Genomic DNA, 57671 nt, shown 5'->3' with positions numbered 1-57671 from the left:
AGGCGGAGACGGTGCGGGAGCGCTGCGAGGCGCTGTTCGACCTGCTCGACCGCTCCGGGACGGCCGACCGGCTGGAGCGGCGCGCGGAGCAGGAGCTGGCCGCCGGCCGGCCCGGCGCCGCCCGCGTTCACCGCCAAGTATGGGACGGCGTGCTCGGCCTGCTCGACCAGCTGGTGGAGCTGGCGGGCGAGGAGCCGATCCCGGCCGACCTGTTCGCCGGCATGGTGGAGACCGGCCTGGAGTCGATGAAGCTGTCGGCCGTGCCGCCGTCGCTCGATCAGGTCGTCGTCGGCGCGATGGACCGCGTCCGCAATGGGCGCGTGCGCGCCGCCTATATTCTGGGCGCGTCCGACGGCGTGCTGCCGATGCGCATCCAGGAGGACGGCCTGCTCACCGAGCGGGAGCGCGAGCAGCTCGCGGACGCGGGGCTGGAGATGGCCCCGGGCGTGCGCCGCCGCCTGCTTGACGAGCGCTTCCACATCTATCGCGCCTTCCTTGCGCCGTCCGAGCGGCTATGGGTGAGCTGGCCGCTTGCCGACGAAGAGGGCAAGGGACTGCATCCGTCCGAATACATCCGCCACCTGCAGACGCTGTTCCCCGGCCTGCCGGCGAATGCCGCGGCCGGAGCGCCGGACGCCTCCGCGGCGTCCGAGCGGCAGCTCGACTATCTCGAGCTGCCGCAGCGCGCCTTGTCCTATCTCGTGCCGAGGCTGCGCGAGTGGCTGGACGGAGGCGAGCTCGCTCCGCTTTGGCAGGACGTGTACAACTGGTTCGCGGCGCGGCCGGACTGGCAGGGCCGGCTGACGGCGATGACAGGCGCGCTCGGCTACGACAACCAGGTCGTCCGGCTTGGCCGCGGCTTGGCCGACCGGCTCTACGGCGGGCAGCTGACGACGAGCGTGTCGCGGATGGAGCGCTTCGTCTCGTGCCCGTTCCAGCATTTCGCCGCGCACGGCTTGAAGCTCAAGGAGCGCCGTCTCTACCGGCTGGGCGCGCCGGACATGGGCCAGCTGTTCCATGCGGCGCTCACCAAGGTCGCGACGGAGCTCGGCGAGGGCTGGGGCCGCGCCGGCGAGGCGCGCATCCGCGAGACCGCCTCCCAGGCGGTCGACGAGCTCGTGCCGCGCCTGCAGTCGGAGATTCTGCTGAGCAGCAGCCGCTACCGCTACATCGCCGGCAAGCTCAAGGCGGTCGTCTCGCGCGCGGCGGTCGTGCTCGGCGAGCATGCCCGCCGCGCGGACTTCCAGCCCGTCGGGCTGGAGGTCCAGTTCGGGCCGGGCGGCGAGCTGCCGCCGCTCGACATCGAGCTCCCCGACGGCAGCGGCTCGATCACGCTGGTCGGGCGCATCGACCGCGTCGATGCCGCCCGTTCGGACAAAGGGCTGCTGCTGCGCGTGCTGGACTACAAGTCGAGCGCGACGCAGCTGCGGCTCGAGGAGGTGGCGAGCGGCCTATCGCTGCAGATGCTCGCCTATCTGGACGTGCTGCTGACCCATGCCGAGAGCTGGCTCGGAGAGCCGGCGCATCCGGCCGGCGTGCTCTATTTCCACGTGCAGAACCCGGTGCTCAGCGTGCCGGCGGGCCTAGGGGCGGAGGAGGCGGCCGCGATGCTGCTCAAGCGCTTCAAGATGCGCGGCCTGCTGCTCGACGACGCCGATACGGTCCGCATGATGGACGCCGGGCTGGAAGGGCGCTCGGACCTGCTGCCGGCCGGCTTCCGCAAGGACGGCGGCTTTCTGTCCGACTCCTCGGTCGCGAGCGGACGCCAGTGGGAGCTGCTCCGGCGCTCGGTCCGCCGCACGATCGGCGGCATCGGCCAGTCGGTCAAGGACGGCGAGATCGCGATCCGGCCGTACCGGCTCGGCGCCAAGACGCCATGCCAGTTTTGCGCGTACAAGCCGGTCTGCCAGTTCGATCCGCTCAACGAAGGCAACGAGTATTTGAAGCTGCCCGCGCCGGGCAAGGAGGAGTTCTGGACGTCGCTGGAGGAGCTCGCCGAGGCGCAGGCGGAGCCTGCAGCCGGGGCCGAGAACCCGCCGCGGCTTCTGCCTGCGGGCGAGGACGGAACGCAGGACAAGCACAGGAAGGATGGAGCCGGAGACGGGACCTTCCATTGGGAGAGGAGAGAGGACGATGAGCGCAGCCGATGACCGGGCGGCCGAAAGAGCCGGGGACGACACGATCGTCGGATCGACAGGCGATCCGACAGGCGAAACGGTAGTCGGACGGAAAGTCGGACCGGAAGTCGGACCGAAGGTCGGACCGAAAGTCGGTCCGGCTGGCGAACCGATGGACGAAACGATCGTCGGTCCGGCAGGCCGAGCATCGGACGAAGCGCGTCCCGAGGCGCTGGACGCGCCGCCGCCCAAGCCCGCCGGCTCGCGCTGGACGGACGACCAGTGGGCGGCGGTGACGGCGCGCGGCGGGGACGTGCTCGTTGCCGCCGCGGCCGGGTCCGGCAAGACGGCCGTGCTCGTGGAGCGGATCATTACCATGATCTCCGAGGATACGGATGTCGACCAGCTGCTCGTGGCGACGTTCACCAAGGCCGCGGCCGCCGAGATGAAGGAGCGGATCCGCGCCGCGCTGGAGGCGGCGCTCGAGCTCGAGCCGGAGTCGGAGCATCTGCGGCGGCAGCTCGCGCTGCTCGGGCGGGCGTCGATCACGACGCTGCACTCGTTCTGCCTCGACGTCATCCGCCGCTACTACCCGATGATCGGGCTCGATCCCGGCTTCCGCGTCGCCAACGAGACCGAGGGCGAACTGCTGCGGCTGGAGGTGCTGGACGAGCTGTTCGAGGAGCGCTATGCCGCTTCGGACAACGACGGCGGCCTCTTTCTCGAGCTGGCCGACCGCTACGGCGGCGAAAAGAGCGACGAGCCGCTGTATCGGCTCGTCCAGCAGCTGTATGAGTTTTCGCGCTCGCAGCCGTGGCCGGACGACTGGCTGCGCGGCATGGCGGCCGCGTTCCGCGTGGAGGAGCCGTCCGATCTGGAGGCTACGCCTTGGCTGGCGGCGCTCTCCGCGGATTTGCGGCTCAGCCTCGAGGGGGCGGAGGCCGCCCTGTCGGAGGCGCTCGAGCTGGCCGGGGCGCCGGGAGGGCCGATGGCTTACGCCGACACGCTGCGGGAGGATCTGAGCCTCGTCTCGTCCATCCGGGAGTCCGTGCTGACCCGTCCTTGGGACGAATGGCGGGACGCCTGGCAGCTGGCCGGATCGTTCGGCCGGCTGAAGGCCGCGCGCGCGTCCCAGGATGCCGATCCGCTCCTGCAGGAGCGGGCCAAGGAGCTGCGCGCGGAGGCCAAGGGCATCGTGGAGGAGCTCGGCAAGGAGCTGTTCAGCCGGCCGGCCGCCGACTACGTCCGCGAGCTGCGGGAGCTCGCGCCGCTGCTCGAGACGCTGGCGGAGCTCGTCATCGAGTTCGACCGGCGCTACCGGGACGCCAAGCGCCGCAAGGGACTGCTCGACTTCGGCGACCTCGAGCACTACTGCCTGGCGATTTTGCGCGGGGAAGGCTCCTCGCCGGAGCGGGCCGTCCCATCGGCGGCCGCCCTGGACTACCGCAGGCAGTTTCGCGAGGTGCTGCTGGACGAATACCAGGATACGAACCGCGTGCAGGAATCGATCGTCGAGCTGCTGACCGGCTCCCCCGCGGATCCGCCGGAGGAGAGAGGCGGGCGGCGCTTCATGGTCGGCGACGTCAAGCAGAGCATCTACCGCTTCCGCCTGGCGGAGCCGGATCTGTTCCTGGCCAAATACCGCCGCTTCGGGCACGGGGACGCGGAGGCCGGCCGGCGCATCGACCTGGCCCGCAACTTCCGCAGCCGCTCCGAGGTGGTGGACGGCGTGAACGCCGTCTTTCGCGCGCTCATGCGGGAGTCGGTCGCCGAGATGGACTACGACCGCTCCGCCGAGCTCGTGCTCGGCGCCTCCTATCCCGAGCCGGAGCCGCGGGACGCGTTCGCAGTCGAGCTGGCGCTGATCGACCGCGAGCGCGGCGCGGCCGCCGCCGAAGCTCCCGCCGCGGCGGAAGGCTCGGACGGCGCCGAGGCCGGCCAGCGGGAAGAAGCGGCCGACCTGCAGACGGCCCAGCTCGAGGCGCGCTACATCGCCCGCCGCCTGCTGGACCTGCATGCCCGCAGCTATGCGGTGCATGACGGACGCGGCGGCAGCCGGCCGATGGCGTGGCGGGATGTCGTCATCCTGCTGCGCGCGACCAAGTCGTGGGCGCCCGTGCTCATGGAGGAGCTGCAGGCGGCGGGCATCCCGGCGTACGCCGAGCTCGGCAGCGGCTATTTCGACGCCGTCGAGGTCGACGTCATGCTGTCGGCGCTGCGCGTGACGGACAATCCGTTCCAGGACATTCCGCTCGCCGGCATCCTCCGCTCGCCGATGTTCGGGCTGACGGCCGAGGAGCTGGCGCTGATCCGCATCGTCGGCGGCTCAGGGCCGTATTATGAAGCGGCCGTCCGAACGGCCGACCATCTGCTCGCGCCGCAGGAGCTGCGCGCCAAGCTGTCGGCTTTCCTCGGGAAGCTCGACGAATGGCGCGACGCGGCGCGCCAGGGCAGCCTGGCCGACCTGATCTGGCGGATCTACAGCGAGACGGGGTATTATGACTGGGCAGGCGGATTGCCGGCCGGAGCGCAGCGGCAGGCCAACCTGCGCGCCCTGCACGAGCGGGCCCGCCAGTTCGAGGCCGGCACCGCGCGCGGCCTGTTCCGCTTCCTCCGCTTCATGGACCGGATGCGGGAGAACGGCGGCGACCTCGGCACGGCAGGCGCGCTCGGAGAGGGCGAGGACGTCGTGCGCATCATGAGCATCCACAAGAGCAAGGGACTGGAGTTCCCGATCGTATTCGTGGCGGGCCTCGGCAAGAAGTTCAACCAGCAGGATGTGAGCTCTCCGTTCCTGCTGCACAAGGAGCTCGGCTTCGGACCGAAGTTCGTCGATCCCGAGCTGCGGCTCAGCTACCCGACGCTGCCTTGCCTGGCGATCCGCCGCCGGATGCGGATGGAGATGCAGGCGGAGGAGCTGAGGGTGCTCTATGTCGCGCTGACGCGGCCCAAAGAAAAGCTCGTTCTCGTCGGCACGGTCGACGACGCCGTCCGGCAGACGGAGCGCTGGAACGCTTCTCTCGGCGAGAGCGGCGTCTTGTCGGACTACCGGATCGCCGCCGCCCGCCGCTTCCTCGACTGGCTCGGACCGCTTGCCGGCTTCGCCTCTAGCGAGCATTCGGACGAGCGGTCCGACGGTCAGGCGCCGCCGGCTCCGGCCGCGCCGGTCGAGCTGACGGGAGCGCGCGCGGAGCCGATTCCCGCCTCCGGCGCCGTTCCTTCTCCGGCCTCGCGTCCCGAAGCGTCTTTCGCCAGCTGGAAAAAGGGCATCCTGCCCTACTACGTCCTCGGGGGCCAGGCTGCCGCCGGCGCGGAGCCGGCCGCGGCGCCCGATCGGACGAAGGAACGGCAGGCGGCGCTGCATGCGGTGCCGCTCGCGCCGGGAGGCTGGGAGCGCGAGGTGGAGAGGCGCCTGTCCTGGAGCTATCCTCATGCCGAGGCGTCTCGGGTCGCGGCCAAAACCTCCGTCACCGAGCTCAAGCGCCTTCGCGGCGATGCCGCAAGAGGCGAGGACGCGGTTCCGATGGACAGCGGTCCGTTCGTCGAGCCTGTCGGCCGCATGGCGGCAGGCCGCGCTCCAGCTGGGGCCGCATCCGCCGCAGGCGCAGGCGCTGCGCCGCTGCGCTCCGCCCCGACGGGCGAAGAGGCCGCGCTGCGCCTGCGGCGGCCGAAGTTCATGGAGCAGCGCGGGATGACCGCCGCCGACAAAGGCACCGCCGTGCATACGCTGCTGCAGCATGTGCCGCTGGACGGACCGCTGCCGGACGGGGCGGTCGAGGCTGCGCTGGCGCGGCTCGTGCGGAAGCGCATCCTGACGGAGGAGCAGGCCGGGGCGGCCGACGTCGAGGCGGCCAAGGCCTTTTTCGCCGGGCCGCTCGGGCAGCGGCTGCTCGCCGCGGAGCGCGTCTGGCGGGAGCTGCCGTTCAGCTGCCTGCTGCCGGCGCGGGAGGCGTTCCCGGACGCCGGCCTGGAAGCCGCCGGCGAGCCGGTGCTCCTCCAGGGCGTCATCGACTGCCTGTTCGAGGAGGCCGGCCGGCTCGTGCTGTGCGACTTCAAGAGCGACCGCGTGCCCTCCGGCGATTACGAGCGGGCGGCGGACAAGCATCGCTTCCAGCTGGAGCTGTACCGCAAGGCCGTCGAGCAGGCGCTCGGCCGGCCCGTCGCCGAAGTCCACGTCTATTTTCTTCGGGGCCGTCAGGCGGTCCGCATGGAACTCGACTAAGAAAGGAACGATCCTGTGAAGCAAGAGCCTCAACCGAAACGCAGCATGACGACAGCCGTGCTTTTCATCCTGCTGACGATGAGCCTGGTCGGCAACGTCTTCCTATTCGCGCATTATCTGCAAGAGCAGCAGCAGGAGCGGGCAGAGCAAGGTGAGCAGGCCTTCCTCCTCTGGAAGGAGACGAAGGAAGAGCTGGACAAGGCGATCCAGGCATTCGGCAAGCTTAAGGAAGGCGCGGCTCCGGAAAAGGAGCGAGTCTCCCTGTTGCTTGGACTCGGACCGGACGGCGCCGGGCAAGGCCTGGGCGACATCCCGCTCGACAAGCTGTTCGAGACCGCGCGCAGCCGTTCGGCGGATTGGCCGGACAGCGCAGGCAAGGACGCCGCGGAATTTGTCCAGCTCATGAAAAAGACGGCTCTCGAAGGGTCGGCGGACGAGCTGCAGAAAATGGCCGGCGCTCTCGCCGAGTTGAAGCAGCTCGCGGATTCGGTCGACACCTCGATCGGCTCGCGCGAGCGCTACCTGACGCTGCTTGCCGACAAGAGCTGGCCGGATGCCGCCCGCCGGATGGCGGACGCCGTGGACGGGTACAAGTAGGAGACGGCCGAAGGAATCAGGCCGACGGGGGCGGGGCGGCAGGCGCCGGCCGGATGCGTGTTTTGGAGGCGGGACCTCCGCCTTCCTTTTTTTTGCGGCGCGCGATAGCGGGCGATTAACCAATCGCCCATAGGCGGCATAGGATAGGGCAGAACGAATGTTGAGGAGATGGTAACCGACAATGGAACCGACGAATCCGACAGCTGTTGCCCCTGCGCCTGTGCCGGCAAAGACGCCTACGGCCGTGAAGCCTACGGCCCCGATGCCGATCAAGGCTCCGACCGCCGCCATGCCGGTCGCGCCGCCCGAGCCGGTCATGCCGGTCGCGCCGGTCGCGCCGAGCCAGACGACGATCAAGAATACGGTCGTCGTGGTCATGGAAAAGCCGGAGATGAAGCATTTCTGCGACAACCACAAGCATCGCTACGTGCTCGCCCATACGAAAGACGGCTGGTGCGTCGACGGCTTCATCGAGCACTATGACGACGAGTACGTCTGTATCGCCGTTCCTTGCGGCATGAACGAGATCGACCCTCGCGCCTTTGTCGGCGGTCCCGGCTTCGGTCCTGGCTTCGGTCCCGGCTTCGGCCCCTATCCGCCGCTTTATCCGTACCCTTATTATCCGCGCCGCCGCTTCGCCCGCGCCGTGTTCCCGCTTGCTGCGCTGGCCGGCCTGACGCTGCTGCCGTTCCTGTAAGCCGCCCTTGCCGCCATGCGGCCCCGGACGGCCCGGATGCCGCTCCCCGGCACGCATCCGCGGCATCGTCCGCCGCCGGCCGCCATGAGCCGCGAGCCGCGGCCGAAGCCCGCCTCATCCATGCCCTTTGCGGCCGGATGGGGCTTTTTCGTTCGCGTTAGACGAACCGTGCGGAATCGGCTACAATAAGGAAAGCAAGGACAGGAGAAAAGGAGCTGGCGGGAGCTGTGAGCGATTGTGTTTTCTGCAAGATCGTCGAAGGATCCATTCCCTCGGCCAAAGTGTTCGAGAACGAGAGCGTGCTGGCGTTCCGGGATATCGCGCCTGCGGCGCCCGTACATATCCTCGTCATTCCGAAGCGCCATCTTTCCACGATGAACGATGCGGCTCCCGAGGACGCCGCCCTGCTGGGAGAGCTGCTGCTCGTCGCCCAGAAGCTGGCCGCGCAGGAGGGCATCGCCGAGTCCGGATACCGTCTCATCAACAACTGCAATTCCGACGGAGGGCAGACCGCCTACCACCTGCATGTGCATCTACTGGGAGGACGTCCTCTCGGCGCGCTTGTCGAAGGCCATACGAGTTGACACTGGCTCTTTCATTGAACTATAATTAAATTTGATTAGCCGTGTTCATCTTCTGGACCGTCTGTTTCGGAGGGAGGGATAACAAGTGTCTGAAACGAAAGTTCGCAAAAATGAGACCATCGATGCTGCACTCCGCCGCTTCAAGCGCACCATTGCTAAGGACGGCGTCCTGGCTGAGGTGAAGAAACGCAAGCATTACGAGAAGCCGAGCGTTAAGCGCAAGAAGAAATCCGAGGCTGCGCGCAAGAGAAAGTTTTAGGAGGATCCTTCCGAAATGAACCTTAGCCAAAGATTGGACGACGACATGAAGCAAGCCATGAGGGACAAGGACAAGTTCCGCTTGACCACGATCCGCATGGTGCGCGCAGCTGTGAAGAACCAAGAGATCGACCTGAAGCGTCCGCTTGAGGACGGCGAGGTTCTTGACATCGTCAGTCGCGAGATCAAACAGCGCAAAGATTCCCTCCAAGAATTTCAAAAAGCCGGCCGCGACGATCTTGTAAAAGATGTCGCAGCAGAAATTGATATTATTAGTGTCTACCTTCCCTCACAGCTGACCGAAGAAGAGATCAAAGCAATTGTAGAGCAGACGATCCAGGAAACCGGTGCTTCTTCCAAGGCCGACATGGGCAAAGTGATGAGCGCTCTCATGCCGAAAGTGAAGGGACGCGCCGACGGTAAGCTAGTAAACCAAACGGTACAGCAATTTCTGCCATAATCTCGGACCACAACAACACTCCCCTAGGGGAGTGTTTTTTGGCTTTTCGGCTGAATGGCGCCGCATAGGGCAAAATAGTCGAAACGAATCGGCTCCTCGCCCGTATCTAAGAAGGAGTTATTGCTTCACCACTGAATTAGTTAGGGACGAGAATGCATCAAGGGGGTGTGCCATCTGAGAAGCAAAATAAGGATCGCGGCTGCAGGAGCCGCGCTGTTCGGCCTGTCGGCAGCGGCTTCCGCCTCGGCCGCAGGCGCGGGGGGAGCCGGGGACGGAACCGTCTGGCTCGCCGACCCGTACGTCGCGACGCTGCTGCTGTTCGCCGGCTTCGCCGGCACGATGCTCGCGCTGCTGCTGTCGGGCTTCGCGGCCCCGGGACTGATCGGCATCGTCGGCTTCGGCCTGTTTTTCCTCGGCGGACATCAGGCCGGCTACAGCGACGGCATGGACGTCTTCTTCTTCGTCCTCGGCATCGTGCTGCTCGTGCTGGAGCTGCTCGTGCCGAGCTTCGGCATCCTCGGCATCTTGGGAGCGGCCGCGCTCGTCCGGGCGATCCTGTTCAGCTTCGAGGACACGGCGACGGCGACGATCGCCATGCTGTCGGCGTTCGCCGCGGCCGTCATTGTCGTCGTCCTGATCGCCCGCCGCTTCAAGGAACGGGGCATCTGGAACCGCTTCGTCTTGAGAGAACGACTGACGAGCGAAGAAGGCTTCGTCCCGTCGTCGTCCAAGTCGAGCCTGCTCGGCCAGGCGGGCACGACGGTGACGCCGCTGCGTCCGGCCGGCATCGTCGATATCGGCGGAGAGCGCATCGATGTCGTCACGGCGGGAGAGTTCATCGCCCAGCACGCCCGGGTCGTCGTCTCGCGGGTCGAGGGCACGCGCGTCATCGTCAAGGAAATCCACTAACAGAGGAGTCGATTCAATGGGTATGGAATTTGCAGGTGTCGGATACGTCGTCGCCGCGATCGTCGCGGTCATCCTGATCGCGGTCTTTCTGAGCTTCTTCCCGATCATGCTCTGGATCTCGGCTCTCGCCTCGGGCGTGCGCATCGGCATCATCACGCTCGTCGCTATGCGGCTGCGGCGCGTAACGCCGAGCCGCATCGTCAATCCGATGATCAAGGCGACCAAGGCCGGCCTCGGCCTGTCGATCAACCAGCTGGAAAGCCACTATCTCGCGGGCGGCAACGTCGACCGCGTCGTCAATGCCCTGATCGCCGCCCAGCGCGCGAACATCGAGCTGGAATTCGCCCGCGCCGCGGCGATCGACCTCGCCGGCCGCGACGTGCTCCTGGCCGTGCAGATGAGCGTCAATCCGAAAGTGATCGAGACGCCGACCGTCGCCGCCGTCGCCAAAGACGGCATCGAAGTGAAGGTCAAGGCTCGCGTCACGGTCCGCGCCAACATCGAGCGGCTCGTCGGCGGCGCCGGCGAGGAGACGATCATCGCCCGTGTCGGCGAGGGCATCGTCACGACGGTCGGCTCGTCGAACTCGCATAAGGACGTCCTGGAAAACCCGGACCTGATCTCCCGCACGGTGCTCGGCAAAGGTCTGGATGCCGGCACGGCGTTCGAAATTCTGTCGATCGATATCGCGGACGTGGACGTAGGCAAGAACATCGGCGCCAATCTGCAGACCGAGCAAGCCGAGGCCGACAAGCGCATCGCCCAAGCAAAAGCCGAGGAGCGCCGCGCGATGGCCGTCGCCCAGGAGCAGGAGATGAGGGCGCGCGTCGTCGAGATGAGAGCCCGCGTCGTCGAATCGGAATCCCAGGTTCCGCTTGCGATGGCCGACGCGCTCAAATCCGGCAAGCTCGGCGTGATGGATTACATGAACCTCAAAAACGTCGAGGCGGACACCCAGATGCGGAGCAGCATCGCCAAGCCGGAAGGCCAGGCGAACGACAATAAGAACGGGGGCTGAACCGGCGCTCCCGAGCCGCATCGCAGGAGGTGAGCCGCGGCCATGCCCAACCCGATTCAACTGCTGATCAACTTTCTGCTCGACCATATCTTTTTTGTCTTCATCATTGCCGGCGCGATCTGGTCGGTCCTCGGCAAGCTGTTCAAGTCGGCGTCGCAGCAGCAGCCGGGCCGTCCTGCAAGCCGTCCGCCGGGGCGCATGCCGGATTTCGGCGGCGGCGGCCTCGACCCACGTCCGCAGCGTCCTGTCCCGGCTCCGCCGTCAAGGTCCGAGCGCGAGCCGGCCCCGCGAAGGGCGGAGACGGTTCGTCCTCCGGCCGTCCGTCAAGACCAGGCGGGGCCGATGGGCCGCACGGCAGAGCATGGACGCTCTCCCTTCGAGGCGGAGCCGGAAGGAACGAGCGGCGGCGAGGGCCGCTCGCTGGAATGGCGGGAGGAGCCGGCGCGAAGTCCGTTCCGGCCGCCTGAGAGAAGGATGGCGATGGAGCGGCCGGCCGGCGAGGACCCGGGTGAGTTCTGGGAAAAGTCGGCTTCCGATGCGATCGCCGAATCTCTGCCTTCGCATCCCGCTGCCGTCGGCAGCAAGCTGCCTCGAGCCGGCAGCGTGAGCGGAGACGATCTGCGCCAGGCTGTGCTCTGGGCAGAGATCCTCGGACCGCCCCGCTCGCGCGGCGGCGGCCGCCGCTAGGGCCCTGACCGAATGACTGTCCCGCTTTGCTAGAGCCGCTTCGACCGCCTTCCCGGCGGCGGAGCGGCTTTTTGCCATGCGCCGCCGGCGCCTCGGGGCCGCCGCAGCTCCTGGCCGTGCGCCGCTTGCCGTTCATAATCGCCCTTTTCGAGGCATAAGTATGGATAGATAAGCTCGATCAAAAGGGAGGGCGGACGCCTCGATGGGCAAGCTGAACCGCAAGCTGCGCAAATGGACCGCCGACATGCTGGACCTTCCTCAGGATGTAGCCTACGACCTGCCCCGCATGACGATGATCGGCGACCGGCAGCTTTATATCGAGAACCATCGGGGAGTGCTGCATTTCTCGTCGCATCAGCTGCGGCTCCAGCTGAGCCATGGCGTGCTCGAGGTGAGCGGCGCGGATCTGGTCATCCGCACGATCTGGACCGAGGAAGTGTTCGTCGAAGGCAAGATCGAATCGATACACCTGATGGACAGGGAGGGGCAGCGATGAAGGAAGGCTGGCTGCAGAGGATGAAAGGAATCGTCACGGTGCAGGTCCGCGGCGGAGAGCCGGAGGCGCTCGTGAACGGCGCGCTTCAGGACGGGCTCTCGCTCTGGTCCATCCGCCGGACGAGCCCGGAGCATATGGTGTTCTCTCTGACGGTGCCGGATTTCTTCCGGCTGCGCCCGTACTTGCGCCGGACAGGCTGCCGCATTCACGTGACGCGCCGGGAAGGCCTGCCGTTCTGGCTGCGCAAAGCCCGGAAGCGCAAGTTTTTCCTAGGCGGCATCGCGCTCTTTTTCGTCGCCATGTACTTGCTGTCCTCGCTGCTCTGGAACATCGAGGTCCGCGGCAACAAGGCGATCCGTACGGAAGATCTGCTCGCGGCGGCCAAGGCGGAGGGCGTGCATCCTTTCCAATGGGAATGGAAGCTGCCCGAGCCGTCGGATCTGGCCAAGCGGCTGGCGCAGCGGCTGCCGGACGCGGCCTGGATCGGCGTGGAGAAAAAAGGGACGAGGCTGATCATCCAGGTCGTCGAGACGAAAAAGCCGGCCGTGCGCGCGCCGCGGAATACGAGGCATCTGATCGCCTCCGCCGACGCCGTCGTCACCCGCATCATCGCGGACAAGGGGCGGCCGGTCGTGCATGTGAACAGCCGGGTGAAAAAGGGCCAGACGCTCATCTCCGGCACGATCGGCGAGGGGGCCAACACGGCGACGGTCGTGGCGGACGGAGAGGTGCGCGGGCTGGTGTGGTACGAGTATGACGTCGTGTCGCCGCTTGAGCGCACGGCGAACGTATATACGGGCGAGACGAAGACGAAATGGTCGCTCGTGCTGTTCGGACGGGCGCTTCAGCTGACCGGCTACGGCAAGGATCCGTTCTCGGCCTCCCAGACGAGGGAGCAGCTGCAGCAGCTCGGCTGGCGCGGCTGGGAGCTGCCGGTCGGCCGGCTCAAGGAGACGGTGATGGAGCTGCGGCAGGAGCGGAGGCAGCTCGGCCGCGAGGAAGCGGTGGAGAGCGGACTGCTTCAGGCGCGAGCCGACGTCCTGTCGAAAGCCGGCGCGGATGCCGTCGTGAAGGAGCAAAAAATTTTGCATGAGAAGACGGACAATGGTAAAGTTTATATGAAAGTTCTGTTGGAAGTGGATCAGTCTATCGTCAAGGAAATGCCACTAGTTCAGATGCAAGGAGAATGAGGAACGTTTGCCGACAGAGACGAGAACCGTAAAGATTGCACTGGACAACGCCGCGGAGGGACTGGCCCTGTTCGGCCCCCGCGACCACTACTTGAGGCTGATCGAGGAGCAGACGGAGTCGACGATCCGCTCGCGCGAGGCCGAGATCGTCATCACCGGCCCCGAGGCCGACGTCGCCTCGCTCGAGCAGCTGTACACCGTGCTGCTGCAGCTCGTGCGCGGCGGCTACACGCCGTCCGAGCGGGACATTCAGTACGCGTTCGATCTGTCCCACACGCTGGAGGCCGACCAGCTGCTCGACCTGTTCAAGATGGAGCTGACGTCGACGTTCCGCGGCAAGCCGATCCGGGTGAAGACGATCGGGCAGCGGCATTACGTCAAGACCGTCAAGGCCAAGGACATCGTGTTCGGCATCGGACCGGCGGGCACCGGCAAGACCTACCTCGCCGTCGTCATGGCCGTCGCCGCCCTCAAGGAAGGCGCAGTCAAGAAGATCCTGCTGACGCGTCCTGCCGTCGAGGCGGGAGAGAGCCTCGGCTTCCTCCCCGGAGACCTTCAGGAAAAGGTCGACCCCTATTTGCGGCCGCTCTACGACGCCCTGCATGACGTGCTTGGCCCGGAAGCGACGGCCAAGGCATTCGAACGAGGGATCATCGAGATCGCGCCGCTCGCGTATATGAGGGGGCGGACGCTGGACGATTCCTATATCATTCTCGACGAGGCTCAAAATACGACGCCGGAGCAGATGAAGATGTTCCTGACGAGGCTCGGCTTCGGCTCCAAGATGATCGTGACCGGCGACGTGACCCAGATCGACCTGCCGCGGGGCAAGAAGTCGGGCCTGCGGGAAGCGCAGCGGATTCTCGCCGGCATTCCCGAAATCGGATTCATCCTGTTCACCGAAGCCGATGTCGTCCGCCACTCGCTGGTTCAGAAAATCATTCTCGCTTATAATGAGGATGCCGAAAACCAAGCATAGAGAGGATGGTTGCCTGCATGGACCGGAAGAGCGCCGAGACTCGGAACGCGGCCGAACAGCCTTCATGGGCAGCCAGCTGGAAGCAGAGCACGGGCATCCGCCTGTCGCTCTGCGTTTTGTTCGTGCTGCTGTTCTATCTCAACCTTTCGCCGCATCTCATCCCCCAGACCTACAACATCACGCTCGGCGAGGAGAGCGACCGGGACATCATCGCATCCAAAAGCTTGGAGGACAAGATCGCTACCGCCAAAGCGCAGGAGCTGGCGGCCGAATCGGTGGAGCCGATCTCCAGCTCGCTGCCGCTCAAGCCTGAAGCGATTCTGAACCGCGTCTTCAACCGCATCGAGGTGCTCAATCAGGACGAGGGCGTCAGCACGAGCGACAAGATCGAGATCTATCGCGGCGATATCCCCGGTTATTACAATGAATACATCGACGAGTTCGTGCGGACGAACTCCGGCAAGCCGGATGTCAGCGAGGCGCTGCTGGAGGAGATGTCCCGCGTCGCCAAGAGCCAGAGTTATGCCGTGCCGGCGGAGGTGTTCTACAAGCTGCCGGCGCTGACGGCGGCCCAGGTGGCGGAGATGCGGCAGGTGGCCGTCAACGTCGCCCGCAAGCTGTCGGCGGACTCCATCCGCGAGGCGGAGACGTCCCGCGCCAAGGTGGCGGAGCTCGTCAACGCGAGCTCGCTGACGCAGCGGACGACGCGCGAGGTCGTGCAGGAGCTGGCGCGCATGTCGCTCATGCCCAACAAGTTCCTCGACACGGCCGCGACGGAAGAAGCGCGGGAGCTCGCCCGCCAGAATACGACGCCGGTCATCATCAAGGAAGGCGGCGTCATCGTCAAGAAGGGCGAGATCGTCACGCAGGAGAAGCTGGACATGCTCGCCGGTGCCGGCCTGCTCGGCGGCCAGCGCAGCTATTGGCCGCAGCTCGGCCTGCTGCTGACGAGCCTGCTGTTCCTGCTCGTGCTGATGGTCTACCTGTACCAAAGCGGCCGGATCGGCGGCGTCAAGCCGCGCTACAACAACATGCATCTGTTCATGCTGTGGCTGATCCTGTTCCTCGACCTGGCGCTCATGCAGGCGACGGCGCTGGCGCAGTCGCCGACGATGCCGTATGTCGGCTATCTCGCTCCGGCGGCAGTCGGCACGATGCTCATCACGCTGCTGCTGGACAAGCATCTGGCGATCGTCAGCTCGTTCGTGTTCGCGATCATGGGCAGCATCATCTTCAACCATGACGTGAGCCTGATCTTCGACTTCCGCTACGGCTTCGTCATCTGCGTCGTCTCGTTCAGCGCCATCTTCACCGTGCACCGGGCGAGCCAGCGCTCGACGATCCTCAAGGCGGGCATCATGGCGAGCCTGTTCGGCGCCGTCACCGTGCTGGCGCTGCTGCTGCTCGGCGACCTGCCGGAGCGCCAGGAGCTGCTCTACTCGATCGGCTTCGCCTTCGGCAGCGGACTGATCACCGCCGTGCTCGTCATCGGCCTGATGCCGTTCTTCGAGCTCAGCTTCGGCATCCTGTCGGCGCTCAAGCTCGTGGAGCTGTCCAACCCGAACCATCCGCTGCTGCGCAAGCTGCTGACGGAGACGCCGGGCACATACCATCACAGCGTGATGGTCGGCAACCTGTCGGAGGCGGCGGCCGAGGCGATCGGCGCGGACGGGCTGCTGTGCCGGGTCGGCTCCTACTACCACGACATCGGCAAGACGAAGCGGCCCGGCTATTTCATCGAGAACCAGAGCGGCGAGAATCCGCATGACAGCATCGATCCGAAGCTGAGCAAGTCGATCATCGTGGCCCATGCCCGCGACGGGGTGGAGATGCTCAAGCAGCACGGCATCCCGAAGCCGCTGCGCGACATCGCGGAGCAGCATCACGGAACGACTTCGCTCAAGTTCTTCTACTTCAAGGCGGTCAAGCAGGCGGAAGCCGAGGGAGCCGAGCCGGACTTCGTCGAGGACGACTTCCGCTATCCGGGGCCCAAGGCGCAGTCCAAGGAAGCGGCGATCGTCGGCATCGCCGATTGCGTCGAGGCGGCAGTCCGCAGCCTGCGCAGCCCGACGATGGAGAACGTCGAGTCGATGATCCAGAAGATCATCAAAAGCCGTCTGGACGACGGCCAGTTCAATGAGTGCGACCTGACGCTCAAGGAGCTGGACAAGATCGGCCAGACGCTGAAGGAAGCCGTCATCGGCATCTTCCATTCCCGGATCGAATATCCGGAAGAGGTCAAACCAAAGGAGAAGCTGGCATGAGCGTGACGATGGATTGGAGCAATGAGCAGGACGCGGTCGAAATTCCCGTGGAGTGGGGGAAGCGGCTCGAACGGCTGCTGGAGCTGGCGGCGCGAGCCGAAGGCATCGAGGACGGAGAGGTGGCGGTGACGTTTGTCGACGACGCGCGCATCCATGAGCTGAACCGCGACTATCGCGGCATCGACCGGCCGACCGACGTGCTCAGCTTCGCAATGCAGGAAGACGGCGAGGACGAGCTCGGCATCGTGTACGAGGTCGAGGACGAGGCCGACGAGCTGCCGGTCAGCGAGCCGCTCGGCGACATCATCATCTCCGTCGAGACGGCGGTCCGCCAGGCGGAAGAATACGGCCACTCGCTGGAGCGGGAGCTCGGCTTCCTGTTCGTGCACGGCTTCCTGCACCTGATCGGCTACGATCATCAGGATGCCGAGGCCGAAGCCGTCATGACGGCCAAGCAGGAGGCCGTCCTGCAGCAGGCCGGCTTGACGCGGGAATAGGGCGGCCGCCATGGCAAGGCCGTTCCGCGACAGCTTGGCGGACGCATGCGCCGGCATCGCCGCCTCGATCCGCAGCGAGCGCAACCTGCGCGTCCATCTGGCCGCCGCCACGGCCGCCATCGTCATAGCCGCCTGGCTGCGCATCGGTCCGCTGGAATGGGCGGCGATTTTGCTGGCGATCGCGCTCGTGCTGGCGGCCGAGCTGCTGAACACCGCCGTCGAACGGGCGGTGGATCTCGCAGCCGGCGGCAACATTCACCCGCTCGCCAAGGCGGCCAAGGACGCGGCTTCCGGCGCGGTGCTCGTCTGCGCCGCCGCCTCGGCCGTCATCGGGCTGCTTGTGCTGGGGCCGCCGCTATGGCGGCTTCTGGCCGTTTAGAAGTGATTGAATCCGGTCCTGAAGGACCGGCCAAGGAGAGAATACATGAGCCCGACCAACCAACCGATCGACAAGCTGCTACAGCAGCTGTCCGAACCTGCGCGCCAGGCGATGAGCCGCGCGTACGTTCCTTATTCCAAATTCCACGTAGGCGCCGCCTTGCTGGACGAGCATGGCCGCATCCACCAAGGCTGCAACGTCGAGAACGGAGCCTACAGCCCCGGCAACTGCGCGGAGCGCACGGCGCTGTTCCGGGCGATTGCCGACGGCTGCGAGCCCCGCTCGTTCCAGGCGATCCTCGTCGTCGGCGACACGCCGGGGCCGATCTCGCCCTGCGGCGTCTGCCGTCAGGTGCTGTCCGAGCTGTGCCGGCCGGACATGCCGGTCGTCATGACGAATCTCAAAGGCGACCAGGCCGTCATGACCGTCGCCGAGCTGCTTCCGGGAGCCTTTTCGCTGGAAGAGAGCCGCATGGACGACAAGGGGGACGAGCGCTGATGGCGAACGCGGCAGGCAGCAAAAAAGGCTCCGAGGCGAAGTTCCGCTCCGGGTTCGTCGGCATCGTCGGCCGGCCGAACGTCGGCAAGTCGACGCTCATGAACCGGATGATCGGCCAAAAGATCGCCATCATGTCGGACAAGCCGCAGACGACGCGCAACAAGATCCACGGCGTGCTGACGCGCGACAATTCGCAGATCGTCTTTCTCGATACGCCGGGCATCCACAAGCCGAACTCCAAGCTCGGCGACTATATGGTCAAGGCGGCGGAAGGCGCGCTGTCCGAGGTGGAGGCGATCCTGTTCCTCGTCGACGTGGCGGAGGGCTACGGCGGCGGCGACCGCTTCATCATCGAGCGGCTCAAGTCGGTCAAGACGCCGGTATTCCTCATCCTCAACAAGATCGACAAGATCGACGACGAGAAGCTGATGAAAACGATCATCGAGTACAAGGACAGGTACGACTTCGCGGAAATCATCCCGATCTCGGCGCTGCAGGGCAGCAACGTCGAGCGGCTGCTCGACCAGATCGACCGCTACCTGCCGGAGGGACCTCAGTATTATCCCGCCGACCAGGTGACAGACCATCCGGAGCAGTTCGTCTGCGCCGAGATGATCCGCGAGAAGATCCTGCAGATGACGCGCGAGGAGATTCCGCATTCCATCGCCGTGACGATCGAGAGCATGAAGGTCCAGGAGAACGGCGTCGTCCATATCGGCGCGGTCATCTTCGTCGAGCGCGATTCGCAGAAGGGCATCATCATCGGCAAGCAAGGCGCGCTGCTCAAGGAAGTCGGCAAGCAGGCGCGGCGCGACATCGAGAAGCTGCTCGGCTCCAAGACCTTCCTCGAGCTGTGGGTCAAGGTCAAGAAGGACTGGCGCAACCAGGACCGCGTCCTGCGCGATCTCGGCTTCCGCAACGAATAGCCGGACGTTTCCCGCTTTTTGACAGCATAGCCCCCTTTCCTTTTTCGCATGCTAAGAGTGCCAGACGCGGGTAGCCGCACCACTTTGGAAAGCGAAAGGAAGATGGCGGCATGCGGGATTTTTCGTGGACGTACTTTGCGATGACCGGTGATGTTGAGTCGTTTTTGCTTTACAAGGAAGTGGATCAGGTTCGCGAGGCGGGAAGCGCCGAAGCGGCGGCCGCGGCGGAAGCCGCCGCGCAGGAGGCGGCCGATGAGGCGACATGGGGGACGTTGACGGTCTGACGTCCGTTCGTCGGCCATTCTGCAGATGCGGCTTTCCGAAGCCGTTCGGGCCCGCCCGGAGCACAGCGCTCCGGGCGGTTTTGGCATGTCATGCCTGCCCGTCGTCGCCTCCATGACGTCCGCGAGCAGGAAGGGGGAAGACGATTGATCTACCGGGTGGAAGGCATCGTCATCCGCAGCACGGATTACGGCGAAGGCAACAAGATCGTCACGCTGCTGACCGATTCGGCCGGCAAGGCGGGCATCATGGCCCGCGGCGCGAAAAAGGTGCGCAGCCGGCACTCGTCGCTCGTGCAGCCGTTCACGCACGGCGAGTTCGTCTATTTTCGCAACGCCGGACTGGGACAGCTGAACGGAGGCGAGATTCTGGAGTCGAACCATCGGCTGCGCGAGGATCTCGAGCTGTCCGCCTATGCGGCCTATGCGGCCGAGCTATGTGATCGGGCGTTCCAGGACGACGAAGCGGGCGCTTATCTGTACCATCAGCTCAAGGCGTGCTATGACGCGCTGCGGGAAGGGAAGGACCCGAGCGTCGTCATCCATCTGTTCGAGATGAAGATTCTCGAAGCGGCCGGTTATGCCCCGCAGCTGGACGTCTGCGTCGGCTGCGGCTCGGACCGCGGGCCGTTCCGGCTGAGCGCGGCGGGCGGCGGACTGCTCTGTCCCCGCTGCCGCCATCGCGACCCGCAGGCGTTTCCGCTGGAAGAGGGGGCGCTGAAGCTGCTGCGGCTGTTCGGAGCGATCGACCTGCGGCGTCTCGGCTCCATCCAGGTGCGCCCGGAGACGCGGCAGCAGCTGAAGGCGGCGCTGCGCTCGCTCATGGATGCCCATCTCGATCTGCGGCTCAAGACGCGCGGCTTCCTCGACCAGCTGGAGCGGATGAACGAGCCGATGCCGGCATCGGCCGCCGAAGCGGCCGAGCGCCGGCGGCTACGGGCGCAGGAGCGGGCAGCGCAGGAGGATGCTCCGGAAGCTTGACAGCGACTGGGCGAACGGTTACAATGGGAAAATATGCTCGAACGAACGATGATGGAGAAGGTAGTCTGCTGATCTTCCGAATTCCAAAGCGGGAACAGCGAGCCGGGGGCGGTGGGAGCCCGGCCGGAAGCGCAGGCGAGGGCACTCCGGAGTGCGTGCAAGTGAGGAAAGCGGGCTTCGAAGCGCGCCGCCGAGGCGGACGGAGAAGCCAAGTAGGGTGGAACCGCGGGAGATGCAAGCTCTCGTCCCTACGTCTGTGTCGCAGACGTAGGAGGCGGGAGTTTTTTTGGCGTCTTCCGGACGGCTGCTGATTTTTCCAAGATTCCATTAAAGGAGAGTGGCCACAAGCATGAATTTCCAAGGCATGATTCTGACGCTGCAGCAGTTCTGGGCCGAGCAGAACTGCATCCTCGTGCAGCCCTACGACACGGAGAAGGGCGCGGGCACGATGAACCCGATGACGTTCCTCCGCTCCATCGGACCGGAGCCGTGGAACGTCGCCTATGTGGAGCCTTCCCGCCGCCCGGCGGACGGCCGCTACGGGGAGAACCCGAACCGTCTGTACCAGCATCATCAGTTCCAGGTCATCCTCAAGCCGTCGCCGGACAACATCCAGGAGCTCTATCTCGAGAGCCTGAAGCGCCTCGGCATCGACCCGCTGCATCATGACATCCGCTTCGTCGAGGACAACTGGGAGTCGCCGACGCTCGGCGCCTGGGGACTCGGCTGGGAAGTATGGCTGGACGGCATGGAGATCACGCAGTTCACGTATTTCCAGCAGGTGGGCGGCATCGACGCGAGTCCGGTCGCGGTCGAGATCACCTATGGCATGGAGCGGCTCGCTTCCTACATCCAGGACAAGGAGAACGTGTTCGACCTCGAGTGGGTCGAAGGGGTCACCTACGGCGACGTGTTCCTGCAGCCGGAGTACGAGCATTCCAAGTACACGTTCGAGATCAGCGATTCGGACATGCTGTTCAAGCTGTTCTCGATGTACGAGGAGGAGGCGCGCCGCGCGATGGAGCAGAACCTCGTCTTCCCGGCGTACGATTATGTGCTCAAGTGCTCCCATGCGTTCAACCTGCTGGACGCCCGCGGCTCGATCAGCGTGACGGAGCGGACCGGCTACATCCAGCGCGTGCGCAATCTCGCCCGCTCTTGCGCGGCGACGTATCTGGAGGAGAGGGAGCGGCTCGGATTCCCGCTGCTCAAGAAAGGAGTGGACGCGAATGGCTAAGGACCTGCTGTTCGAGATCGGCCTCGAGGAAGTGCCGGCCCGCTTCGTGCGCGCCGCGGTCAATCAGCTTCGCGAGCGCGTCGAGAAGTGGCTCGCCGACTCCCGCATCGGCCATGGCGGTGTGACCGCCTATGCGACTCCGCGGCGGCTGGCGGTGCTGGCGCGCGCGGTGGAGGAGAAGCAGTCGGATGTGAGCGAGGAGGTCAAGGGGCCGTCCCGCAAGATCGCCCAGGACGCCGAAGGCGGCTGGAGCAAGGCGGCGCTCGGCTTCGCCCGCAGCCAGGGCGTAGAGCCGGAGCAGCTTTTCTTCAAGGAGCTGGCCGGCGTCGAGTATGTCTATGCGGTCAAGTCGAGCCTCGGCGTGGACACGGCTTCCGTGCTGTCGGACGGGCTTGACGGAATCGTGCATGCGATGACCTTCCCGAAAAACATGCGCTGGGGCTCGTACGAGCTGAAGTTCGTCCGTCCGATCAAATGGCTGCTCGCGCTGTACGGCACGGACGTCGTGCCGCTGGAGATCGCCGGCGTGAGAAGCGGAAACGTCTCCCGCGGCCATCGCTTCCTCGGCGAGGAGACGGCCGTGGCCGAGCCGGCCGCCTACGTGGAGGCGCTGCGCAGCCAGCATGTCATCGTCGACATCGCGGAGCGAGAGCGGCTGATCGTGGAAGGTATCGAGGCGCTGGCCGCCGAAAAAGGCTGGACGATCTCGATCAAGGACGACCTGCTCGAGGAGGTGCTGTTCCTCGTCGAGACGCCGACCGTGCTGTTCGGCTCGTTCGACCCGGCCTTCCTCGACATCCCGCAGGAGGTGCTGATCACCTCGATGCGCGAGCATCAGCGCTACTTCCCGGTGCTGGACAGCGCCGGCAAGCTGCTGCCGTTCTTCGTGACGGTGCGCAACGGCGACGCCGTGTCGCTTGAGAATGTCGCCAAGGGCAACGAGAAGGTGCTGCGGGCCCGGTTGTCGGATGCGAAATTCTTCTATGCCGAGGACCAGAAGCTCCATATCGCCGACGCGCTCCGCAAGCTGGAGACGATCGTCTATCACGAGGAGCTCGGCACGGTAGCCGACAAGGTCGGCCGCATCGTCGCCTTGACGGGCCGCATCGCGGCCGCCGCAAGCGCCGAGCCGCATGCCGCCGCGGCCGCCGCGCGCGCCGCGGAGATCTGCAAGTTCGACCTCGTGACCCAGATGGTCTACGAATTCCCGGAGCTGCAAGGCATCATGGGCGAGGACTACGCCCGCAAGGCCGGCGAGGACGAGGCCGTCGCCAAGGCGATCAACGAGCACTATCAGCCGCGCTTCTCCGGAGACACGGCTCCCGCCTCGCAGCCCGGCGCGCTCGTGAGCCTCGCCGACAAGCTCGACACGATCGTCGGCTGCTTCTCGATCGGCATCGTTCCGACCGGCTCGCAGGATCCGTACGCGCTGCGCCGCCAGGCGGCGGGCATCGTGCAGACGCTGATGGCGCATGAGCTGCCGGTTCGTCTCGGAGAGCTGTTCGACCTGGCGCTGGACATCCATGAGCAGCGCGGCCTGAAACGAAGCCGCAGCGACATTCGTAAAGAGCTGTACGATTTCTTCGCGCTGCGCTTGAAAAACGTGCTGACCGAGCAAGGCAACCGCTACGACGTGATCGAAGCGGCGCTCGCCGCCGGCTTCGACGATCTGACGCTGACCGTGAAGCGGGCCGCGATCCTGCTGGCGCGGGCCGCGGGACCGGAGCAAGGCGAGTTCAAGACGGTCGTCGACGCGCTCACGCGCAGCGCCAACCTCGCGGCCAAGGCCGAATCGGATGCCGCCGTCGACGCCTCCCGGCTCGAAGCGGGAGCGGAGCGCGGCCTGCATGAAGCCTACGAGCATGTGTCCGGCCCGTACCGCAAAGCCTTGGAAGCCGGAGACGCCGCGACGGCGCTCGGCCTGCTGACGGAGCTGCGCGAGCCGATCACCGCCTTCTTCGACTCCGTCATGGTCATGGCGGAGGACGAAGCCGTCCGCCGCAACCGGCTGGCGCTGCTGTCGGCCATCTCCCGAGACGCCGCGCGGTACGCGGACTTCTCGAAGCTTGTCTGGGCTTGATCCGGGGGTCCCATCTGATCCAAAGGAGAGTGGCGACGTGAGCGCATACGAGCGGGATGTCATTGTCTATGTCGTATCCGACTCGGCGGGAGATACGGGCGATCTGGTCGTGCGCGCCGCCGCGGCGCAGTTCCACCCGATCGTGCCGCAGATCCGCCGGGCGCCCTTCATCGCCGACGAGACGGCGCTGGCCAAGGTGGTGGAGCTCGCGCGCGGCAACGGCGCGATCGTCCTCTACACGCTCGTGCTGCCGCATCTGAGAGAGGCGATGGTCCGTCTGGCGGACGGGAGCGGGGTCGAGGCGATCGATCTGCTCGGCCCGCTGATCCACAGCCTCGAACGCAAGACGGGCATGCCGTCCCGGCAGGAGCCGGGGCTGAACCATGTGCTCGACGAGGATTACTTCCGCAAGGTGGAAGCGGTCGAGTTCGCGGTCAAATACGACGATGCGAGAGATACGACCGGCATCAAAAAAGCGGACATCGTGCTTGTCGGCGTGTCGCGCACGTCGAAGACGCCGCTGTCGATGTATCTCGCCCACAAGAAGTACAAGGTGGCCAACGTTCCGCTCGTGCCGGAGCTGAAGCCTCCGGACGAGCTGTTCACGATACCGAAGGAGCGCGTCATCGGCCTGACGATCGGCGTGCATTACCTCAATGTCATCCGTAAGGAGCGGCTGAAGGCGCTCGGCCTTCCGGACAGCGCTTCTTACGCCACTTCCGAGCGGATCGAGCGCGAGCTGGCCTATGCCAAAGGAATCACCGACCGGATCGGCTGCTTCACGATGGACGTGTCGCATCGGGCGGTCGAGGAGACGGCCAGCATCATCATGGAGCGGATCCGCAGCAGCTGACGGATCGCCCGGAGCCGGCCGCGGCCGAAAGGCGGGGAAGCGCATGGAGGAAAAGGCAAGCACCCGCATCGTCGTCGATGCGGACGCCTGCCCGGTCAAGCGGGAGATCATGGACATCGCCTATCCGCTCGGCGTGCCGGTGCTGATGGTCTCGTCCTACGACCACCGGCTGGAGCCGGAGCCGGGGCTTGAGATCGCCCATGTCGACCGGAGCAGCCAGGCGGCGGATCTGTATATTTTGAACCGCGTCCGGCGCGGCGACATCGTCGTCACCGGGGACTACGGCCTGGCGGCGATCGCGCTTGCCAAAGGGGCAGAGGTGATCGGCTTCCGCGGCCATCGCTACCGGAACGAGACGATCGACTCGATGATGGCGAGGCGCCATGAGCAGAGCGTCATCCGGCGAAGCGGAGGCCGGACCAAAGGGCCGAAGGCGATGACCGCGGAGGACCGGGCGGCTTTTCAACAAAAGCTGACAAAACTTTTGCAGGGCAGGCAGGAAAAAGAATAGGACCAGCGAATAGTATTACGTGTTATTCGGACGAAGGTGATGAACGAGTGGCATACGGCAAGATACCGGAAAGCGTCATCGAAGAGGTGCGCCGGAATCATGAAATTGTGGACACCGTCGGGAAGTACGTTCATCTGACCAAAAACGGCAAATATATGAAGGGGCTTTGTCCGTTCCATTCGGAGCGGACGCCTTCCTTCACGGTCACTCCCGAGCTGCAGATCTTTCATTGCTACGGCTGCGGCAAGGGAGGCAATGTCATTCGGTTCATCGAAGAGATCGAGGGCTACTCCTTCCCGGAAGCCGTCCGCCATCTGGCGGAAGAGGCAGGGATGCCCATTACATGGGATGCGCCCGGCGAGGGCTCTTCGCCGCGTGACCCCGAGCTCGACAAGTCCTATGAGGCGCATGAGCTCGCGGCCAAGTTCTACCATTATCTGCTCAACAATTCCGCTCAGGGCCAGGAGGCGAGAGCCTATCTGCTCGGACGGGGGATGAGCGGCAAGCTGATCGACGAGTTCTCCATCGGCTTCGCGCCGGAGGGATGGGACACGCTGTCCAGATTTCTGCTATCGAGGGGCTACGAGCCCGAGCTGCTGGAAAAAGCGGGCCTCCTTTCGGCGAAAAACGATGGAAGCGGTTATGTAGACCGGTTCCGTGCGCGCATCATGTTTCCGATCCGGGCGCGGGACGGCAAAGTGTGCGGCTTCGCAGGCCGCGTCATGGACGACTCCAAGCCGAAATACCTGAATACCCCCGAAACCCGCCTGTTCGCCAAGAGCAAGCTGCTCTATCAGCTGCATGCGGCGCGGTCCGTCTTCCGCAAGAAGAGGTCCGCCGTGCTGTTCGAGGGATATATGGACGTCATCAAGGCCTGGTCCGCCGGCGTCAAAAACGGCGTGGCGGCGATGGGCACCGCGCTGACGGACGATCATGCGGCCCAGCTCGCGCGCGAGGTGGACGAGGTGATCCTCTGCTACGACGGCGACGATGCCGGCCAGGCGGCGGCGATGAAGTCGATTCCGATCCTGGAGAAGGCCGGCGTCCGGCCGCTCGTCGCCGTGCTGCCCAAAGGCATGGATCCGGACGAGCATATTACCCGGTTCGGCGCCGAGACGTTCATGAGGGAAGTCATCGAGCATCCCGTATCCGTCACCAAATTTAAGCTCTTATATTCGCGCCGGAATCATACACTCATAGGAGAAGAGGGCCGCAAGAACTATGTCATGGAAGCTGTCGGCATAGTGGCGGAGCTTGATTCCCGTACGGAGCAGGAAGTTTACCTGAAAGAGCTTTCCCGCGAGTTCGAGCTGTCTCTGGAGTCGCTCAAGCAGGACTGCCACCAGATCTGGAGCGAGCGGCAGAAAACGAGGCCGGACAGGGATAAGAACGATCAATCGTGGAATAATGGTAGGAATGAAACAAGGCGTGCGCCCTCGGCCGCGAGGACGGACACCACGCCTTTATTCAAACGAGCGGAACGACATCTGCTGGCTTGCATGATGCATGACAAGGAAGTGGCATCGACGGTCTACGAACAGCTCGGCGATTCGTTTATCCTTGAGGATCATGTCGCGTTGGCTGCTTATCTGTATGCCTATTACGCCGGAGGCAACGAGCCGGATGCGAGCCGATTTATCAGCTCGATTCAGGACCATCGTCTCGAGCAGCTCGCTTCTTCCATCCTCATTCATGAGGACAGCTCCTCCCTTCATTTCGAGCTTGTGCCTTCAAACATTCTCGACATCAAGAAAGAATCGGAAAGAATGGTCTTGAAGCAGAAGATCCAGGTTTTGAAGGAAGAGGCGACGCGGGCGGAAAAGGCGGGGGATGTATTGAAGGCGGCTCAGATCCATCTTGATATCATTCCTCTCGAGAGAGCGATCGACGTTTTGAAGAGCAAGGATCCAAAGTGAGATTATCGCCCTAGAAAGACAGCAGAAGGAATCGGCAGGATGACCTTTCTAGGGAGGAGGGAGTCGGGAATATGGCGAATGACCAACATACGGAGCTGGACAACGAGCAAAAAATGGAGCTGGTCAAGGATCAGCTCATCGAACAGGGGAAAAAGCGGTCTTCCCTTTCTTATAAAGAGATCATGGATAAGCTCGCTCCTTTCGATCAGGAGCCGGAGCAGATCGACGAGTTTTTCGAGCAGCTCGACGATCTCGGCATCGAAGTGACGAACGAGCGGGACGATCGGCCGTCTCCGCTCGGAGGCGAGGATCAGGAGCGCGAGAGCGACGAGTTCAACTTCGACGACGACCTGAGCCTGCCGCCCGGCATCAAGATCAACGACCCGGTCCGCATGTACCTCAAGGAGATCGGCCGCGTGCCGCTGCTGCTCGCCGATGACGAGATCGAGCTGGCCAAGCGCATCGAGCAAGGCGACGAGGAAGCGAAGCGCCGGCTGGCGGAAGCGAACCTCCGCCTCGTCGTCAGCATCGCCAAGCGCTATGTCGGCCGCGGCATGCTGTTCCTGGACCTGATCCAGGAGGGCAACATGGGCCTGATCAAGGCCGTCGAGAAGTTCGACCACCAAAAGGGCTTCAAGTTCAGCACCTACGCGACGTGGTGGATCCGTCAGGCGATCACGCGCGCCATCGCCGACCAGGCCCGCACGATTCGGATCCCGGTGCATATGGTCGAGACGATCAACAAGCTGATCCGCGTCTCGCGCCAGCTGCTGCAGGAGCTTGGACGCGAGCCCACGCCGGAGGAGATCGCGGCCGAGATGGATCTGAGCACCGACAAGGTGCGGGAGATCATGAAGATCGCTCAGGAGCCGGTATCGCTCGAGACGCCGATCGGCGAGGAGGACGATTCGCATCTGGGAGATTTCATCGAGGATCAGGAGGCGCTCGCTCCGGCGGATGCCGCGGCGTACGAGCTGCTCAAGGAACAGCTGGAGGACGTGCTCGATACGCTGACCGAGCGCGAGGAGAACGTGCTGCGCCTGCGCTTCGGCCTGGATGACGGCCGTACGAGGACGCTGGAGGAGGTCGGCAAGGTATTTGGCGTGACGCGCGAGCGGATCCGCCAGATCGAAGCCAAGGCGCTCCGCAAGCTCCGCCATCCGAGCCGCAGCAAGCGGCTCAAGGATTTCTTGGAATAGGTCGAAGGCCGGCCCGGCTCTCCGCATTCGCGGGGAGTCTTTTTTTGGCTTGGGGAGCGGATAGGTCCAACGTCCCGGAGACGGATGGCCCTTCAGCCGCTTGGCCGAGATGACGATGTAAGGAAGGGAGCCGACCGGCTCCGATTCCATAGGCCGCTCGTCTGCGAGCGGCTGCAAGGAGAGCCGTCATCATGGATATGGACAAGCGAAACCTTATGGTGCAGGAGATTCGCGGGTGGAAAAAAAGCAAGCTGCTGCCGGATCACTATTGCGACTTCCTGCTCAATCTGTATGCCGAGCCGGCGTCCGCCGACGAGGATCCGCTCCCAGAGGCATCCCCCAAAGAAAGGCTGCGGACGAAAAAAGCGGTAAGGGCGGCGGCGGGCGCATCCGGCTGGAAATGGCTCTTATTTCTTGCCATCTTCTCCCTTTTCTTCTTGATTGTTCTTCATTTTAGCTCTTTTCATCCGGCTTTGCAAATCGCGATCGCGCTGCTTGTCTCGGGCGGCTCCTTGACCGCGGGAGCGGTCATCCGGCCCCGCAGCGAGACGGCGGGCATGGCCTGGACCGGCGCAGGCATGCTGCTGCTTGCCGGCTTCGCGCTCTACCTGATGGGCCTGCACGGCCTGCTCGGCTGGCAGTGGAACGCCGCGATCTGGAGCGGATGCGCCGTTTTTTGGATCGGATACGGCATCTGGCAGCGCATACCGCTGCTCCATTTTTGCGGCTGGGCCTGCCTGGCGCTCGTGTATGCGATTTTGCTGCAGCAGCTTGCCGGCGGCGCCGCCCTCGGCGAGAAGCAGCTGTACTGGCTGCCGCTCGCGGTGCTGTTCGGCTGGTCCGGCTGGTTCGTGCGCCGCTGGTCCAAGCCTTCCTGCGCCGTGCTGCTGGGCGTCGCCTCGTTGATGGCGTTCATGCCGGAAGCGACGCTGCTCGTCGAGCAAGGTCGGGGCGTTTGGCTCCAGAGCGTATTTGTTGGTAAACTGGTGCTAGGCGGAGGAGCGCTGTTCCTCCTGCGAAACTATTGGATAGAGTGGGTTGCTTAATATGCTGACATCAAAGCGCTTAAGCGCGATCGCGGATTACGTCCTCGAGGGCTCGCGCCTCGCGGACATCGGCTCGGATCACGCGCTGCTGCCGGTCGAGCTCGTCGGCCGCGGCACCTGTCCGTCGGCGATCGCCGGCGAGGTGAACGACGGTCCGCTGGAGGCGGCTCGCCGCGGCATCGCCGCAGCCGGCCTCGCCTCGTCCATCGAGGCGCGCAAAGGAGACGGGCTGGAGGTGCTGCAGCCCGGAGAGGCCGACACGGTGACGATTGCCGGCATGGGCGGCGCGCTTATCGTGTCGATCCTGGAGGCGGGCCGCCTCGGCGGCAAGCTGGACGGCGTGCGCCAGCTCGTGCTGCAGCCGAACGTAGGCGAGGAGCTCGTGCGCGCCTGGCTGCTGGAGCATGGCTGGCATCTGGCCGAAGAGTCGATCCTCGAGGAGGACGGCAAGATCTATGAAGTGCTCCACGCGCTGAGCTCCGCCGAGGCGCGGGAGCGGAGCGAGGAGCTGTATGGAGGCGAGCCGCTGCTACCGGGGCTGACGTCCGAGGAGGACCGGAGGCTCAAGCTGCGGATGGGGCCTTATTTGACCCGTCGTCCGTCGGAAGCGTTCGCCCGCAAATGGAGCTCGGAGCTGCGCAAGCTGCGAGGCATCGCGCTCCAGCTGGAGCGTTCGGACACGGAGGAGGCGGCGGCCCGCAAGCGCGAGCTCGCCCAGGTGATCGATCGAATCGAGGAGGTGCTCGCATGTACGCGAACGGACATGTCGTCGCTGAGCTGATGGAGCGGCTCGCGCCGAAAAGATATGCCGTGGAGAACGATCGGATCGGCCTGCAGCTCGGCACGCTGCAGAAGCCGGTCCGCAAGGCGCTGGTCGCGCTTGACGTGACGATGGAAGTGGTGGAGGAGGCGATCGCGGAGGGAGCCGAGCTGATCGTCGCCCATCACGCCATTATTTTCCGGCCGCTCGCCAAGATCGATACCGCATCGCCCGCGGGGGCGCTGTACGAGAAGCTGATCAAGCATGACATCGCGGTCTATATCTCGCATACGAATCTCGACGTCGCCGAAGGCGGCATGAACGACTGGATGGCCGATGCGGTCGGCATCGCGGCGGAGGGCCGCGTCAGCCTGGAAAAGGTGCATGAGGACCGGCTGCTCAAGCTTGCCGTCTATGTGCCGCAGACGCATGCCGATGCCGTGCGCGAGGCGATGTGGCAAGCCGGCGGCGGCGCGCTCGGCAGCTATGACCAATGCAGCTTCAATACGAGCGGCACGGGCACGTTCCGGCCTGGAGCGGGCAGCGCTCCGTTCCTCGGCACGCAAGGGCGGCTGGAAACCGTCGACGAGGTCCGCATCGAGATCGTCGTGCCTGAGAGCCTGCTGCGCAAGACGGTGAAGGCGATGCTGGCCGCCCATCCGTACGAGGAGACGGCCTACGACGTCATCCGGCTGGAGCGGGAAGGCAAGTCGCTCGGCCTCGGCCGCAGCGGGCGGCTGGAGCGGCCGCTCACGCTCGCCGAGCTGGCGGAGCGGGTCAAGGCCGCTTTCGACGTGCCTTTTGTGCGCGTGACGGGCGACCTCGGAACGGAGGTGCGCAAGGCAGCCGTGCTCGGCGGCTCGGGAGCCCGCTACTGGCGGCAGGCCCAGTTCGCCGGCGCGCAGGCGCTCATTACCGGGGACATCGACTATCATTCCGCCCACGACGCGCTCGCCGCGGGCATGCTGCTCATCGATCCGGGGCATAACGCCGAGAAGATCATGAAGGCGAAGGTGGCGCAGTGGCTGTCCGCACGGCTCTCCGAATCGCGCTATGCGACGGAGGTCGTTCCTTCGGCGATAAATACCGAGCCGTTTCGTCTTGCATGAGGACTCCGATCCGGCTATACTAGCTTAGGTATCGGAAAGTCTGACAGACAATCGCTGGCGGCCTCGGCCGCGAGAGGAAAGTCCGGGCTCCGTAGGGCAGGATGCTGGATAACGTCCAGTCGGCGCGAGCCGAAGGATAGTGCCACAGAAATGGACCGCCGATGGCCGGCGCCTCGCGCGCCGGATCAGGCAAGGGTGGAACCGTGGTGTAAGAGACCACGAGCGGCGTTGGCGACAACGCGGCTGGTAAACCCCATCTGGAGCAAGACCTAAGAGAACGCGGGAGCTTCGGCTCCAGCCCTTGCCCGGGGTGCGTTCGGGTTGGTCGCTTGAGCCTGCCAGCAATGGCCGGCCTAGATAGATGATTGTCGCTTGACCGTGGGAGGGTCGTTCCCGTTCGGACCACGAAGAGCACAGAACCCGGCTTACGGCAGACTTTCCGCAACGACCCTGCGATCAACAGCGCCCAGCGCTTTGGAGCATGTTGCCGTCCTATCGGACGGCGCTTCAAAAAAAGCGTCCTTCTCCCGCTCGGGAGAAGGACGCTTTTTTCACTTCAGGATCCAGGCTCTGGCGGCTAACCGCGCTCCAGCCTCCGCCGCAGCTCCTCCAGCTGCTTGCGGATCCGTTCGACGAACGAATCGGGCGCGTGCGAAGCGGCCGATTCGGTGGCAGGAGCGCCGCTCTCCGCCGGAACGAGGCCGGCCGGCTGCCGCCCGTCCGAGGCGGGGACCGTCGCCGCGGAGCCGCCTTTTCCGGCGGCGCGCAGCGCCTTGTCGATGTCGATCTGCCCGTAGCCGAAGTAAGGATCTCTTCCCTTGGCGCCGAGATCGCGTGCCGTGCTGCGCATGATGTCATAGACCTCGACGTTGGTCAGCTGCGGATTGAGCGAGCGGATGAGCGCCGCCAGCGCCGCGACATGCGGGCTGGCCATCGACGTGCCCGAGAGGGCGGCGTACTGGCTGCCCGGATAGGTGCTGGCGATGCTGTCTCCCGGCGCCGCCGCGTCGATGTAGTCGCCATAGTTGGAGAAGGACGACTTCTGCCCGCGCGAGTCGGTCGAGCCGACGGCGAACACTTCCGGATATGCAGCCGGATAGCCGGGCTGCTCGGAGTTGTCGTTGCCGCTTGCCGCGACGAGCACGACATCCTTGTCGTAGGCGTACTTGATCGCGTCGTGAAGGAACTCCGCCTGCGCATAGTTGCCGAGGCTCATGTTGATGACCTTGGCCCCGTGATCGGCCGCCCAGATGAGCCCTTGGGCGACGGAGTAGGTGGAGCCGGCTCCGCTCGAGTCGAGCACCTTGACCGGCATGATCTTGTTGTACCACGTCAGGCCGGCGACGCCTTCCCCGTTGTTGACCGCGGCGGCGATGATGCCCGCGACATGGGTGCCGTGGCCGACATCGTCGTCGGGCTGCTGGCCGGAGGTGACGACGTTGTAGCCTTCCGCCAGCTTTCCTTCAAGATCGGGATGGTCCAGCTGCACGCCGGTGTCGAGCACGGCGACCTTGACGCCATCGCTGCCTTTGGACAGGTTCCAGCCGATTTCCGTCTCGATGGACGGGAGGTTCCACTGATAGTCGGAGTAGAGCCGATCGTTCGGCACGATCGGCCTCACGTCGGCCGGCGCTTCGTTCGTCAGGTACAGGTAATGGGGCTCGACATAGATCGGATTCCACTTTTTGCGGAAATAGCCCATCATCTTCATCGCATCCATCGAGCGCGAGCGGAACACGTAGACGCCTCGCATCCGGTTTTCGGCGGAAGCGCCGATGTCGCGGCGGATCTGCTCCAGCTGCTCCGCGGACGGCTCGGCGCGGAAGCGGACGACGACTTCCTGGACATGGTAGTGGCTGGCGCCTCCGTTGTCGTTGCCGGTGCGGACGGTGAACTCCCGCTTCGTGCCCGCGCGGACCGACTCGATCCGGTAATGGCCCTCCGCCGGAAAGGGAACCTGGCGCAGGTTGCGCATCTGATGCCGCTGCACGTCGCCGACGATGTCCTGCCGGATCAGGCCGACGATGCCTTCCTTGCCGCTTGGCGCGGGCACGGCGAGCAGCAGGTACCGCTTGCCGGCGGCCGTCAGCGTCTGCGACTGGTAGCGGGAGCCTTTGGCGATCGCCTCGGCAGCCGGCTTCGCATGCGCCGCGACGAACGATTCGGCGTCGGCCGGGACGTTTCCGGCTTCGGCGTCAGCTGCGCCGGGGCTTTTCCAGCTCAGATGAGCCATCTGCGGATGGTGGCGGATGAGCTTTTTCATCCGGTCGGCGCGGCTGGCGGCCGGCGCGTCCGTCAACGCGAACAGCTTGCCGATATCCCGGGAGCACTCGCTCGCGCACAGCATCGCGGTCGCTTCCATGTCGTGGCGGATGTCCGCCTCTTTGAGCCGGCTTTCCTGCTCTGCGGACAGAGCCCTCGTCTTGGCCTTCTGTTCCTGCGGACGCGCGCCGGGAATGAGCCAGGGGCTGATCGGAATCAACAGCGTCAGCAGAGCGAGCGCGGTGAACGCGCCGATCCATTTTTTTCTCATGAAGGCCTCATCCTCCCGGTCAAGTCTATAGCCGTTCCTGCTTAGAGTCCGGCAAGCGGGCGTAAATTATTCGGAGGGACGGCGCGGCTTCGCGGCCGCGGCAAGGGTCATAAAGAGTACAAATCGCGCCGATTGTATGTTAGGATAGACATAATCTTCAACTTCTTACGGGATCGATGAAAGGGGAACCTAATTCACCATGCCATCCGCCAATGTAAAGCCGCTCAGCGAATCAACCCGCGCCAAGCTCAAGGACGCCATCTCGCAGCTGGAGCCTTTCCTGAACGAGCATGCTCTTCCTCAGCTCGCGTCCCCGGAAGCAAATGACGAGGAGCTCACCTTCTACAAAGGGCTGCTGTCCGACCTGCGTCATCTGCTGGTCTACTCCGAGGTCGCCTATGAGAAGCTCGGGGTCACGCTGCGCCGGCCGAACTTCGACGCCGAGCATGCCGAGCGCCAGCTTTATGAGGTGTACCACCACTGCGTCAACGCCTTCTTCTATCCGAAGAACGAAGGCTACTCCGAGGACGGCCGCTACGCGTACACCGGCCAGGATGCGATCCGCTTCCGGCACAAGCCGCTGCGCAGCGCGCGCGACATCGTGCTCGGCGTATCCAAGATCTACGAAGAGCTGAGGGACGATCTCTCCTACTACGAAAACGACTACATGACCTCGCGTCGGATGCAAGGTCAAAAATAAGGAAGGCATACCGCGTCCCCTCCCTGGCCAGCCTAGGTAGCGGAGGTGAGGGACCATGCCAAAAGGCGTTGCATGCAGCGTTTCGAATTGCGCTTTCTGGGGACAAGGCAACCAATGCTCGGCCGATGCGATCCATATCGAGATCGACCAGCATGCGCACGCCGATCTGTCTGCCGAGTTTGCCGGCGGAGAGTTCGGAGACCGCCATACGGACGAGGCCAAGGAGTCGTCCGCGACCTGCTGCCACACGTTCCAACCCAAATCCGATTCGCCATCATGAGCCTCATCGAGCCGTCCCGTCCGGGGCGGCTCTTTCCTTTTTCGATAAAGCCATATCGCCGAGCTCTACATTTCCGAGGCTCGTCCGCCGATATACCGAGGATAATGGGAAATGAGGAGTGAACCTATCATGTCGATCGATCCTCGAATGCTTACGATGCTCATCCAGCAGCAGCTGCGGCCCAGCCTGGATCAGCTGACTGGCGGCGGCAGCCAGGCATCAAGCGGAGCGGCCTCCGCTTTCGATCAGATCTTGAGCCAGCTGTCGGGGGCCGCAGGGGCTTCGGGTCTGGCCGATGCGGATGCCTCCGCCTCCGCCGACTCCGGTATGATGGCGCTCGCCGCTTGGTCCGGGCTGTCTGCCGGAACCGGCTTGAACGGCCAAGCCGCCGCGGCGGCGGGCGGATGGGACGCCTCGGCTTCGCCGGCGCTGCAAGCCGCGCTGATCGCGGCGGGAAGCGGTTATGCGTCGTCAGCCGCCGCGTGGATCGGAGAGGGCGCAGGCTCGGCGGGAGCGGAGTACGAAGGGCTGATCGCCTCGGCCGCCGCCCGCCATGGACTGTCTCCGAAGCTGATCCGCTCTGTCATCGAGGCGGAATCCTCCTTCCAGCCGCTGGCCGTCTCCGGCGCCGGCGCGAAGGGCCTCATGCAGCTCATGGACGGAACGGCGCGCGGACTCGGCGTGACGGACTCGTTCGATCCCGCTCAGAACATCGACGGAGGCTCCAAATATCTCTCCTACCTGCTTCGCAAGCTGGACGGCAGCGTGCCTGCCGCGCTGGCGGCCTACAATGCCGGACCGGGAAGGCTCGATCGGCTCGGCATCCGGGACGAGGCGACGCTGACCGAGCACTTTTCCGAGCTGCCGCAGGAGACGCAGTCGTACGTCGTCAAGATCATGGCCAAGCTCGGCGGCTCCGGCACCGGGTTGTAACCGGAGGCTTTTTATAATAGGATAGGCGTAGGCTGGCTCTAGGCGTTCGGCCGGAGCCCACGGAAGGACCGCATTCGCGGCTGCACGCTTGACGGGCGGCCGGCGAAGCCGGTCTTTTTGTTTGATTCAAGGAGGTCATGGCGATGAGCAAGCACCGTCCGGTGCTTTATTTTGATCACGGAGCCTCGACGCCGCCGCATCCCGAGGTGATCCGCACGCTCGCGGAGGTGATGGAGCGGCACTATGCCAATCCGTCCTCGATCCACGGAGCGGGGCTGGAGGCGGGCAGGCTGCTGCGGCGCTCGCAGGAGCTGGCGGCCGAGCTGACGGGCACGTCGGCCGAGGAATGGGTGTTCACCTCCGGCGGCACGGAGAGCAATCAGCTTGCGGTCGTCGGAGCGGCGAGGGCCGCGAGGTCGAGGGGCCGCCATGTCATCGTGTCGCAGATCGAGCATCCGTCGGTGAAGCAGGCGGCCGACCGGCTCGAGGCGGAAGGCTTCGAGACGACGAGGCTGCCGGTCGACGGCAACGGCCGGATCCGGCTGGACAGCCTGGAAGCGGCCCTGCGTCCCGATACGACGCTCGTCAGCCTCATGCATGTGAACAACGAGGTCGGGTCCGTCCAGCCGATCGAGGAGGCGGGAGCGCTGCTGCGCCGCTTTCCAGGGGTGCTGTTCCACGTGGACGGCGTGCAGAGCGTCGGCAAGCTGCCGATCCGGCTAAAGGAGTGGGGCATCGATCTGTTCAGCGCTTCGGCGCATAAGCTTCGCGGGCCCAAAGGAACCGGCTTCCTCTATGTCCGCGCCGGCGTCAGGCTGGAGCCGCTCATCGGCGGCAGCGGCCTGGACGGAAGCTGGCGCGGCGGAACGCCGAACGTGCCGGCGATCGTCGCTTCCGCCAAGGCGCTTCGCCTGGCGATGGAAGGCAGGACGGAGCGGACCGAGCGGATGGGGAGGCTGCGCAAGCGGCTGATCGGCCGCTTGGACGCGATTCCGGAGCTGCGGCTGAGCGGCGATCCGGATCCGGACTCGCCCCTGCAGGCGCCGCATGTGCTGCATCTGTCTTATCCGGGCATGAAGCCGGAAGTCGTCGTGCATGCGCTCGAGGAGGAGGGCATCATCGTCTCCACGAAGTCGGCTTGCTCATCCAAGGACGAGAAGCCGAGCGAGGTGCTGCTGGCGATGGGGTATCCGGTTTCGCGGGCGGCTGGCGGCATCCGCATCACTTTTGGCGACGAGCATGACGAGGAGGCGGCGGACCGGCTGGCGGACAGCCTGGAAGCCGTCGTGAAGCGGCTGAAGCCGCTGGAGAGGAGCAAGATCTGATTCATGGAGTATGATCTCATCACGGTCCGGTACGGAGAGCTGACGCTCAAAGGGCGCAACCGCGGCCGGTTCGAGCAGCAGATGTTCCGCTATATCAAGCTCAGCCTGCAGCATCTGGAAGGGCTCGAATTCGAAAAGACCTATGCCCGCGCCTATATCAAGCTTAATGGAGTCGAGTATGAGCGCGTCGCCGAGGCGCTGCGCCGGGTGTTCGGCATCCATTCGTTCAGCCCGGTCAAGCGGGCGGCGAACGAGCTGGAGGCGATCCAGGAAGCCGCGCTTCAGCTGTGGAACGCGCTTCCGGCCAAGCCCGCGACGTTCAAGGTGACGGTGAAGAGGGGGTGGAAGGGATTCCCTTATGTCACCCATGAGCTTAACCATCTGATCGGCTCGCATATCCTGCGAGCGGCTCCCGAGCTCAAGGTGGACGTGCGGCGGCCGGAGATGGAGCTGCGCATCGACATCCAGCCGGAGGGAGCCTACGTCTTCAACCGCATCGAGCCGGGAGCGGGAGGCTTCCCGTACGGCTCCAACGGCAAGGCGATGCTGCTGCTGTCCGGCGGCATCGACAGCCCGGTCGCGGCATGGTCGGCGATGCGCAAGGGGCTGGAGCTCGAGCTGGTCCACTTCCACAGCTTTCCGTTCACGAGCGAGCAGGCGACGGACAAGGTGATCGAGCTTGCCCGCCAGCTGTCGCGCTTCGCCGGCAAGCCGCTCAAGCTGCATCTCGTGCCGTTCACCGATATTCAGACTCGCTTCACGCAGACGGGGCAGGATCATCTGATCATCACGCTCATGCGAAGGGCGATGCTGAACATCGCCGGCCGGCTGGCCGAGCAGGCCGGCGCGGGCGCGGTCGTATCGGGCGACAGCCTCGGCCAGGTGGCGAGCCAGACGCTCGGCAGCATGAACGTGATCGGCCGCAGCCTCGAGCTGCCGCTGCTGCGCCCGCTCATCATGATGGACAAGCAGGAAATCATCGACCGGGCGGTACAGATCGGCACGTACGAGACGTCGATCCTGCCCTTCGAGGACTGCTGCACGCTGTTCGTGCCCAAATCCCCGAGCACCAATCCGAACCTGCGCATCGTGGAGCGGATCGAGGACGGCATTCCGGAGCTCGACGAGCTGATCGGACAGGCCGTCCAAGGCGTCGAGACGGTGCAGCTGGACCGGGGCAGGACGTTCCGCCGGCAGCCGGCCGTCGCCGAGGCGGAGGAGCGGGACTGGTTTTGACGAAGAAAGCCTGGAAACAGGCTTTTTTCTTTTGGCTGGACTGCCGCTGGCCGCTGCGGCATGCGGCGGGGGCGGTCGTACCGGCAGGGCATCCAGGACGAGCCGCCTCGGAGCCGGCCGTCTGCTCCGGGACAGCTCGCTCGGCTGTACAAAGCGAAAAGCCGAACCGTCCGCAAGGACGATTCGGCTTTTCGGATTCAATGCGTTTCCCGCTCGCGATGGGCGGGCTGCTTGTTTTTGCGGATCGCTTTGGTCAGAACGCCGGCTCCGACGATGAGCGCGACGACGAGTCCGATGAAGAGCCACTCCGGCATGCCGCCGTTTCCGAACAGATGGGCGATCTTCTTTTCTCCCGTGATCATGTGGCCGGCGGTATAGCCCAGAATCGCCGCTCCGACGTAAAGGATCCACGAGAAGCGCTCGATCAGCCGGATGAACAGCGTGCTGCCCCAGACGACGATCGGGATGCTGATGATCAGCCCGGCGATGACGAGCCAGATGTTGCCGTGCGAGGCGCCGGCGACGGCCAGCACGTTGTCGATGCCCATGGCGGCGTCGGCGAGCACGATCGTGCCGATCGCCTGCCCGAGGGTGCTGCCGGCCTTGATGTTGTCGTGGCTGCTTTCCTCCTGCACGAGCAGCTTGTACGCGATCCAGACGAGCAGCAGTCCTCCGGCCAGATGCAGCCAAGGAATATCGAGCAGCTTCACGACCAGCACGGTGGCGACGATGCGGATGGCGATCGCTCCGAACGTTCCCCAGATGACGGCTTTTTTCTGTTGATGCTTAGGCAGGTTGCGGGCGGCAAGCGCGATGACGATCGCGTTGTCTCCGGCCAGCATAAGGTCGATGAAGACGATGGTCAACAGCGGACCTAACCATTCCATCCTTGCTCCTCCTTCGTGTTCGAACAATCCCCGACTTAAATACTTACCCGTATACGGATGAGCTGGACAATGGATTCGTTTTTTTTTGTAACATAAATGGACCTGCTTGTACATACCCCTGTAGGGAAGGGGGGCGTACGGCTTGGACCATCTATGGATCTTTCTGCAAATCATCGCGATCAACGTGCTGCTGAGCGGCGACAACGCGCTCGTCATCGCCATGGCGAGCCAGCATCTGCCTCCGGAGCAGCGCAAGCGGGCGATCGCCTGGGGCACGTTCGCCGCCATCGCCCTCCGCTGCGTGCTGACGCTTGCCGCCATCTCGCTGCTTCAGCTGCCCTATTTGCAGGCTTGCGGCTCCGCGCTCCTGCTCGTTATCGCCGTGCAGCTGCTGCGGGATGCGGAGCGTCCCGGCGAGGAGCGCCGCTCCAAGGGGGCCGGCGTCAAGCGAGCAGGCACGCTGGCCGGCGCGGTCGGCACGATTGTCGCCGCCGATTTTGTCATGAGCCTCGACAACGTGCTCGCCGTCGCCGCCGTGGCGGGCGGAGAGCCTGCGCTCATGCTGCTCGGCATCGCCCTTAGCATACCCATGATCCTGTGGGGAAGCCAGCTTCTCGGAGGCCTGCTGCTGCGCTTCCCGTCTCTTGTGTATGCCGGCGCCGGCCTGCTCGGCTATGCCGCCGGAGAGATGCTCGTCTCCGACGCGGCGCTGCAGCCTCTGCTCCGTCACGCTCCGCTGCTGCACGGGGCGCTGCCGGTGCTGATGGTGCCGGCCGTCATCGCGGCGGGCATCCTGCTGACCCGCTCCGCGCGCCGGAGCTGAAGGCTCCTCCGCCGTTCGCCAGCCTCGTTCCGGGCAGGCGAGCGGCGCTTTTTTTATTGGCATGCCCGGTTTCCCGCTGGCAATTTCACTCCGCTTCCTTTAGAATAAGAAAGATCTGACTGGTCGTACCTCTGCCTGCGCGCAGGCAGTCGTCAAGGGAAACGGGGGATAGGGTTGATCCGCAATCAATATTCCGCCGGAATCGTCATCTTGCTTGCAGGGATCGCCATCCTGCTGGGCCGCATGGGCGTCTTCAGCTTCATCGGCTCCGTATTTTGGCCGCTGTTCATCCTCGTGCCGGGCATATTGCTGCATGTGCTCTATTTCGGCCGGCTCCTCCCTGCGGCAGCGCTTGTTCCAGGCGGCATTTTGTCCGTATATGCACTGGTTTTCCTGTTCTGCAACTGGTTCGGATGGGGCTACATGAACTATTTGTGGCCGTTTTTCATCCTCGGCCTCGCGGTCGGACTGTACGAGTACTACACCTTCGATTCGTCCCATCCGAGAAGCGCCTTTACGATTGCCGCCGCGCTGGCGGGAGTCTGGGCGCTCTGCATGATCTTCGTGCTGCTCTGGAGCTGGGGCATCTATCTGATCGCGTTCGCGCTCGTCGCGCTCGGCGGCTGGATGATGGTGAGCAAGAAGGCCCGCTGGTAGCGGGCCGGCGCCTGTCGTAGATTTTAGCTTGATCCTATACAGATGGAGTGGATAAGAAGTTATGCAAGCAAGAGAGAACATTCGCAATATCGCCATCATCGCGCACGTCGACCACGGCAAGACGACGCTTGTCGACAAGCTGCTGCAGCAGTCCGGCACGTTCCGGGACAACGAGGTCGTGCACGAGCGGGCGATGGACTCCAATGACCTGGAGCGGGAGCGCGGCATTACGATCCTGGCCAAAAACACCGCGATCAACTACAAGAACTACCTGATCAACATCGTGGATACGCCCGGCCACGCCGACTTCGGCGGCGAAGTCGAGCGCATCATGAAGATGGTCGACGGCGTCCTGCTCGTCGTGGACGCCTTCGAGGGCTGCATGCCGCAGACGAAGTTCGTCCTGCGCAAGGCGCTGGAGCACAATCTGACGCCGATCGTCGTCCTCAACAAGATCGACCGCCCGAACGCGAATCCGGAAGGCGTCGTCGACGAGGTGCTCGACCTGTTCATCGAGCTCGGCGCGAACGACCAGCAGCTGGAATTCCCGGTCGTGTACGCATCGGCGCTGATGGGCACGTCCAGCCGCAACGTGGAGAAGCAGGACGAGAACATGGAAGCCCTCTACGAGACGATCATCGAGCGCATCCCGCATCCGACCGAGAACGTCGAGGAGCCGCTGCAGTTCCTGGTGACGCTGCTCGACTACAATGAATACATGGGCCGCATCGCGATCGGCCGCGTCAACCGCGGCGTCATCCGCCAAGGCCAGCCGGTCGCCGTCATGACGCGCGAAGGCGCGATCAAGCAGGCCCGCATCGAGAAGCTGTTCGGCTTCCAGGGGCTCAAGCGGATCGAGATCGAAGAAGCGGCGGCAGGCGACATCGTCGCCATCGCCGGCATCAAGGAGATCAACATCGGCGAGACGATCGCCGATCCGGCCAAGCCGGAGGCGCTGCCGGTGCTCGAGATCGACGAGCCGACGCTGCAGATGACGTTCCTCGTCAACAACAGCCCGTTCGCCGGCCGCGAAGGCAAGTGGGTCACCTCCCGCAAGCTGCGCGAGCGCCTGTACAAGGAGCTGGAGACGGACGTCGCCCTGCGCGTGCAGGACACCGACAGCCCTGACGTGTTCATCGTATCCGGCCGCGGCGAGCTTCACCTCGGCATCCTGATCGAGAACATGCGCCGCGAAGGCTACGAGCTGCAAGTATCGATGCCGGAAGTCATCGTCAAGGAGATCGACGGCCAGAAGATGGAGCCGTACGAGCGCCTGCTGATCGACGTGCCGGAGGAGAGCATGGGCGCGGTCATGGAGAGCCTCGGCACGCGCAAGGCCGAGATGGTCAACATGATCAACAACGGCAACGGCCAGGTCCGCCTGGAATTCATCATTCCGGCGCGCGGCCTGATCGGCTACCGCACGCAGTTCCTGACGCTGACGCGCGGCTACGGCATCATGAACCATGCGTTCGACAGCTACGGCCCGACCGTCGGCGGCAACGTCGGCGGACGCCATCAGGGCGTGCTTGTCGCGACCGAGAACGGCGTCTCGACGTTCTACGGCATGATGGGCGTCGAGGATCGCGGCATCCTGTTCCTCGAGCCGGGCACGGAGATCTACGAGGGCATGATCGTCGGCGAGCATAACCGCGACCAGGACATCGTCGTCAACATCTGCAAGGAGAAGCAGCTGACCAACATCCGGTCGGCCTCCAAGGATGAGACGGTCCGCCTCAAGACGCCTCGCACGTACTCGCTGGAGGCGGCGCTGGAGTACCTGAACGACGACGAATACTGCGAGATCACGCCGAAATCGATCCGCATGCGCAAGAAGCTGCTCAACAAGAGCGAGCGCGAGCGGGCGGAGAAGCAGCGCAAGACGTCCCAGGCCGGAGTCTGATTCCAGCCGAACCCATGAAGCGAGCAAGCGGCGGTTTGGCGCCGGCGAACAGCCGGACAGCCAAATGCGCCGCTTGCTCGTTGTATCCATATCGGACCGCTTGTACAACCAACCGGAGGAGTGAACTCGGATGCAGGACTGGCTCAGCGACCATCCGCTTGTATCGTATATTCTGATTCTGGCCAGCGTCATCTATATTTTCAACAAAGTATTCCGTCCTCAGCAGCGGCTGCCGTTGCTGAAGGAGGTTCTGGTCTATCTGATGATGGCGATCGGCTCGACCGTGCTGCTCGTATTCCAGATCGACAAGCTGCCGATCATCCAATGCATGGCCGTCGCCGTCGCGATGATGCTGATGCTGCGCATCCGCCAGTTCAACGACCGGCGGACGGCGAAGCGCGAGCAGCGCCAAAGCGACGCCGGCCAGAGCTGATCCGCCTCTCCTGGCGTCCGGGAGGAAGCGTCCGAAATCAGGCTTGCGAACAAGGAGACAGCTATGAACAGGGGAAATGAATACCCGGCCCGCGGGCAGGGGAAATCCGGCGCTCCCGCCGGAAGCCGGAAGGGACGGCCCGGCAGGCGCAAGCCGAAGCGGGTGTATTGGCTGCGCAGGCTGATGACGCTGCTGGCGCTCGTCCTGCTCGCGGGGGCGGGCTTCGCGGCTTATCTGCTCTACGACGCCAACAAGGCGCTCGGCCAGATCAGCAGCGGCGCCCCGGCCGTGCCTTCGGCCGGATCGGTGCGCACGCAGCCGACCGCGATGCTGCTGATGGGGCTCGATACCCGTGGAGAGAGCGGCCTGCTCAATACCGACGTGCTAATGGCGGCGGCGTTCAATCCGCGCACCAAAAGCGCCGTCGTCGTGTCGATTCCGCGCGACGCTCGCGTGCCGGTCCAAGGCTACAAGCAGCGCAAGGTGAACAGCTATTATGCGGCGTTCATCGCCAACGCCAGATCCAAGAACAAGGACCTGAGCCGGGAAGAGGCAGAGCGTCAAGGCAAGCTCGGCATGAAGGATGCGATCGGCAGCTACCTCGGCATCCCGATCGACTACGCCGCAACGATCAATTTTCAAGGCTTCGCGGATGTCGTGGACGCGCTCGGCGGCGTCGAGGTGGACGTCGACATGGACATGGATTACGACGACCACGCGGGACAGCCGGGAGGCACGAGCATCCACTTGAAGAAAGGCGCGCAGAAGCTCTACGGCGAGGACGCGCTGGGCTTCGTCCGTTACCGCAAGTCCAACGACGGCACGAACATGAGCAGCGACTTCGAGCGCAATCAGCGCCAGGAGCAGGTGATCGGGGCGATGACATCCAGGCTGAAGTCGGTTTCCGGCATCCTGAGGCTCGGCAAAGTATTCGGCGCTGTCGGCGACAACATGAGGACCGACATGCCGGAGTCGGAGATTCGGGCGATGCTCATGGCCTACTTTGGCATCGGCGGCGGCGACATCGAGTTCATCGCGCTGACGGGCGACTGGCGGAGCCCCTACGTCTATGTCGACGACGCCTCGCTGGCCAAAGCCAAAAAAGCGCTGCAGGCCAAACTGGGCGAATGACGGTAGTGGGTGCGGCATACGTATGTTATACTACAGCTAAGATGCTCATCATGAAAATCTGACTCGCGGGAGGTAGGCCGATGAGAGAGCGCGCTGGGTCTTGCTCTAAGATTCGCCTGGACGCGCCGTCGCATCCGGCTGCAGCGGCGCCGTTTCGCGCCGACAGCCCGTCCGCTTCGGCGGCGCGGCGCTCGCTCGTCTTCTCCGCGGCGACATGAAAAAGAAGCCTGGCGACCTCAACGGGTCGCCAGGCTTCTTGCGCGCTCGGGGGCTTGTCCCCCGCGCCCGGCATTCGCCTCCGGGCTAAGGCCGGGCGGGAGAGGCAGCGGGCTCCTTGACGTTCGATTCCGGCAGCGGCATGACCTCGCTCGGCAGCTGCGGCATGACGCGACCGATCAGATCGGCCATCTCCTCGGCGAAGCCCTGGATCGGCCGGCCGGCGCGGATGTCCTCTCCGAGCTCGGCGAGCCTGCGGCTCACGTCCATGTCGGCCGTGACGACGGCATTCACGCCGAGCGGATCCTCGCGAAGCGCCTGCGCGACGGCATACTTGATCGTTCCGACCTTGGAGCGCTCGACGCTGCCGCCGACGTCGATGCCGACGACAGCCGTAGTTCCGGCTACGACGGCATGCGCCTTCTCGACGCCTTCCACCCGGGTCGCCAGTTCCTCAAGCCGCTTGGCGGCTTGCGCGGAATCGAGCTTCTTGCCGTCGTCGGCATGGGTCTGCTGGGAGCGCATCGCCGCATCGCCGGCAGGCGGGGGAGCGGCATCGCGGCGTGCGGACGTCCCGCAGCCGGCAGTCGCCAAGCAAAGCACAGCAGCAGCTGAAAGCAGCCATTTTCTCATTTGCGGGACACCAGACCTTTCCTCGTACTTTGGACTCTGCAACCGACCCTAGTTTGTCCCTGTTCCGGAAGGATTATGCTTCCCGCCTTTCGGAACCATCCGGCGCCAGGAGGGGTTCTTCATGACTAAAATCTTCGTATTGGATACGAATGTGCTGCTTCATGATCCGCAGGCGATCTTCTCGTTCGACGACAACGAGGTCATCATCCCGGCCGTCGTGCTCGAAGAGATCGACTCCAAGAAGAGGCTGGCCGACGAGCTGGGCCGCAACGCCCGGCATGTCTCGAGGCTGCTCGACGGCTTGAGGGAGAACGGGCGCCTCCATGAAGGAATCGCGACCCCGCGCGGCGGCGTGCTGCGCGTCGAGCTCAACCATCGGAGCTTCGTCCGCGTCCAGGAAATGTTCGGGGAGATGTCGAACGACAACCGCATTCTCGCGGTCGCCCTGAATTACGATATGGAAGAGGAAGAAAAGGGCTCGAAGCGGGACGTCGTGCTCGTGAGCAAGGACGTGCTGGTGCGCATCAAGGCCGACGTGCTGGGGCTGCAGGCGGAGGACTATATGTCCGATCGCGTCGCGGAGCCTTCCGACGTCTATACCGGCACGGCGACGCTGTTCGTCCATCCATCGGTCATCGACGAGTTCTACTCCTATCGCTTCCTCAGCGTCAAGAGCCTGCAGCTGAGCTCGAGGCTCCATCCGAACGAGTTCATCATCCTGCGCGACGAGCTGGGCACGTCCAAGAGCGCGCTGCTCAAGGTGAGCCAGGACGGAGCAAGGCTGGAGCCGCTCTATATGAGCAACGATCCCGTCTGGGGCATCACGGCGCGCAACGCCCAGCAGCGGATGGCGCTCGAGCTGCTGCTGAACGACGACATCCCGCTCGTCACCCTCACCGGCAAGGCCGGCACCGGCAAGACGCTGCTCGCGCTGGCCGCCGGGCTGCTCAAGATCGAAGACGAGCATAAATACAAGAAGCTGCTCATCGCCCGCCCCGTCGTGCCGATGGGCAAGGATATCGGCTATCTGCCCGGCGAGAAGGACGAGAAGCTGCGTCCGTGGATGCAGCCGATCTACGACAACCTGGAATTCCTGTTCGATACCAAAAAGTCCGGCGACATCGACAAGATTCTGATGGGGCTCGGCAGCATCCAGGTCGAAGCGCTCACCTACATCCGCGGGCGCTCGATTCCGGGCCAGTTCATCATTATCGACGAAGCGCAGAACCTGAGCCGGCATGAGGTCAAGACGATCGTCTCGCGCGTCGGCGAAGGCAGCAAGATCGTGCTCATGGGCGATCCCGAGCAGATCGACCATCCTTACCTCGACTCGATGAGCAACGGCCTGTCCTACATCGTGGAAAGCTTCAAGAAGGAAGGGCTGAGCGGGCATATCAACCTGGAGAAGGGCGAGCGCTCCAAGCTGGCCCAGCTGGCGGCGGACCTGCTCTAAGGACGGCGACGGGATAGGCCGAAGGCTTCAGATCGCTGAAGCTTTCGGCCTGTTTTTTTGCGAAGGCAAGGAAGACAAGTCCCGATTCTTTTGATAGGATAGAAGAATAGAGAAGAGAAGGGGAGACCGAGGAGGACTGGACCCTGGAACGCAAAAAGTGGATGATTCTACCCGGCGCCGTCGTCGTATGCGCGCTGCTGCTGCTCGTCCAGGAAGGACCTTCCCCCGTCTCGCTGCTGCCGCAGCCGGCGGATCAGCCGTCGGGAGGCGCCGAGCGCCCGCAGGACGGCAGCGACGACAGTCGGGAGGCAAGGCTCCGTGTAAGCGTTTCCTTAGGGCCGGAGGCGCTTGAAGCCCTCGAGCGGATCACCGAGGAATGGGAAAGCCGCCATCCCTATTGGCAGGCCGAGCTCGTGCCGGCGGACGCCGAGGCCGATCGGGGAACGGGCGTGGACGGGCAGCGGGCCGACATCGCGCTTCTATCGAGCCGCGACGTCTTGCGCTGGGCTTCGGCGGGCAAGCTGCTGCCGGCGGACGGGCTCGTCCCGCAGGACAGCGGCTCGGGTTCCGTCTCCGAGGCAAGCCCGATCGTCCAGGAGCTTCGTTGGCGGGGCTATGCGTGGGGGACGCCGGCTTATGCGGATCCTCCCGTGCTGATCTGGAGCCGCGAAGCGCTGCAGGCTGCCGGCTGGAGCAAGCCGCCCGAAACCTGGGCGGAGCTGGAGCGGCTGCGGGCGCAGGCGCCGGAGAGGGCGGCGGCGGCGATCCCCGCCGCGGACGGCATCCAGGCGCTGTCCTGGCTGGCGCGCTGGCATGGCGGCGGCGCGACGCTTGATCCCGCGCTGCTGGAGGCGTCCGTGCTGCCGCGGACGGCTCCCTTGCAAGCGGCGGATCTGGCGGCTGCCGGGAGCGCGGACGCTGCCGTCGAGCTGGCGCGCCGGGGCGGCAGCTATGCGACCGTCGTGCCGCTGTCCTATTATCGCAGCCATGGCCTGCACGTCGAATTCATCGCCGATGCGAGCCTCGCCGCCGCCGCCGCTCCGTCCGCTCTGGGCGGGTACGGCTACGTGATCTCTTCCGACACGGAATTCCCGGCTGCCGCCGGCTCCTGGATCGCTGCCGCGGCGGGCAGGAGCGCCCAAGAGCGGCTGCGGGAGGAGGCCGGGCTGCTGCCGGCCGATCCGAGCTTGTACGCGGGCGCCGGCGCGGCGGCGGAGACGCCGCTCTCCGTCTGGAAGCAGGCGCTCTTCCCGCAAGGAAGCGCGGGCGCAGGGCCGGAGAGCGGCCGCCTGCTGCCGTTCGGGCCGCTCTGGTCGGCTTACGGGACATCTGCCGGCGCGATGAGCCCGCAGCAGCTGGCGAACGCCTGGAGGCAGTCGCTGGAGGCGTCGTGAGCCTGCCTGCCGGAGCGGCAGGCAGGCTGCGGCCAGGCCGGAGCGGCACAGGCATGCCCATCTCAATAAAAAGGCCGTTTCCGGCGTCGCAGACGCTTGCGGAAACGGCCTTTTTGGCGTTGTTTTGAGCTATAGGGAAAACTTGAAGCGAAGGAGCAGCTCATGCTCTTGAATCTGAACGGAATCGACGCGCACGAACGAGATGAACTTGCTTGGATAAAAGCCGAGATTGAACGACTGCTCCAGCTCGTCGATCGTCGACTGCGGCAGGTCCAGGCCATTGAAGCGCAGTCCGTCAATGCGGAAGCGGATGCCGTTTTTCGGCTTCTCGACAAGCTCGTAGCGGCCGATCGCCTCCAGCTCGAGCTGTCCCTCGCTGCCGCTGGCGACGACCCGTCCGTCCTCGAAGGCGAAGCGGAACGAGGCGAGCGCGGGGTCTTGCTCCTGCAGGAACCGGTTCAGCGTTTCGTCGGGCATCGTCAGCGTATAGCCACCGGCGTCGAGCTTCAAATGCTCCGGATGCTCCTTCAGCCAGTCGGGCAGCCGGTTCATCGCCTTCGCGAGCGCCTTGAAATAGGAGCGCAGCTTTTCCCGTCCCTCGGACTCCCACAGCTGCTGGACCGAGCCGATCCGGCTGCGCGTCGCCTCCGGATCGTCGCTCGCCGCGATTTCCCGCTCCAGCTGCTGCCGCAGGCCGTCCATCTGGCTCCGCCGCTCCGTCAGCTGCCGCTCCAGCGCCGCCAGCTCGCTCCGTTCCCGGCTCAGCCGGGCGAGATCCGCGCGCAGCCGCTCGGAGCGCTCGCGGTAGTCGGCGATTTTGACGCGGTCGCCGCTCACGACCAGCTCGATCAGATCGAGCGTACGCAGCAGGTCGCCCAGGCTGCGCACATGCAGCAGCGCTCCGAGCAGCTTTTCCTGCTTGCCCATATAGTAGCTTGCCAGCGACTCGCCCGCCTGCCGCTTCCGCTCTTGGAGCTGCGCTTCCTGCCGCTGAAGCTGTCCCGACGAGTCGTCGATCCGCTGCTGGAGCTGAAGCCGGTTCGTCTGGATGCGGCCCAGCTCCTGGTCGATCTCGACGATGCGCAGGCTCATCTCGAGCAGCTGCCGCTGGGCGTCGGCGCTGCCGCCGCCGGAGGAAGCGGCCGGGGCGGAGGCAAGCGCATGCGCCGGCAGCTGCGCGAGCGCGATCAGCAAGACGAGCAGGCTCGCCAGACGGGCAGGGAATGATTTCGGCATCGGTGTCAGACGGCCCTCCCCTCTTGTCCGGTTGTCTTCTACCCTATGCCCCGGCAGCTCCCGGAATGCAAACAACCGCCGGGCGCAAGGCCCGGCGGTCGGTCGCTTGAAGCATGTCGGATCAGAACGGAAGGTCCATCTTGAAGATGGTCCAGTAGCTGAAGCCCAGGAAGGTCAAGATCATGTAAGCCCAGAACATCAGTATGTACGTACGCTCCGTAAAGTTCAGGTAGCCCAGGAAGAAGAAGGCGATAGCCTGGAAGAAAAACAGAAGCGAAAACTCGGTCATATGTCCTGCAAATGCCATGAGGGCGATCACCAGACACCAGAAGCCGAGTACGCGAAACATGCGCGCCATGAGACGAATCCCCCTCTCGTTACGACCAGATAATATGCTAAAGAACATTATAGCGTTTTGGTCAAATACTGTAAACCGCTTTCCCGGACAACCCGGACTGAAATTCGCCATTCCGTTCTTCGCCCTTATCCTTGCCCCGGGAGGAGGATCTTATGTATGAGGCGCACCTTTATTGGATATACATTTTAGTATCAATAGATTCTATGAACTCCTGGGAGGGCATAGAGTGGAAGAAAGCGCGTTATCGCGAGGAGGTTGTAGCGAGAATGACAGCAGTCAGGCAAGATGCATGGAGCCCGGAGGACGACTTGATCCTCGCCGAGGTGACGCTGAGACATATTCGGGAAGGGGGAACCCAGCTCGGAGCCTTCGAGGAGGTCGGAGAGCGGATATCCCGCACCCCCGCGGCATGCGGCTTCCGTTGGAACAGCTGCGTGCGCAAGCGGTACGAGGAGGCGATCCAGCTCGCCAAGCAGCAGCGGCAGAAACGGAATTATTTGAAGAAGCAGACGGCGGTCGCCTCGCATGTCTCGGCCGTGGCGGAGCAGGACGTCCGCTCGAGCCGCTCGGAGGAATCCGGGTTCGGCGAAGAGACGGTCGCCATCGAGGCCGTCATCCGGTACCTGAAGCAGTGGAAAGCGACCTACAGCGACCTGCAGCGGCAGATCAGCCGGCTCGAGAAGGAGCTCAAGCTTCGGGACGACGAGCTCTCCGGGTTGAGGGAGCTGAACGACAAGCTGTCGACCGACGCGAACCACGCGCAGCTCGACTACCAGTCGGTGAACGACGATTACAAGATGCTGATCCAGATCATGGACCGGGCGCGTCGGATGACGGTCTTGAACGAAGAAGAGGAGACTCGTCCCCGGTTCAAGATGGATGCGAGCGGAAACTTGGAGCGGATCGAATGAGAGCGGGGCGGCAGTCGACTTCGGAAGAAGGCGGCTGCCGCTTTTTTGCGCCTTGTTTGAGCATTGCCGGCGGGGAGCAGGCTGCTGCGCTGCGCGAGCCTAGCCAAGCTGTCAAGAGGACGAACAAGGCGCTGCGCGAGCCTAGCCGCGAGCCGAGTCTTATGGGACGAATAGGCCGCTGCGCGAGCCGAGCCTTTCTCCGATTCCACTGGAAGCCGGATGCCCTGATTTTCTGACCTCCTATGCGGAGGCCATCCGTCTTCCAAGAGGACCGCTGCCGCTTCTCCGAAAGGCATCGTCTCGCTTCGCTCCCTTCGTCCCGGCGCCCGCCTCCCCCCCTTTTTTTGGGGGGAGGGGAGCGTCTCCCGCATACCCGGGAGACGGCAATGCTCATTCGCGCTCATCGCCTGACCACGCTATGAAGTAAAGCCAACAAGTCGAAAAATCGAGTTAGTTGGAAGGCGCTAGCGTCGCAACGCTCGGAGTTGCGCGGAAAAACCGAGTAACTTGGGTACGCAGAAGGGGGAACGGGCGGAGTTGCGCGGAAAAACCGAGTAACTCGGGTACGCAGAAGGGGGAGCGGGCAGAGTTGCGCGGAGAAACCGAGTAACTCAGGTACGCAGAAGGGGGAGCGGGCGGAGTTGCGCGGATAAACCGAGTAACTCAGGTACGCAGAAGGGGGAGCGGGCAGAGTTGCGCGGAAAAACCGAGTAACTCAGGTACGCAGAAGGAGAAACGGGCAGAGTTGCGCGGAAAAACCGAGTAACTCGGGTACGCAGAAGGGGGAACGGGCGGAGTTGCGCGGGATCAAGAAGCTTTTGAGAGTTCTGGAGAATGCGATTTAAGGGATCTGGACCCAAGGAGATCGGAACGATCCCCGGCCCCGTGAAGCGGGGGGCGATCTCCGGCCTGCCGCCCCGAAAAGCGGGTTGCGGTCCCGGCCTGCGATGTCGGCTCCGCGAAGCGGGGCCGTTTCAATCCCGCTTTCCGGTCGAGCGTCCCATTTTGTGCTGTCCAAGCCTCCCGTCCTTCTGCTAAAATGCCCCTGTGAAGAAGGAGGATGACGATGAAGATCGAGATCATCGGAGCCGGAGCCGTCGGGCTGCTGCACGGGGCGAGGCTGGCGCTCGGCGGCGCGCAGGTGCGGATGCTGACGCGCGGCAAGGAACAGGCGGAGCTGCTGGCGCGGGAAGGCATCCGCCTCAGCCGAGGCGGGGAGGCGCTTGACGTCGCGGTCGAGGCGTCCGCGCTGCAAGACGCGGCAACGGCAGAGGCCGAGGCGTCCGCGCTGAATGATGCGGCAACGGCAGAGGCCGAGGCGTCCGCGCTGAATGATGCGGCAACGGCAGAGGCTGAGGCGTCCACGCTGCATGACGCGGCAACGGGAGAGGCTGAGGCGTCCGCGCTGCATAAGGTGGCAATGGCTAGAGGCGAAGCGTCCGCGCTGCAAGACGCGGCAAAGGCTGAAGCAGGCCGGAACGAGCGCGAAGGGCGCTGGCATGTGCTGGCGGTCAAGCAGACGGCGCTCGGCCCGGAGCTGCTGCGGCAGCTGGCGGCGCTGCTGCGGCCCGGAGACAGCCTGCTCTGCCTGCAGAACGGAATCGGGCATCTCGAGCAGCTGGCGCTGACGCTGCCGGGAATCCGCCTTTATGCCGGCGTGACGAGCGAGGGGGCGCTGCGCGTCGGCGCGCGCGAGGTTGTCCATGCCGGGGCGGGCGAGCTGCATTACGGCCCGGCGCCGGGAGCGGACGGAAGCGCCTCCGCGGACCCGCTGCTCGCCGGTTGGAGGGAAGCGCTGCAACGGGCAGGAATCGCCGCTTTTTTGTCGAATGACGTGGAAGACCGCATCTACCGGAAGCTTCTCCTGAACGCCGTCATCAACCCGCTCACCGCGCTGCTCGACGTTCCGAACGGCCGGCTGCAAGAGCATCCGCAGGGCAGCCGCCTCATGAAGGCGCTGCATGAGGAGAGCCTCTCGATCCTCGTGAGCGCTGGCTTCGCCGCGACGGGCGAGGAGTGGGAGCGGCTGCTGGACGTATGCCGCAGGACGGCCGCCAATACGTCGTCGATGCTGGCCGACGTCCGGGCCGGCCGCCCGACGGAGATCGCCAGCATCAACGGGGAGCTGGCGCGCCTGGCGGCACGGCACGGCGTGCCGGCGCCGCTGAACGAGGCGGCCGCGGCGCTGGTGCATGCGCTCGAATGACGCTCCAGAGAGGTCAGGTGAAGCCTATGTTTCTTTGGGACCTGTTGAAGACGATCTACGCCGTGCTGGCCGCGGCGCCGTTCCTCCCGTTCGCGGCCGTCTATCTCGGCAGCCGCATGCTGACGGGCGACAAGGGCCGGTCGTTCCGGCTGGCGATGGATGTCACGACGCTGCTGCTCATCGGCTGCGTGGCGGTGCTGTTCAACCGCGTCTTCTCCAACTCTTTCGGCTTGTACGGCATCCTGCTCCTGATGCTGCTCGGAGGCGGCCTCATCGGCAATCTCCAGCATCGCAAGCGCGGCGAGATCGACGCGGCCAAGGCGTTCCGAGCCGTCTGGAGAGCGGGCTTTTTCGTCATGGGCTTCCTCTATGTGGTGCTGATGGCGACCGGCATCACGCAGCATCTGCTGAGGCTGTAGCCCGGCCGGCGCCAATCTGTTATACTTTCAGTTACGGTTTTGACGGTCGTACCGTCATTGTGTACAATCGTAGCGAAAGAATGGTAGGATCTCGGGGAGGCCGATTCGGGTCATGGACATCGTTCGAATGGAGCTGCCTTTCGGGCAGCCCCTTGCAGATGCATACATACAGCGCCGCGACCCTGCGCTGGAAGAGCTGTTCGGCCATCATCCGGCCGACGGCTCCTCCTGGCGCAGGCGGCTCGATTATTTGAACGGCTCGGCCGATCGGCGCGCCGGCAGCCGCGAGCTGGCCGGCGCGCTGCGCGCTTTCCAGCAGCCGCTCGGCATCTCGGAGGCGGCCGAGCGGAATTTGGAGCGGCTCGCGGACGGCGCTCCCGTCGTCGTCGGCGGCCAGCAGGCCGTCCTATGGACCGGGCCGCTCATGATCCTTTATAAGGCGGTGACGATCCTGCAGGCCGCCGAAGCCGCTTCCAAAAGGCTCGGGGTGCCGGTCGTGCCGGTATTCTGGATCGCGGGCGAGGACCATGACTGGGACGAGGCTTGCCTCGCCTGCCTGCCCTCGCCGGTGGACGCGCCGGAACTCCGGCGGCTCTCCATGCCGCGTCCGCCCGGCCCAGCGACGTCGGTCAGCCGCACCCGGCTCGGCGGCTCCGACCTCGAGGCCGCGCTGGCCGAGCTGGAAGCGGGGCTCGCCGACACGCCGTTCAAGCCGGAGCTGCTGCGCTCGCTCCGCGCCCGGGCGGCCGCCTGCGCGACGCTGACCGAGCTGTTCGCGGCGCTGCTGACGGACTGGCTCGGAGAGTCCGGCTTGCTGCTTGCCGACGCCGACCATCCGGCGCTTCGCCGGCTGGAAGGGCCGATGTTCCGGCGGCTGGCGGAATCGTCCGGCGAGCTTGCCGCAGCGTACGCCGCCTCGACCCGCCGGGTCGAGGCGCTCGGCTACAAGGCGCAGGCCGAGGCGGCGGAGGACGCCGCCAACCTGTTCTTGTTCGCGGAGGAGCCGCGCGCCGGCGAGCGGCTGCTGCTGCAGCGCGCCGGCGGACGCTTCCGCGACCGCCGCGGCCTCGTGTCGCTGAGCGAGGCCGAGCTGCTGGAGCTGGCCGAGGCGCATCCGGAGCGGCTGAGCAACAACGTGCTTACCCGTCCGCTCATGCAGGATTATTTGTTCCCCGTCCTTTCCACCGTGCTCGGACCGGGCGAGATCGCCTACTGGGCGCAGACGGCCGAAGCGTTCGGACGGCTCGGCATGCAGATGCCGATCGTCACGCCGCGCCTGAGCTTCACGCTGCTGGAGCCGCATGCCGTCAAGACGATGGCGCGGCATTCGCTGCAGCTGGAGCAGGTGCTCGCCGGTCTCGGCGGCGTCAAGGCGGAGCTGCTCGACCGGCAGGGAGCGGCGGATATCCGCGGCGGCTTCGAGCAGGCGCTGCAGGCGATGCGCGAGGCGTATCGGCCCGCGCTGGCGCTGGCGGCCGGACAGGAGCGCGGCCTGGAGGAGCTCGGCCGGACGAATTGGGAGCGGATCGCGCGGGAAATCGGCTACATGCAGGCCAAAACGCTGCAGGCGCTCGAAAGCCGCGAGCGGACGGAGCTGGAGCGGCTGGCCGGGCTCGAGCTGTCGGCCGTGCCGGAAGGCCGTCCGCAGGAGCGGGTGCTGGCGGCGGTCTATTTCATGAACCGCTATGGAAGAGGCTGGCTGGACCGGCTGCTGGCGGAGCCGTACGAGCCCTGCGCCAAGCACGGCGTCATGCGGCTCTGATCGAGGGAAACCACTGAAGAAAAGAGGCAGATCAATGAGCGTGAAAGCGAAGGAAACGAGCATCGTGGCCGATAGGAGCCTCGCTGCGGAAGGCAAGCTGAAAATCGACTGGGTGCAGGCGCATATGCCGGTGCTGAACCAGATCCGCGAGCAGTTCGAGAAGGAGCAGCCGTTCAAGGGACTGAAGGTGTCGATCTGCCTTCATCTGGAGGCGAAGACGGCCTATCTGGCCAAGGTCGTACAGGCCGGCGGAGCGGAAGTGACGATCACCGGCAGCAACCCGCTGTCCACGCAGGACGACGTGTGCGCGGCTCTCGTCGAGGACGGCATCACGGTGTTCGCCAAGTACAACCCGGATCCGCAGGAGTTCAAGCAGCTCATGGTGCGCGCGCTGGAGAGCAAGCCGGACCTCATCATCGACGACGGCGGCGACTTCGCGACGATCCTGCATGCCGAGCGCCCGGATCTGATGGAGAATCTGCGCGGCGGCGCGGAGGAGACGACGACCGGCATCATCAAGCTCAAGGCGCTGCAAAAGGAAGGCACGCTCAAATTCCCGATGGTCGCCGTCAACGACGCCTACTGCAAGCATCTGTTCGACAACCGCTACGGCACCGGACAGTCGGCCTGGGACGGCCTCATCCGCACGACGAACCTGATCGTGACCGGCAAGACGGTCGTCGTCGTCGGCTACGGCTGGTGCGGCAAGGGGGTCGCGATGCGGGCCAAGGGACTCGGCGCGAACGTCATCGTCACCGAGGTCGACGCGATCAAGGCCGTCGAAGCCCATATGGACGGCTTCCAGGTAATGCCGATGGCCGAGGCCGCCAAGCACGGCGACATGTTCATCACCGTGACCGGCAACAAGTACGTCATCAACGGCGAGCACTATCCGCAGATGAAAAACGGCGCGATCCTCGCCAATGCGGGCCATTTCGACGTCGAGTTCAGCAAGCCGGACCTGGCCGCGCTCACCAAGGAGATCCGCACGGTGCGCAAAAACATCGAGGAATACCGGCTGCATGACGGCCGCTCGATCTACGTGCTCGCCGAAGGCCGTCTCGTCAATCTCGCGGCCGGCGACGGCCATCCGGCCGAGATCATGGACATGACGTTCGCGCTCCAGGCGGTCGCGCTCAAGTATGTCAACGACAGCTACAAGGAGCTCGGCCCGGGCGTCGTCAGCGTCCCGTATGAGCTCGACGAGCGCGTGGCGCGCACGAAGCTGGAGGCGCTCGGCATCCACATCGACGCGCTTACCGAAGAGCAGAAGCAGTACCTGGACAGCTGGTCGTCGTAAGAGGATCCTGCCGAACGTGAAGCCAGACGGCTTAGCCGTCTGGCTTTTTCGCGCTTTTCCGACATTTGAATTTGCGATGCCGATAGACGACTCGCGGCCGCAGAAAGTTTTATCGGACCCGTGAAAAAAGGGACAAAAAGATTATGAAAAACGTCCTCATCTAGCAGGAAAAGGACGCGATACGCCGAATACCAATTCCCGAGTGGGAGAAAGTGGGGCAAAGTGGAGCATTGGGGGAAGGGAGTGGGGCAAGCCTATGTTTCTGGGAGAGCATCAGCACAGCTTGGACGACAAAGGCCGCCTTACGATTCCTGCCAAGTTCCGCGAGCATCTCGGCCCGGCTTTCATCGCGACCCGCGGCTTGGACAACTGCCTGTTTGTGTATCCGATGGAAGAGTGGAAGCAGCTTGAGCAGAAAATTCGCCAGCTCCCCCTCATGAAGGCGGACGCGCGAGCGTTCAGCCGTTTTTTCTTTTCGGGAGCGGTCGAATTGGAGCTCGACAAACAGGGAAGGGTAAATTTGCCCAATCACTTGACGGAGTATGCGAAGCTGGAAAAGGATTGCATGGTGCTCGGCGTGTCGAGCCGGGTCGAAATCTGGAGCAAGCCGCTGTGGGAAGGCTACTACGAGCAGTCGGAGGAAACTTTCAACGAGATCGCGGAGAAGCTGGTGGATTTCGACATTCAATTCTGATTCACATCATTCAATTTGGATTAAGGATCGAACAGTCACCAAGGTCAGTCACCAAGGGATCAGGAGGAACAGACATTGTTTCATCACATTACGGTATTGAGAGAAGAAGCCGTGGACGGCTTGGCGATCAAGCCGGACGGCATCTATGTCGACTGCACGCTCGGCGGAGCCGGGCACAGCGAGCTGATCGCCTCGAGGCTCGGCCCGGGCGGCCGGCTGATCGCGTTCGACCAGGACGATTGGGCGCATGAAAATGCCCGCGTCCGGCTCGCTCCCTATCTCGATCGCGTGACGCTCGTGCGCAGCAACTTCCGCTATTTGCAGGAGCAGCTGATGCTGCTGCCCGAGGTGCCCAAGACGAACGGCGTTCCGCAGGTCGACGGCATCCTGTTCGATCTCGGCGTGTCCAGCCCGCAGCTGGACGAGGCTGAGAGAGGCTTCAGCTACAACCATGACGCTCCGCTCGACATGCGGATGGACCGGGAGTCGGAGCTGACCGCGCATGAAGTCGTCAACACGTGGGACGAGAAGGAGCTTGCCCGCATTCTGTTCGTGTACGGCGAGGAGAAATTCTCCCGGCAGATCGCGCGCGCCATCGTGAAGAAGCGCGCCGAGGGCGACATCTCGACGACAGGGGAGCTGGCGGAGCTGGTCAAGTCCGGCATCCCTGCGGCGGCGAGGCGCACGGGCGGCCATCCGGCCAAGCGCAGCTTCCAGGCGCTGCGGATCGCGGTCAACGACGAGCTCGGCGCGGAGGAGGAAGCGCTGGAGCAGGCCGTCGCCTGCACGGCGCCGGGCGGCAGGATATCGGTCATCACGTTCCATTCGCTCGAGGACCGGATCTGCAAGCAGCTGTTCGCCGGGCATCTCGCCCGCTGCACATGCCCGCCCGATTTTCCTCAATGCGTCTGCGGCAACAAAGGCGTGCTGAAGCTCGTGACGCGCAAGCCGGTGCTGCCGTCGGAGGAGGAGCTGGAGGCGAATCCCCGCTCCCGCTCGGCGAAGCTGAGGGTGGCGGAGAAGCTTGACGCCTGAGGCTGCCCCAAGCAAGAAATCTCGAACCTAGAACCGACCCAACAAAAATTCGATGCCCGATCATCATGCCGGCAGATCAGATGAAACCGCAGGAGGGGAGCCCGCTTTGGCTTACACGAATGGCAATTTGGCTTTGCAGCCCAAACGAAAACCGCAGCAGCAGCCGGTAAAGGAAACGAAACGAGTCGTCAAGGTCCGGAGGACGATCCCGCCGAGGGAAATGCTGCGCTACATGGCGTCTGTGCTGGCGGTCGTCAGCGTGCTCGTGCTGATCCTGTTCCGCTACGCGCAGGATTACCGGATGGAGCTCCAGATCAAGGAGCTGAACTCCAGCTACAAGCAAGCGGCCGTCGAAGTCAAAGTGCTGCAGGGCGAAGTGGCCAAGCTGTCCGATCCCGCCGTCATCGCCAAAAAAGCGAAAGAGCTCGGCATGACTCCAGCCGGAGCGGACAAGGCGGACGA

Annotated in this window: 54 protein-coding genes and 1 other RNA gene (2 of these 55 cut by a window edge); 50 read left to right on the top strand and 5 right to left on the bottom strand. The window is 64.5% G+C overall.

Features of this window, described 5'->3' with window-relative positions:
- From addB to rnpB, 30 genes are all read left to right on the top strand, one after another.
- A protein-coding gene (gene addB / locus NYE40_RS15175; RefSeq protein WP_084136458.1) for a helicase-exonuclease AddAB subunit AddB crosses the window boundary here: on the top strand, positions 1-2150 show its 3' portion. It extends 1531 nt beyond the left edge of the window; only the last 2150 of its 3681 coding nucleotides appear in the window; its start codon lies beyond the left edge, outside the window; its stop codon occupies positions 2148-2150.
- On the top strand, positions 2134-6339 hold the full coding sequence (gene addA, locus NYE40_RS15170; RefSeq protein ID WP_228551566.1) for a helicase-exonuclease AddAB subunit AddA: 4206 nt from the start codon (positions 2134-2136) through the stop codon (positions 6337-6339). The genes addB and addA overlap by 17 nt, the downstream gene beginning before the upstream one ends.
- 15 nt (positions 6340-6354) lie before the next feature.
- Positions 6355-6936 (top strand): hypothetical protein, encoded by a 582-nt coding sequence (locus NYE40_RS15165; RefSeq protein ID WP_028597068.1) that lies wholly within the window; start codon positions 6355-6357, stop codon positions 6934-6936.
- Positions 6937-7117: 181 nt separating this feature from the next.
- The gene (locus NYE40_RS15160) at positions 7118-7633 is read left to right on the top strand and encodes a hypothetical protein (protein WP_228551565.1); all 516 of its coding nucleotides are present in this window, start codon (positions 7118-7120) and stop codon (positions 7631-7633) included.
- A 227-nt stretch (positions 7634-7860) separates the two neighbouring features.
- On the top strand, positions 7861-8217 hold the full coding sequence (locus NYE40_RS15155) for a histidine triad nucleotide-binding protein (protein ID WP_028597066.1): 357 nt from the start codon (positions 7861-7863) through the stop codon (positions 8215-8217).
- An 85-nt stretch (positions 8218-8302) separates the two neighbouring features.
- Entirely contained in the window at positions 8303-8476 is a 174-nt protein-coding gene (gene rpsU, locus NYE40_RS15150) for a 30S ribosomal protein S21 (RefSeq protein ID WP_028597065.1), read from the top strand.
- Positions 8477-8491: 15 nt separating this feature from the next.
- Positions 8492-8935 (top strand): GatB/YqeY domain-containing protein, encoded by a 444-nt coding sequence (locus NYE40_RS15145; RefSeq protein ID WP_028597064.1) that lies wholly within the window; start codon positions 8492-8494, stop codon positions 8933-8935.
- 165 nt (positions 8936-9100) lie between these two features.
- Entirely contained in the window at positions 9101-9844 is a 744-nt protein-coding gene (locus tag NYE40_RS15140; protein WP_052332856.1) for an NfeD family protein, read from the top strand.
- Positions 9845-9866: 22 nt separating this feature from the next.
- Positions 9867-10862 carry a flotillin-like protein FloA gene (gene floA / locus NYE40_RS15135; RefSeq protein WP_028597063.1) on the top strand — a complete coding sequence of 332 codons (996 nt, stop codon included), beginning with the start codon at positions 9867-9869 and terminating at the stop codon, positions 10860-10862.
- A 42-nt stretch (positions 10863-10904) separates the two neighbouring features.
- A complete protein-coding gene (locus NYE40_RS15130; RefSeq protein ID WP_028597062.1) occupies positions 10905-11549 on the top strand; it encodes a hypothetical protein in 645 nt (214 codons plus the stop codon).
- A gap of 202 nt (positions 11550-11751) precedes the next feature.
- Positions 11752-12045: a sporulation protein YqfC gene (yqfC, locus tag NYE40_RS15125; protein WP_028597061.1), complete on the top strand. Its 294-nt coding sequence runs from the start codon at positions 11752-11754 to the stop codon at positions 12043-12045.
- Positions 12042-13235: a sporulation protein YqfD gene (yqfD, locus tag NYE40_RS15120; protein WP_028597060.1), complete on the top strand. Its 1194-nt coding sequence runs from the start codon at positions 12042-12044 to the stop codon at positions 13233-13235. Before yqfC ends, yqfD begins: the two co-directional genes overlap by 4 nt.
- A 7-nt stretch (positions 13236-13242) precedes the next feature.
- The gene (locus NYE40_RS15115; RefSeq protein ID WP_153783845.1) at positions 13243-14214 is read left to right on the top strand and encodes a PhoH family protein; all 972 of its coding nucleotides are present in this window, start codon (positions 13243-13245) and stop codon (positions 14212-14214) included.
- 17 nt (positions 14215-14231) lie between these two features.
- The gene (locus tag NYE40_RS15110; RefSeq protein ID WP_028597058.1) at positions 14232-16478 is read left to right on the top strand and encodes an HDIG domain-containing metalloprotein; all 2247 of its coding nucleotides are present in this window, start codon (positions 14232-14234) and stop codon (positions 16476-16478) included.
- Positions 16475-16975, top strand: coding sequence for an rRNA maturation RNase YbeY (gene ybeY / locus NYE40_RS15105; protein WP_028597057.1), 501 nt, complete (start codon positions 16475-16477; stop codon positions 16973-16975). Before NYE40_RS15110 ends, ybeY begins: the two co-directional genes overlap by 4 nt.
- 10 nt (positions 16976-16985) lie before the next feature.
- Positions 16986-17354 carry a diacylglycerol kinase family protein gene (locus NYE40_RS15100; RefSeq protein ID WP_153783844.1) on the top strand — a complete coding sequence of 123 codons (369 nt, stop codon included), beginning with the start codon at positions 16986-16988 and terminating at the stop codon, positions 17352-17354.
- 45 nt (positions 17355-17399) lie between these two features.
- Positions 17400-17852 (top strand): cytidine deaminase, encoded by a 453-nt coding sequence (gene cdd / locus NYE40_RS15095; RefSeq protein WP_127464389.1) that lies wholly within the window; start codon positions 17400-17402, stop codon positions 17850-17852.
- On the top strand, positions 17852-18778 hold the full coding sequence (gene era / locus NYE40_RS15090) for a GTPase Era (RefSeq protein ID WP_101809374.1): 927 nt from the start codon (positions 17852-17854) through the stop codon (positions 18776-18778). The genes cdd and era overlap by 1 nt, the downstream gene beginning before the upstream one ends.
- Positions 18779-18888: 110 nt before the next feature.
- Positions 18889-19062, top strand: a complete 174-nt coding sequence (locus NYE40_RS15085; protein ID WP_084136456.1) for a YqzL family protein — start codon at positions 18889-18891, stop codon at positions 19060-19062.
- 144 nt (positions 19063-19206) lie between these two features.
- Complete coding sequence (recO, locus tag NYE40_RS15080; RefSeq protein WP_084136454.1) at positions 19207-20040, top strand: DNA repair protein RecO; 834 nt, start codon at positions 19207-19209, stop codon at positions 20038-20040.
- Positions 20041-20389: 349 nt separating this feature from the next.
- The gene (glyQ, locus tag NYE40_RS15075; RefSeq protein ID WP_028597053.1) at positions 20390-21277 is read left to right on the top strand and encodes a glycine--tRNA ligase subunit alpha; all 888 of its coding nucleotides are present in this window, start codon (positions 20390-20392) and stop codon (positions 21275-21277) included.
- A complete protein-coding gene (gene glyS, locus NYE40_RS15070) occupies positions 21270-23357 on the top strand; it encodes a glycine--tRNA ligase subunit beta (RefSeq protein ID WP_028597052.1) in 2088 nt (695 codons plus the stop codon). Before glyQ ends, glyS begins: the two co-directional genes overlap by 8 nt.
- 37 nt (positions 23358-23394) lie before the next feature.
- Entirely contained in the window at positions 23395-24210 is an 816-nt protein-coding gene (locus NYE40_RS15065) for a pyruvate, water dikinase regulatory protein (protein ID WP_028597051.1), read from the top strand.
- Positions 24211-24253: 43 nt separating this feature from the next.
- On the top strand, positions 24254-24721 hold the full coding sequence (locus tag NYE40_RS15060; protein ID WP_028597050.1) for a YaiI/YqxD family protein: 468 nt from the start codon (positions 24254-24256) through the stop codon (positions 24719-24721).
- Between the two features lie 47 nt (positions 24722-24768).
- Positions 24769-26637 (top strand): DNA primase, encoded by a 1869-nt coding sequence (gene dnaG, locus NYE40_RS15055; protein ID WP_028597049.1) that lies wholly within the window; start codon positions 24769-24771, stop codon positions 26635-26637.
- 71 nt (positions 26638-26708) lie between these two features.
- Complete coding sequence (rpoD, locus tag NYE40_RS15050; RefSeq protein ID WP_101809369.1) at positions 26709-27836, top strand: RNA polymerase sigma factor RpoD; 1128 nt, start codon at positions 26709-26711, stop codon at positions 27834-27836.
- A gap of 191 nt (positions 27837-28027) precedes the next feature.
- The gene (locus NYE40_RS15045; RefSeq protein WP_028597047.1) at positions 28028-28882 is read left to right on the top strand and encodes a hypothetical protein; all 855 of its coding nucleotides are present in this window, start codon (positions 28028-28030) and stop codon (positions 28880-28882) included.
- Position 28883: 1 nt separating this feature from the next.
- Complete coding sequence (locus tag NYE40_RS15040; RefSeq protein WP_028597046.1) at positions 28884-29663, top strand: class I SAM-dependent methyltransferase; 780 nt, start codon at positions 28884-28886, stop codon at positions 29661-29663.
- On the top strand, positions 29630-30751 hold the full coding sequence (locus NYE40_RS15035) for a Nif3-like dinuclear metal center hexameric protein (RefSeq protein WP_028597045.1): 1122 nt from the start codon (positions 29630-29632) through the stop codon (positions 30749-30751). Before NYE40_RS15040 ends, NYE40_RS15035 begins: the two co-directional genes overlap by 34 nt.
- A gap of 35 nt (positions 30752-30786) precedes the next feature.
- Positions 30787-31194, top strand: an RNA gene (gene rnpB / locus NYE40_RS15030) — RNase P RNA component class A.
- 134 nt (positions 31195-31328) lie between these two features.
- On the opposite strand, the gene NYE40_RS15025 is transcribed toward rnpB, so the two are convergent.
- Positions 31329-33284: a S8 family peptidase gene (locus NYE40_RS15025; RefSeq protein WP_052332855.1), complete on the bottom strand. Its 1956-nt coding sequence runs from the start codon at positions 33282-33284 to the stop codon at positions 31329-31331.
- Positions 33285-33483: 199 nt separating this feature from the next.
- Between NYE40_RS15025 and NYE40_RS15020 the strand changes: the two genes are divergently transcribed.
- From NYE40_RS15020 to thiI, 5 genes are all read left to right on the top strand, one after another.
- Positions 33484-33984: a YpuI family protein gene (locus NYE40_RS15020; RefSeq protein WP_028597044.1), complete on the top strand. Its 501-nt coding sequence runs from the start codon at positions 33484-33486 to the stop codon at positions 33982-33984.
- 55 nt (positions 33985-34039) lie between these two features.
- The gene (locus tag NYE40_RS15015) at positions 34040-34264 is read left to right on the top strand and encodes a DUF1540 domain-containing protein (RefSeq protein WP_028597043.1); all 225 of its coding nucleotides are present in this window, start codon (positions 34040-34042) and stop codon (positions 34262-34264) included.
- Positions 34265-34393: 129 nt separating this feature from the next.
- Positions 34394-35197 carry a lytic transglycosylase domain-containing protein gene (locus NYE40_RS15010; protein ID WP_028597042.1) on the top strand — a complete coding sequence of 268 codons (804 nt, stop codon included), beginning with the start codon at positions 34394-34396 and terminating at the stop codon, positions 35195-35197.
- Between the two features lie 143 nt (positions 35198-35340).
- The gene (locus tag NYE40_RS15005) at positions 35341-36522 is read left to right on the top strand and encodes a cysteine desulfurase family protein (protein ID WP_339278617.1); all 1182 of its coding nucleotides are present in this window, start codon (positions 35341-35343) and stop codon (positions 36520-36522) included.
- A gap of 3 nt (positions 36523-36525) precedes the next feature.
- A complete protein-coding gene (gene thiI, locus NYE40_RS15000) occupies positions 36526-37758 on the top strand; it encodes a tRNA uracil 4-sulfurtransferase ThiI (RefSeq protein WP_028597040.1) in 1233 nt (410 codons plus the stop codon).
- A 197-nt stretch (positions 37759-37955) separates the two neighbouring features.
- On the opposite strand, the gene NYE40_RS14995 is transcribed toward thiI, so the two are convergent.
- Positions 37956-38645 carry a TerC family protein gene (locus NYE40_RS14995; RefSeq protein ID WP_028597039.1) on the bottom strand — a complete coding sequence of 230 codons (690 nt, stop codon included), beginning with the start codon at positions 38643-38645 and terminating at the stop codon, positions 37956-37958.
- Between the two features lie 142 nt (positions 38646-38787).
- Between NYE40_RS14995 and NYE40_RS14990 the strand changes: the two genes are divergently transcribed.
- The 5 genes from NYE40_RS14990 (at position 38788) to NYE40_RS14970 (ending at position 43592) form a co-directional block, all read left to right on the top strand.
- Positions 38788-39468 (top strand): TerC family protein, encoded by a 681-nt coding sequence (locus NYE40_RS14990; protein ID WP_028597038.1) that lies wholly within the window; start codon positions 38788-38790, stop codon positions 39466-39468.
- Positions 39469-39642: 174 nt separating this feature from the next.
- Positions 39643-40125 carry a hypothetical protein gene (locus NYE40_RS14985; protein WP_028597037.1) on the top strand — a complete coding sequence of 161 codons (483 nt, stop codon included), beginning with the start codon at positions 39643-39645 and terminating at the stop codon, positions 40123-40125.
- 61 nt (positions 40126-40186) lie between these two features.
- A complete protein-coding gene (typA, locus tag NYE40_RS14980) occupies positions 40187-42028 on the top strand; it encodes a translational GTPase TypA (protein ID WP_028597036.1) in 1842 nt (613 codons plus the stop codon).
- 130 nt (positions 42029-42158) lie between these two features.
- Positions 42159-42461, top strand: coding sequence for a YlaH-like family protein (locus NYE40_RS14975; protein WP_028597035.1), 303 nt, complete (start codon positions 42159-42161; stop codon positions 42459-42461).
- A 63-nt stretch (positions 42462-42524) separates the two neighbouring features.
- A complete protein-coding gene (locus NYE40_RS14970; RefSeq protein WP_339278616.1) occupies positions 42525-43592 on the top strand; it encodes an LCP family protein in 1068 nt (355 codons plus the stop codon).
- A 303-nt stretch (positions 43593-43895) separates the two neighbouring features.
- Here the strand turns inward: NYE40_RS14970 and NYE40_RS14965 are convergent, their stop codons facing one another.
- Complete coding sequence (locus tag NYE40_RS14965; RefSeq protein ID WP_043110736.1) at positions 43896-44441, bottom strand: YhcN/YlaJ family sporulation lipoprotein; 546 nt, start codon at positions 44439-44441, stop codon at positions 43896-43898.
- A gap of 121 nt (positions 44442-44562) precedes the next feature.
- Here NYE40_RS14965 and NYE40_RS14960 point away from each other — a divergent pair, with 121 nt between their 5' ends.
- Positions 44563-45894 carry a PhoH family protein gene (locus NYE40_RS14960; protein ID WP_028597032.1) on the top strand — a complete coding sequence of 444 codons (1332 nt, stop codon included), beginning with the start codon at positions 44563-44565 and terminating at the stop codon, positions 45892-45894.
- 161 nt (positions 45895-46055) lie between these two features.
- Entirely contained in the window at positions 46056-47288 is a 1233-nt protein-coding gene (locus NYE40_RS14955; protein WP_028597031.1) for an extracellular solute-binding protein, read from the top strand.
- Between the two features lie 129 nt (positions 47289-47417).
- On the opposite strand, the gene NYE40_RS14950 is transcribed toward NYE40_RS14955, so the two are convergent.
- Positions 47418-48524 carry a hypothetical protein gene (locus tag NYE40_RS14950; RefSeq protein ID WP_339278615.1) on the bottom strand — a complete coding sequence of 369 codons (1107 nt, stop codon included), beginning with the start codon at positions 48522-48524 and terminating at the stop codon, positions 47418-47420.
- Between the two features lie 121 nt (positions 48525-48645).
- A complete protein-coding gene (locus tag NYE40_RS14945; RefSeq protein WP_028597029.1) occupies positions 48646-48882 on the bottom strand; it encodes a DUF2626 family protein in 237 nt (78 codons plus the stop codon).
- A 266-nt stretch (positions 48883-49148) separates the two neighbouring features.
- On the opposite strand from NYE40_RS14945, the gene NYE40_RS14940 reads away from it, so the two are divergent.
- The 8 genes from NYE40_RS14940 to NYE40_RS14905 all read left to right on the top strand — a co-directional run.
- Positions 49149-49793, top strand: coding sequence for an RsfA family transcriptional regulator (locus tag NYE40_RS14940; RefSeq protein WP_028597028.1), 645 nt, complete (start codon positions 49149-49151; stop codon positions 49791-49793).
- Positions 49794-50859: 1066 nt separating this feature from the next.
- Entirely contained in the window at positions 50860-51999 is a 1140-nt protein-coding gene (locus NYE40_RS14935; protein ID WP_339278614.1) for a 2-dehydropantoate 2-reductase, read from the top strand.
- 26 nt (positions 52000-52025) lie between these two features.
- The gene (locus NYE40_RS14930) at positions 52026-52418 is read left to right on the top strand and encodes a DUF3397 domain-containing protein (protein WP_028597026.1); all 393 of its coding nucleotides are present in this window, start codon (positions 52026-52028) and stop codon (positions 52416-52418) included.
- A 112-nt stretch (positions 52419-52530) separates the two neighbouring features.
- A complete protein-coding gene (gene bshC, locus NYE40_RS14925) occupies positions 52531-54180 on the top strand; it encodes a bacillithiol biosynthesis cysteine-adding enzyme BshC (RefSeq protein WP_339278613.1) in 1650 nt (549 codons plus the stop codon).
- 34 nt (positions 54181-54214) lie between these two features.
- Entirely contained in the window at positions 54215-55480 is a 1266-nt protein-coding gene (locus tag NYE40_RS14920; protein WP_153783828.1) for an adenosylhomocysteinase, read from the top strand.
- A 256-nt stretch (positions 55481-55736) separates the two neighbouring features.
- Positions 55737-56174 (top strand): division/cell wall cluster transcriptional repressor MraZ, encoded by a 438-nt coding sequence (gene mraZ / locus NYE40_RS14915; RefSeq protein ID WP_028597023.1) that lies wholly within the window; start codon positions 55737-55739, stop codon positions 56172-56174.
- 75 nt (positions 56175-56249) lie between these two features.
- Positions 56250-57209, top strand: a complete 960-nt coding sequence (gene rsmH, locus NYE40_RS14910; RefSeq protein ID WP_153783827.1) for a 16S rRNA (cytosine(1402)-N(4))-methyltransferase RsmH — start codon at positions 56250-56252, stop codon at positions 57207-57209.
- 106 nt (positions 57210-57315) lie between these two features.
- On the top strand, positions 57316-57671 hold the 5' portion of the coding sequence (locus tag NYE40_RS14905; RefSeq protein WP_194843377.1) for a septum formation initiator family protein. 22 nt of this gene lie beyond the right edge of the window; the window shows 356 of its 378 coding nt (coding positions 1-356); it begins with the start codon at positions 57316-57318; the stop codon falls past the right edge of the window.

Origin of the sequence: Paenibacillus sp. FSL W8-1187, assembly GCF_037965485.1 — a bacterium.
In the GTDB taxonomy this organism is placed as follows: Bacteria; Bacillota; Bacilli; order Paenibacillales; family Paenibacillaceae; genus Paenibacillus_O; species Paenibacillus_O pasadenensis.
The sequence above is the reverse complement of the archived record's forward strand: the minus strand, read 5'-3'. Positions and strand labels throughout refer to the sequence as shown.

Bases quoted from the DNA above. Each gene is read 5' to 3' on its own strand.
- NYE40_RS14945 (WP_028597029.1), bottom strand. From the start codon at position 48,882: ATGGCGCGCATGTTTCGCGTACTCGGCTTCTGGTGTCTGGTGATCGCC.
- NYE40_RS15020 (WP_028597044.1), top strand. From the start codon at position 33,484: ATGCCATCCGCCAATGTAAAGCCGCTCAGCGAATCAACCCGCGCCAAG.
- NYE40_RS15040 (WP_028597046.1), top strand. From the start codon at position 28,884: ATGCTGACATCAAAGCGCTTAAGCGCGATCGCGGATTACGTCCTCGAG.
- thiI (WP_028597040.1), top strand. From the start codon at position 36,526: ATGGAGTATGATCTCATCACGGTCCGGTACGGAGAGCTGACGCTCAAA.
- NYE40_RS15060 (WP_028597050.1), top strand. From the start codon at position 24,254: ATGGAGGAAAAGGCAAGCACCCGCATCGTCGTCGATGCGGACGCCTGC.
- glyS (WP_028597052.1), top strand. From the start codon at position 21,270: ATGGCTAAGGACCTGCTGTTCGAGATCGGCCTCGAGGAAGTGCCGGCC.
- NYE40_RS15045 (WP_028597047.1), top strand. From the start codon at position 28,028: ATGGATATGGACAAGCGAAACCTTATGGTGCAGGAGATTCGCGGGTGG.
- NYE40_RS15010 (WP_028597042.1), top strand. From the start codon at position 34,394: ATGTCGATCGATCCTCGAATGCTTACGATGCTCATCCAGCAGCAGCTG.
- NYE40_RS14995 (WP_028597039.1), bottom strand. From the start codon at position 38,645: ATGGAATGGTTAGGTCCGCTGTTGACCATCGTCTTCATCGACCTTATG.
- NYE40_RS15005 (WP_339278617.1), top strand. From the start codon at position 35,341: ATGAGCAAGCACCGTCCGGTGCTTTATTTTGATCACGGAGCCTCGACG.
- rpoD (WP_101809369.1), top strand. From the start codon at position 26,709: ATGGCGAATGACCAACATACGGAGCTGGACAACGAGCAAAAAATGGAG.
- NYE40_RS15035 (WP_028597045.1), top strand. From the start codon at position 29,630: ATGTACGCGAACGGACATGTCGTCGCTGAGCTGATGGAGCGGCTCGCG.
- mraZ (WP_028597023.1), top strand. From the start codon at position 55,737: ATGTTTCTGGGAGAGCATCAGCACAGCTTGGACGACAAAGGCCGCCTT.
- NYE40_RS14970 (WP_339278616.1), top strand. From the start codon at position 42,525: ATGAACAGGGGAAATGAATACCCGGCCCGCGGGCAGGGGAAATCCGGC.
- NYE40_RS15160 (WP_228551565.1), top strand. From the start codon at position 7,118: ATGGAACCGACGAATCCGACAGCTGTTGCCCCTGCGCCTGTGCCGGCA.
- NYE40_RS14960 (WP_028597032.1), top strand. From the start codon at position 44,563: ATGACTAAAATCTTCGTATTGGATACGAATGTGCTGCTTCATGATCCG.
- NYE40_RS15130 (WP_028597062.1), top strand. From the start codon at position 10,905: ATGCCCAACCCGATTCAACTGCTGATCAACTTTCTGCTCGACCATATC.
- NYE40_RS14950 (WP_339278615.1), bottom strand. From the start codon at position 48,524: ATGCCGAAATCATTCCCTGCCCGTCTGGCGAGCCTGCTCGTCTTGCTG.
- NYE40_RS15085 (WP_084136456.1), top strand. From the start codon at position 18,889: ATGCGGGATTTTTCGTGGACGTACTTTGCGATGACCGGTGATGTTGAG.
- addA (WP_228551566.1), top strand. From the start codon at position 2,134: ATGAGCGCAGCCGATGACCGGGCGGCCGAAAGAGCCGGGGACGACACG.
- typA (WP_028597036.1), top strand. From the start codon at position 40,187: ATGCAAGCAAGAGAGAACATTCGCAATATCGCCATCATCGCGCACGTC.
- NYE40_RS15110 (WP_028597058.1), top strand. From the start codon at position 14,232: ATGGACCGGAAGAGCGCCGAGACTCGGAACGCGGCCGAACAGCCTTCA.
- floA (WP_028597063.1), top strand. From the start codon at position 9,867: ATGGAATTTGCAGGTGTCGGATACGTCGTCGCCGCGATCGTCGCGGTC.
- NYE40_RS14940 (WP_028597028.1), top strand. From the start codon at position 49,149: ATGACAGCAGTCAGGCAAGATGCATGGAGCCCGGAGGACGACTTGATC.
- yqfC (WP_028597061.1), top strand. From the start codon at position 11,752: ATGGGCAAGCTGAACCGCAAGCTGCGCAAATGGACCGCCGACATGCTG.
- NYE40_RS14965 (WP_043110736.1), bottom strand. From the start codon at position 44,441: ATGAGAAAATGGCTGCTTTCAGCTGCTGCTGTGCTTTGCTTGGCGACT.
- NYE40_RS14930 (WP_028597026.1), top strand. From the start codon at position 52,026: ATGTTTCTTTGGGACCTGTTGAAGACGATCTACGCCGTGCTGGCCGCG.
- NYE40_RS15025 (WP_052332855.1), bottom strand. From the start codon at position 33,284: ATGAGAAAAAAATGGATCGGCGCGTTCACCGCGCTCGCTCTGCTGACG.
- bshC (WP_339278613.1), top strand. From the start codon at position 52,531: ATGGACATCGTTCGAATGGAGCTGCCTTTCGGGCAGCCCCTTGCAGAT.
- glyQ (WP_028597053.1), top strand. From the start codon at position 20,390: ATGAATTTCCAAGGCATGATTCTGACGCTGCAGCAGTTCTGGGCCGAG.
- cdd (WP_127464389.1), top strand. From the start codon at position 17,400: ATGAGCCCGACCAACCAACCGATCGACAAGCTGCTACAGCAGCTGTCC.
- ybeY (WP_028597057.1), top strand. From the start codon at position 16,475: ATGAGCGTGACGATGGATTGGAGCAATGAGCAGGACGCGGTCGAAATT.
- NYE40_RS14935 (WP_339278614.1), top strand. From the start codon at position 50,860: ATGAAGATCGAGATCATCGGAGCCGGAGCCGTCGGGCTGCTGCACGGG.
- NYE40_RS14955 (WP_028597031.1), top strand. From the start codon at position 46,056: ATGATTCTACCCGGCGCCGTCGTCGTATGCGCGCTGCTGCTGCTCGTC.
- era (WP_101809374.1), top strand. From the start codon at position 17,852: ATGGCGAACGCGGCAGGCAGCAAAAAAGGCTCCGAGGCGAAGTTCCGC.
- NYE40_RS15015 (WP_028597043.1), top strand. From the start codon at position 34,040: ATGCCAAAAGGCGTTGCATGCAGCGTTTCGAATTGCGCTTTCTGGGGA.
- NYE40_RS14920 (WP_153783828.1), top strand. From the start codon at position 54,215: ATGAGCGTGAAAGCGAAGGAAACGAGCATCGTGGCCGATAGGAGCCTC.
- NYE40_RS15145 (WP_028597064.1), top strand. From the start codon at position 8,492: ATGAACCTTAGCCAAAGATTGGACGACGACATGAAGCAAGCCATGAGG.
- yqfD (WP_028597060.1), top strand. From the start codon at position 12,042: ATGAAGGAAGGCTGGCTGCAGAGGATGAAAGGAATCGTCACGGTGCAG.
- NYE40_RS14975 (WP_028597035.1), top strand. From the start codon at position 42,159: ATGCAGGACTGGCTCAGCGACCATCCGCTTGTATCGTATATTCTGATT.
- NYE40_RS15100 (WP_153783844.1), top strand. From the start codon at position 16,986: ATGGCAAGGCCGTTCCGCGACAGCTTGGCGGACGCATGCGCCGGCATC.